Below are 56528 nucleotides of genomic sequence, written 5' to 3' on the forward strand. Positions count from 1 at the left end.
ATCCCAGATGGGCGCAGGCAGACTCTACTTCCGAAATACCGCGTCCAACTCTGTGAGGCCCGGCCCACCCAAAGATGCGCGCCTCGTTTGAAATTGGGAAAGGAACCGAAGCCACCCATTTGGATGTCAAAGGCTGGGATGGAGTCTACTCGAGGCGCAGAATGGCCCGCGTCAGTTCGTCCACGCTTGCGGGTGAAATGTCCCCAAGAAATTTCAGGGTGAGGTGGATGTTTTCGGCAGGAGTCCAGCGGAGGCACGGACCGAGTTCGTTGCGGAGCGGGGAAGTTGACTGCCAAATAGCAAGTTGAATCGCGCGAGGAATTTCGATGGCGATGAAAGCGCGGATCAGGCTCATAAAGTTATTCGCCGAGGGCGCGTGTCACTGCTTCTTTCAATTCCTGGAAACCGACGGGTTTGGTCAGGTAAATCTTCGCCCGGCTTCCATGCCGCGTTTGATATCGGCAGGGGGCAAGCTTTGGCTGACACGACTACAACAGGTATGTTCGTCAAGGCGGGATCGTGATGCATGTGGTGCAGGATGTCGAGCCCGGAGATGCCGGGCATCATGATATCGAGGATGATGAGATCGGGTTTCTCGGAAGAGATCAGGTCGATGGCGGGAGCGCTATTCGAAACTTTCAGGACGCGAAAGCCGCTGACGCGCATCATCTCGGCGAACAGTTCGGCGGCGTCGCCTTCGTCTTCGATGATCAACACGGTTTTGTTTGACATGTGGAAGTAACGATAGCACAGGGAAAGTAATTGTGCAAGAGGGTGTAAGAAGTTGGTTCAAATGCTCCATTCTAGGAACTACAATCACATGGAGGACTCGATGAGCGAACTGACAGAATTTCGTAAGGAGAAAGATGAATTCTTTGCGCGGCACCCGCAAAGCCCGCTGACCCCGGAGCAAAGACGCGATTTTCACGGGTTGAACTATTTTGAAGAGAATGCCGCATTACGGCTTGAAGTGAAGGTGGAGCGTTTTTCCGAACCGACCTGATGGCGATGCAAACTTCCACGGGGGGCGCAAGAGTATGTTCGCTATGGGCGCTTCAAATTTCAAGCAGACGGGCAGGATGCCGAACTTACGATCTATCAAGGCGAGTTATGGTTTTTTCTGCCATTCGTCGATCCGCTCGCAGGGACGGAAACCTGCCCTGGCGGGCGTTATCTTTGAACCTGAGCCGTTACCCGCGATCGCTTCCTGGTTGATTTCAACATTGCCTATAACCCGTATTGCGGCGCATAACGAGATGTGGTCGTGCCCAATCACGCCGGCGGAAAATCGCCTGAAAGCGCCCGATCCGCGCGGGGAAAGAAATTATTCCACCCGAAAATTACCCTTGACAAAGCTTTTTGATAGACCCTTGCGTCGCCCGCAAGGTCAATGAAAACGCTGATCTGGACCGAGCGTTTTCAGCGTGAATCAGCGTCCTGTTTGGTGGTGGTAATCAGTTCACGACTATCCCTGCAAATACCGCGGCGCCTGTCGGTTTATTCATCTTCAGTCTTCTTCACCTCGAGCAGCCCTTCGTACTTCACAGCATCCGGGCACAGGTCGAGTGTGGTCGCGGATGAGGAGGCATGAGGTGGCGGCGTCTTGGCTGTGCGCTTCTGCTCCACGTATTCATCCAATTGAGCGTAGATTCATCACAGGTAAGTTCTTCGCGGGCAGATTTTCCAGCACGCGGAGAAAGCCGAGAACAGCCCTCGTGGGAAGTTCCTGTTTCTTGCCGAGTTGGCGCGGACGCGATTGACAAGGTCTTTGATGTTCATGGTTCCAATTGGTTTGACGGTTGGGCTTGAGTCTATCTTACTTTTGCTCGAAAAGAGCAAGGACTTCGTGCGGGGCGATGTCTTCCATCGAGAGTCTGCTTTTGAGGCGAACGCGCGTCGTGCAAAAGTTTGCACACGGCGTTGCGGTTGGTCTTGAGTTTTTTTGCCGCGTCTTCCATTGGCATGTCGCGCACGCCTAGCAGGATGAGCGCCTCCGCGCTGACGGTCGGTTAGTTCTCCTCGATAATACGCCGGACACGGGTGAGCATATCTGCGCGTTCCGCCGAAGTTTCGGACCTGGGCGTGGGTGTCTGCGAGCAGTCCGGGGGGAGGAACGTCTTCGTTTTCCGTAAGCTCATCCAACGATGGGTCGCGCCAGCGTTTGCGCCGAGTTCAGTTAGGGGCGATCCGCACGGCGATCTTGTGCCACGTGGTGAATTGACTGCGTCCCTCGAGGTGCCGAGTTGGTCGAGCACGCGCAGGAGCGGTCTCTTGTGTGACTTCTTCACGGGCATTGAATTGTGGTTGGTCGGGGAGATAGCCAGCGCGACAGGGCATAGGGCAAGCCCTTTTTGAATAACCGCGCGCAGATCTTCGAGAGCGAGTTTCGCGTTCCAATCCCGATGCCCTGAGTTCTGCGAGCCATTGTTCATTCGTCCGTGAGGTCATGATCGAAAATTATAAAGCAAGTTTGAGTTGTTTTGTCGCATTTCTTACTCTTTTCTTAGGAATGACGCAGTTGAACCTGTTGAACGCAATCGAGTCAATAAAACAAACGACTCGTTTTTTGTTTGTGGGCGCTAAGGGACTCGAACCACTGGCCTCATCTGTGTGATAGATGCGCTCTAACCAACTGAGCTAAGCGCCCTTCTCTCGTTAGAGTGACGGCATTATAGCCGAGATAAAGTTCTTCGGCAAGACGCTGTTTGCGTACTCGCTCGTGTGTGGTTCCTCCATTATGGCGGCGGCAGCACATCCCACGGGTTGACCCAGGATGAGATGGCGCGGATCTCAAAATGCAGGTGTGAACCGCTTGACCGCCCTGTGTTGCCGATGATGCCGATCAGGTCTCCCTGTCCGACGCTTTGTCCGCACACCACGCTGATTCCGCTGAGGTGCGCATACAGCGATTGGAAGTTATTCCCATGATCCACCATGATCATATTGCCGTACCCGTAGTTGTTCCAGCCCGCATACACGATCACGCCAGCGTCTGTGGCGTATGCGCCTTCGCCCTCATTGCCGGCGATGTCGATACCCCAGTGATTTGTGCCGGGCGAATAATCGAAACCGGAGCGGGCGTGCTGGCTTGCGGGCCAAACGAATGTTCCAAAACCTACTGCGCCTCCGGTCACCGGTTCGCATGCGCCGGGTCCCAACACGCGCGCCGAAGCGGGGTTTTCGCGCGTCACCCCGAGCGGGGCGCTCCATGAAATGAACTCGCGTTTTCCGCCCGGCACGATCAGCCAGTGCCCGGGGGCAATGTTGGAGCGGCGAAGTCGCCAACGGTGGCGGGATCCAGCTCATTCGGCGCGTAATTGATGATGTCTTCCGGGGTCACGCCATAATATTTTGCCACGCCGTTCAACCCCTCGCCTTGTTGCCATTCATGATACGTTCCATTGACGGGGAGGATACTCAATTCCTGCCCGGGCTTCAACGAGTGCGGGTTATCGAGCAGGTGTAATAGTTGCTCCAGAGAACGGTTTGCGGTTCGAGCCCGTAATTTGGGCAATGCCAAAGATCGTATCGCCTTCGACAACCGTATATTCGATCACCTTCTCGCGCGGACGCGAGGGATCGTGGTATGCACTTGCGCAAGACGCGGAACCCCGCCGAATGAATTTTCCCCGCCGATGGATTCGATTCCCGCCACGATGACAGGCGCCTCAGTTGCCTGAGAGAGCGCCTCAGCCCCGGCGGGAACGTTCTGCGCGAAGAAGCCCCGCGCGAGCCAGATGACCGCGCCGATCAACGCGATCGACAACATCAGCGTTCCGATGCGAAAGAACGATTCACCCAGCCCAATGCCGACCAGTGTTTCAGTAATGCGCGCGAACACCCCGCGCTTTTCGTTATTGCTCATAGGCGTATGCTCAAAATTATCATAACACGTTCAAAAAATCGAAGTCAACCACGCCGCTCGAACGCTAACCTGACGTTAAGCCGCCGACCTGCGCGCGGCGGGGAAAAAACAGCTGAATCCCGCCCAAACCGAATAAGCACACCACTCCGCAGACCATGGCGGTGACTGGGAGCGAAAGGTTTTGCGTCATCCAGCCGATCAGCAAACTCCCGAACGGCGCGATGCCCTGAAACGACCATAAGTACACGCTATACACGCGCCCGCGCAAATCATTTGCCACTTGTGTTTGGAGCAGGGTATTCATGGTGGCAAATTGAGTCACGCCGCCCCAGCCCATGAAGAGCGCTACCAGCGCGACTGCAAACCAAAACCGATTCAAAATGCGATGCCCAACAATCCGACAATGAAAGCCGCTTCTCCAAAACGAGCCGCGCTCCCCTCTGATGCGCGGAATTGTTGAACGCGATCGACAAAGCCGCCGTGAGCGCGCCAGACCCCAGCGCGAGATACAACGCGCTATTGCGGGCATCCACAATGGATTTGGTGTCGCCGACCTGCGCAAGAACATCTTTGCCAGCACGGGGATCTGTTGCATGACCGGCATTCCGAAAAGTCCCAGTATGGCGGCGAGCAAAATGATTGCCGCGATATTGCGATGCGCGAGAATGTACCTGCCTCCATCCAGAAAATCACGGGCAATCGATTGATTCGACGGAGTCGGTTCCACTCTGTGCATCAACCGAACCGAAAACAAACTGATGAGTATCGCCCCGAAACTCAAGGCGTTCAACAAGAATATCCACCCTTCTCCGTTTGAGGGCAGAATCAAGAGCAAGGGCGCCGCTAGGGCAGGACCAAGCACACGCGACATGTTGAAAGCCGTCGATTGCAACGCGATGGCATTGGGCAAAAGGTCCCCGCCAACCAGTTCGATCAGCATGGATTGCCGCGCAGTGATCTCGAAAGTGGTGGCGATTCCCAAGACCATCGAAAGAACAATGATATGCCAGATTTGGATTCTTCCGGTCAGGGTAAGAACAGCCAGAACGAGAGTCTCGATCATCATCACTGCCTGCAGAATCATGACCGCTTTACGTTTATCCCACCGTTCGACTAACACGCCGGAAGGAAATGCCAGAAAAAAAGTAGGCAGGGCGAATGCAAACCCGATCACGCCCAAATCGAGAGGGCGCCCGCTGAGGCGATAAGCGAGAAGAGGCTGGGCAGTGTTCTGCATGGATGTTCCCACCAGCGAGAGCAAATGTCCCAGCCAGAAAATCGCAAAGTCGCGCGAGGTCAGCGCCGGGAATCGCCCGGCGAGCGATAATCGAATTTGATGAATCATAACGCGGATCGCACAGCGAAATTCATTTTGCGCCCTTGCCGCGCTCGTCGGGGCGAAAGAATGAACTGTGAGAACTCCCTATAAAATTTCGGACTCCTCTGCGGCAGAGGCTCTTTTACCGCGCCTTTCCGAAGCGCGCTTACAGGCTACTTCGCCGGCGCGACCAGTTCGGGCTTATCGTTCGACGCCTTGTTGACCAGCGCGCTGACCGGGTATGCATCCATCATCTCGGCGGGGAAAGGTTTGATGATGGGAAGCAGTTGGTCGGGTGTTTGCGGCGAAGGGTCGAGCCATTTGGCGTAGTCGCGCGGGTGCACGATGACCGGCATACGGTCGTGGATCATTTCCATCAACTCGTTTGGTCCGGTGGTGATGAGCGTGCAGGTTTTGATCGAAGACCCATCCGGGCTGTTCCACGTATCCCACAAGCCCGCAATGGCAAACGGCTGGCGGTCCTTCATGTGGATATAAAACGGCGTTTTCGTTTTCTTGCCGGGTTGCGCTTTCCACTCGTAAAAACCATCGGCGAGCACCAGACAGCGTTTGTATTTCAAACTGCCGCGAAACGACGGCTTTTCGGCAACCGTTTCGCCGCGCGCGTTGATCAGGCGGGCGCCAATGCCGGGGTCTTTCGCCCACATGGGAATCAGCCCCCACACAAAAAAATCTGCCTTGAACTTTTCCGTGTTCGGGATCGCCAGCACAGGCTGGGTTGGCGCGATATTGAATCGCGGCGCAAAATTTTTCGAAATGTATAGTTGCCGAATTTTTCCTGTAATTCAGCGGGGTCAACCGTCAATGTAAATCGTCCGCACATTAGTTCCTCAACTTCCTGAAATCGCCATCGCGTTTGGTAAAGCCGATCGCGTCAAAATGTTCGAGCAAAGCCTGCGCATACTTTCGGCTGGTGTTGAATGTGTCTCTGACTTCCGCGAGCGAAATTTTACCGTGTGTCTCGATACTGCGCTTGATCTTTTCCTTCATGGAATCATAATCGGATGCGCGAAATATGACATCGGCTGACACCGGCATAAATTCGCCGAGTTCGATCAGCGCGTTAAGGACATCCTCTCCAACTTCTGCCTGGCAATCCTTGACGCTCGGCGGGCTGAACGGATTTGCCTCAAACTTGCGCTTCATTTTCTCAAGTGTTGCCTGCTCGCCCGCCGTGAAGCGGACCTCATGCCCCGGCAGGGAAATCGTTGAGGCGTGATCCACGATCGAACGCTCGGCGCCCATTCGCGCAAGAACAGCGTTAAAAATACGCGGCGTCACCTTCAATTTGCTTTTGAGTTCTTCGCGCGGTATGCCGCGCCGCAGTGGAAAAGACTGATGATGCTCTTCAACGAGGCGGGCGATCTGTTCGCGCAGTTGACTCCAATGCTTCATTGTGCCCGCGAGAATTTCACTGTTGGCTGTGAGTTGCCCGCTTTCGAGAAGCACAAGGGTATTCCTATTCAACAATTGCGGCAGTGAATCTTCGGCGATGCGCGCATCCAGCCGCGAGCGCAAAACGATTTCTTTGATGGGCGCGATGCCGAGGGCGTTCGCGGCTTCGAGTAGAACCTCTACGGGCGAGCCTTCTGCCAGCGACTCCAATGATCGCAACACGGATTCGTCGAAGCGTTTATGCCTGCCCTTGGGCTGGTGATCCACGATCCTGCCGCCGCCTAAAGTTTCGCCGGGCGACGGGCGCCGCAGGATATAACGGTCGCCGCGCGCGGCAACGACCGGCTCGCGTAGTTCAAGTTGTATCCAACCTTCGCTACCGGGCTGTACCTCTTCGGTTCCCAACAATCGAACTGTGGCAATTGCCTCGCTTGCGCCGACAAAGAATTTGACCTCGTCGTTGTGTTTCAAGCCTGTCGTCGCATCGTTTAGTATTCGGATTCGCGCGTCGAGTCTGCGGGCAGGTTGATATTGATTCGGACGGGCGAGCACATCTCCCCGGCGGACGGATTCCGCTTCCACGCCGGAGATGTTCACTGCGGTGCGCGAGCCAGGGATGGCGATGTCCTCTTTTTTCTTGTGAGTTTGCAAACCGCGCACTCTTCCTTTAATTCCGGTGGGCAGAATTTCAACTTCATCGCCCACCTTTAATTGCCCATCGCTCAAGGTGCCGGTGACGACTGTGCCGAACCCGCTCATGCTAAAGACGCGGTCGATCGGCAGGCGGGGACGGTTGAGATCGGGGCGGGCGGGTTGACTTCCCAGCAGAGATTGGAGATTGGAAATTAAATCATCGAGTCCTGTTTTTGTCCTGGCAGAAACGCGGACGATGGGCGCGTCGCGCAGGGCGGTGTCCTTCACGATGGCGCGAATGTCGGCTTCGAGCAGATCAAGCCACCCTGGGTCTGAAGCGAGGTCGCATTTGGTTAGCGCGATCAAGCCGGCGGGAATCTCCAGCAAATCCAAAATGGCGAGATGTTCTTTTGTTTGCGGCATCACGCCCTCATCTGCGGCGATGATGAGGAGCGCGGCGTCGAGTCCGCCTACGCCTGCCAGCATGTTTTCGATGAAATCGCGGTGACCCGGCGCGTCCACAATACCGATCTCTTCTCCGCCTGGCAGGGTGAGCCAGCCAAAGCCAAGTTCGATGGTCATTTCGCGCGCCTGTTCTTCTTTGAGGCGGTCGGGATGTGTGCCCGTGAGCGCGGCTATGAGCGTGGATTTTCCGTGATCAACGTGACCGGCTGTTCCGATGACTCGCATGAAAATAAAATCTTTCCACCCTCGTTACACCAGGGCAGGTTTTTCGCTTTTCCTGACCATGAAGGATGAAAGAGGAATAACATGATGAAAAATTGAGATTGCTCTATTTTTTACTTTTTTTCGCAGTTTTGCCGTGACCCATAATGCGCTCATACGCGGACATCCACTCGTGCGCCACGTTCATCAATTCCTGAAGTTGTTGCTCGGTGGCATCCGTCGTTTGGTGGACTTGGTCTTGTATGGTTTGGATCGATTCGACCAGCGGGTCGATGCGTTCCTCCAACTTTTGCATCACGCGGCGGACATCTTTTGTGCCTTCGTCTTGCGAGAGGGTGTAGCCCGTCCAACGTTTCTGGTCGTCGGCTTTGAAGGTTACCCATTCCTGCCGCAGGCGGTCTTCGGTCAGGCGTTGCATTTCGGTCACTTCGTTGATACGTCGTTCGAGTTTGGTGTTGAGTTCGTTGTAGGTCTCCTGCGCTTTCTTCGCGGAGCGCAGGGTTTCCTCGAGTTGAAGGATCTGGTGATCGAGCGTCTCGGCTTGTTGTTTCACCGTGTCGAATTTTTCCTTCCATTCTTTGTAGGTGTGTTCGCGGTCGATCTGCGCAACGGTCTGGCTTTCGATAAATACGGTCTGCGCCCTCTTGCGTTCAGATTCAGAGAGCATGAGTTCGTTCATGCGACTGTCGATGGTTTTCAACCCGTCTGCGCTGAGGTCTGCCTTCGCGCGGGCTTCGTCGATTCGTTTGCGAACGGCGGTCAACTCGCCGTGCAGGTCGGCGACTCGTTTTGTGTCTTGTTTGCGCGCCTCTTCAAATGCTTTTTGCGAACGCAGGGCTTCATCGGCGGCGCGGACGGCGTTGTCGATCAGGGGGGGGAATTCCTTGATGGCGAGTTGCAGGCGGGCATCTTCGTTGGGCAGGGCTTTGAGTTGCCTCTTGATCTCGGTAAGGTCGGTGGCTTTTTTTAACGCCTCGAGCGATTTTGTCAGCGGCTCCAAATCCTGGGCGTGTCGCTTGATCAATTCCTTTTCGCGTTTCTCGATCCGTTTCTCAACCGTGTCGATCGCCTTGTTCATATCTTCGCGTTGTTTGGCGAAGATCGAGTCGAATTGGTCCAGCCGCGCCGCGGTGGATGCGACATCCGCGATCTGTTTGTTCAGCGGCTTGATCTGTTTGGCAACCGCGTCGATGTTTCCCTCTAACGCGGCCATGCGTTCTTCGAGCGCGACGATGGTCCTGCGTGTTTTACGATGCTCGTCATCCAGCCAGGCAATGCGTTTTACGATCTGTTCAAAATCCATAACTTCCTCCGAAATCAGGCAGGATTATACCGTAGCCATCCTAACGACCCAGATGCTCGAACATCAACGGGAGTTGCGCGAGAAAAACTTGCACGGTCTGTGGGAACAACCCCAGGATGAACAGCCCGATCATCCCCAACCCAAGCATGATCATCTGCGGGAGGTTTTCGCGCGGTTTCCAACTGGCGAACTCATCTGCCATCGCGAACACCGCCAGCGAACGAACGGCGCTCACCAGAAACCCGGCAATGCCAATGCCCATCCAAACGGCAGAGACGGAGGATACGCGCGAAATATTTTCCCAAAGAGCCAGGCGCGGCGGAAAACTTGCCAGGAGGGGGAACGCGCCTGTGGATAACGTGGCGAGGACGATTCCCGTTGCGGCAAACGGCGTATTCCTCAACATGCCGCGTGTGGAGGAAAAGCGCATCGTTTCGGCGTTTTCCTTGATGATGTTCAGCGCGAGCGACCATAAGGCGAGAGTTAACGCGCGCGCGGGTATCAATAAGAACAGGATCGGGATACCCAGCCGCGAATCAACGCTGAGCGCCAGAATGGAGAGCCCGGTTTCTACGACAGACGCATACGCCATGATGCGTCCGAAGTGACGTTGAAAAGCCGCCCACAGCCCGCCTGTCGTTACCATGAGCAAGCCGGCAAATTGGAGCGCTGAAATGAGTTGCGGCGAGGAGCGTATCCACGAATAGCGGTCGAGGAACCCCGCTCCGAAGAGGATCGTGATGGTGGGCAGAATCCACAACAGGAAGCCGACCGTAAATGGAGACGACTCCTCCATTAGCATGGGAATCCAGTTGTATAGAGGGAAGATTGCGAGCAGGAACGCGAAGCCCAGTCCCAGCACCGAAGCGGATTGCGCCGCGAGAGCGAGGTCGCCGGGGCTGGCTTCTACGCCGGCGAGCAACCAGCCTGCCAATAAAATGAACGGCATGGCAAGCGTCTGATAGATCAAGAATCGAACGATGCCTTTGCCGGGCGTTGCATACAAGGAGGAGAGCATGGGTATCGATATGAGTATCGCCATCTCGATAAATAATGCCGCATAGAGGAACGGTTGCACTGCCAGCGCGGCGACCATCAAAGCGGTGACCATGAGTCCGACGGGTACCACGCGCGCTGAGCGCTCAGCCGCCAACGACCCAAAAAACCAGAGTGATGAGCCGGCGTAGATCAACGCGAGTAATGAACCCTCGGCGGGCGAGATCAAGAGCGCGCGCCCAAGGACGGATATGGACGAATCGATTTTTACGGAGAATTCTCCAACCCGCAACGCCGTTTCGATCGGGACGAACTGCGCGATCAGCGCGAGGAGAACGGCAAGCGTTCCTCCGAGCGCGCTGATGGCGCGCGCGTTCCGGATGAATAGAAGTAGAACGCCAAACCCGAGCGGTACGAAGATCCAAAGCGTGGGCGCGTTTGTGGTCACAACGCCTCCGGTTCACGGTGTTGCGAAGCGATCATCAAGTATGAGCCGACCAACGCCAGCCCCAGGTTGATGACCACTAGCAGGGCAACCACCAGCGCGGAAGTTTCGACGGAGGAGTAGATGATTTCAAAACCGGCAATGACGGTGAGCAAGCCCTGTGTTACGCGCAGGATTTGCGCAGTGATTCCCAGGTGAAGTAACCCCAAGCCAGCCAGCAATAATCCGCCCGCGGTGACTGCCGCGCCGGCATCAGCCATGATGTTGTTGATCGAGGGCGTTGCGCCTGCCACGATCAAGACAACCATCCCTGCGGCGAACAGGCTGAACAGCCTTCCGCGGGGCCAGAGATTTTCCTCTGAATCATTTTCTCTCAAGTCAGAGCGTGTCATGCCGAGGATCGCGGAGCACATCCACCCGGTCACCACTTTGACAGAAGCCATGCCAAGCGGCAAATGGGGGAGGAGCAGGATGAACATGGCGAGATATTGCGCGGCAAGAAAGGTGATGCTGAGCCGCCAGTCTCGCGCGATGAGTAATCCTACCGAGGTGACGAGGATGACAACGACCGCAACCCAGACAAGGATATTCATCTCAAGGAATCCTTTGAGTGAAGAAAGAGATGAAGAGGGCGAGGAAGAGCAAGGTCCACATAATACCGCCGTCGCCTTCGAGGATGTTCGAGAAGGTATTGCTCAGCCTGCCCAGTTGGCGATATATACTCCACACGGATTGATATAGCCAATCGAGCCACGTCAGGTTGGCGGGGCGCACCCAATGCGCGCGGACCGGGTTAAGGATGCGAATACGTGGGGTGAGCCAGATCAAGCCGACCGTGAGGGCAGAGGCGAGGAGTCCCGCGATCACGTTGCCAAGGTGAAGCGAGCCGTCCCAGCCGAACCATCCTAGAAAGACGATCACCGCCAACAGTAAGATGATTCCGATCGGGTAGATGTTTTTTCCCCACGGCGGTTGGTCTTCGTAATATTCGCGCGATGTGGGTGGGCGAAGGATGTGTCGGATAAACCCGGACATAAGCATGGCTTGCGCAAGCAGGAGCGGAAGCCATGCGAGGAGGAAGCCGGTTCCGCCGGCCCAGCCGCTGGCGGTCAGTGAAAATGGGAGGGTGGAAATTCCAAACACCGCGACCCATAGCGAGCGCGTGAGCCACTTGTTCGGCTCAGAGGATAAAAATAAAACGCCGCCGCACAGGATGAGCGCGCAACTCCATGCCGCCGCGCCGATGGGATTTGAGCGCAAGGCGGCGGCAACTGCCAGCGAGCCGACGCCGATCAACCAGAACGGACGACCTGTTAATTCATCAGGGGCGCGCAACCACATCCACCCGCCATATAGCGCGGCGAAAGCGATGATCATAAGAATGTGCGGGGCGAACGGCGAAGTAATGCTGCCGGCGGAGATGCGCGCCAGCAATATGAGGCTGGAGCCGGCGGAGATCATCCGCAACACGGTGCCGAAGCCTCGTCGTAATGCGGACCGGCCGGGATAGGGAAGGTGAAGAGGCAGAACGCCGATCCGTAATGCCGCGGCAAGCGGGAGAAATAAAGAGGCTTGCGAGGTCAATGCGTGGAAATCGAGCGCAACCCCTTGAGCCGCGCTTGACACATTTGCCCACAGCAAAACCATGACGCCTGTGATGCGCGCCGCGAATGAAACCACGACTCGCTCGCCCAGCGCTGGCTCCTCGACAAAACGTAGTTGAACGATCAAGTCGACGAGATCGATCGCCGCCCAGATCAACGCCAGCGTCACCGGGTTATTCGCGACAGCGGCAAGCGTTCCCAGCGAGCAAAGCGCGAGCGCGCCAACCCAACTTAACGCGCTGGGAAAATTGCTCCTTACCACCGATGTGAGGATCACAGAGAATGTGAGCGTGATCATGCTTAGGGCAAACATCCAGGCGGCCGAGTCGGTGACGAAGGTTGGCGATTGAGAAAACAACGAGACGGGTTGCCAGATCAGGAATTGCAAACGGTCCGTCTTGTTGATCCATGCGAAAACGCTTGCCCATGCGAGAAACGATCCGCTAACGGCAATCAACCATGTGTAGCGGGCGGCGGGTAAAAAAATCCGCACGACCAACACCAGCAGAGCGGTAACGAGAAGAATGCCAACTGTGATGAGAATGAACATGCGACAGGTATTTTATCAGGTTTGACCCGCTCGTCTCTTTAAGGGAGCGGCTATTTGGGCGCGCAAAGCCGCGGAGTCCGCAGAGAATCTGAGATTTTTCTACCTACCTGACAGTTTTAAAAATGGGACGCAGAATAACGCTGATCAACGCGGATTTTTCAAAAAACGGGCAAAAAAAGTTTTTATCGGCGTTTTCAGCGCGCTTCGCTGTCAGCGTCCAAAAAAGGAAAGTGTCGGGTAGTTTGAGATTTTTTCTCTGCGGTCTCGGCGTTCTCTGTGGCAAAGAGGGTTTGCGCGCTTGTTTCGCCACTCCCCTCTTTGATAGGGAATTGAAACGAGCGGGATTTGCATCAATACTTATTTGTTGTAAAATCCCGCCATGCGTTTTTTACACCTCGCCGTGATTTCCGTGTTGCTTTTCCTTACAGGTTGCAATGCGGCGGCAGATCATGTTTCTGCCGAAGAGATTTCCTCCCCAACGCCTTTTCAACCCCTGACGAATAGCGCTTCAGACACCCCTGCTTCTGATTCGGCTCCCACACCGGTGGACCTGCCCACGCTCGCCCCGCTTCTGCCCACGCCGACCCCGTTCCTCATCCTGCCGCAATACATCCCCGCCGATGCGATGGTGCCAGCCTTCACTGTGACCTCCACGTTGAATCCATTAACCGGCTTGCCACCCGTCGACCCGGCTTTGTTACAACGCCGTCCGATGGCGATCAAAGTGGCTAACTATCCGCGCTACATGCGCCCGCAATCCGGTCTTACGCTTGCAGACCAGGTTTTTGAATACTACATCGAAGACGGTTTGACGCGTTTCATCGCGGTCTTTTATGGCAACGATTCGGAATGGGTGGGACCCGTTCGCTCCGGGCGTTACTTCGATGAGCATGTGCAGCGCATGTATCACGCCTTCCTGGTGTTCAAATTTGCCGACCCGCGCGAATTGGGATATTTTCAAGGGAGCGAATTTGCCGATCTCTTACTCACGCCGACAAACGGCTCGTGTCCGCCCTTCCACTTTTTAACGGAACGCGAACAGACGGTCGAGCCGTATAACAATTCATATTTCAATACCACCCTCATGGCAGATTGCGCCTCGCGCGGCGGAAAAGACAACTCGCCTCAGATTATCCGCGATGGGCTGTTCGACGCCGCGCCTCCGCTGGCGGGATTGGGCGGAATCAAAGTCTCCACTTTCTACTCCGTCGATTCATATCATTACTGGCTCTACAGTCCGCAAGACCAGCAATATTATCGCTATCAAGAAACCGCCGATGTGCGCGACGGCAAGGAAGGCTCCTTTGCGCCGCTTGTAGACCGCGTCACATCGCAACATGTTCATGCGGCGAATGTGGTCGTCATGCTTGCGTATCATTCTTTCGCCAATGAGTACGATGAAGACGACGAGGTCTTCAAAATCGACATGACAGGTTCTGGCGAAGCCTACGTATTCCGCGATGGAGTGGGGATACCGGCAAAATGGTATCGGACCAACCTAGACCAGCCGCTCTACTTCGCCACGCTGGATGGCGCGCCCATTTACCTGCGACCGGGCATCACATTTTACGAAGTGATCGGCTCGCGGTCGTTCGTCGATCAAGCCAGCGGTGAATGGAATTTTCGACACGACCCGCCGTAATTGGCGTATCATTGCGACATGTCTGCCTTCCAACTCGCCACTCTCTCCCAATCCTCCCTGCAAGATTACGTGGACTGCGCGCGGCGCTTCCAACTCCGCTATGTGGAGCGGCTTGCCTATCCCGCCGTCGAGTCGGAGCCTGCGCTGGAGAATGAACAGCATCAGCGCGAAGGAGAATTTTTCCATCGCCTCGCGCAACAATATTTGGTTGGCATTCCGCGCGAACAGGTAAGCAAACTGGCGAACACGCCGAACCTGCAACGCTGGTGGGGAAATTTTTCAAACGCGATAGACCTGTTAGGTTTTAAAAACCTAACAGGTCTCTACCCCGAAGCCACCCTCTCCGCGCCTCTAGGAAACTTTCGTTTGCTCGCCAAATACGATCTCATCACCCTGCACGAAAACAAAGCGACGATCTACGATTGGAAAACGTATCGCAAACGTCCGCGCAACGAATGGCTCGCCGCGCGGATGCAGACCCGCGTCTATCGCGCGTTGCTCGTTCACGCGGGCGCGCATCTCAACAATGGGCGTCCCTTCGAGCCTGAACAGATCGAGATGGTTTACTGGTTTGCGGATTTCCCCAACGACCCCGCGCGATTCGCGTACACGTCCGCGCAATATAAACGGGATTGGGACTTGCTCCTCAAACTTGCGGATGAAATAAATTCCGCTTCTTCCTTCCCTCTAACTGACGACGCCACCCGCTGCCTTTATTGCCCTTACAGATCGTACTGCGAGCGTGGAGTCCGCGCGGGAGAGGCGGGCGAAGCCGAAGCAGAGACAGAAGCGGAAGAGTTATTCGACGTCAACTTCGAGCAGGTTGGGGAAATTTCTTTTTGAAGCGTGGGACAAATTTAAATTTGTCCTACGGCACATACACCCCAATGTGGTTTGCAACAGGGCGTTCTCGCCCGGGGATGTAATTATCAATCGGGGAATTGAGGATCACAGGCTCGCCGTTATCGCCCTCGATCACCAGCGTGGACGACCCTCCCCCATCGAGACTCATCGCAGTGTACACGCCTTGATCAATCAGCAGTTGCGCAAGATCGGAAAATGTGATGCCCGAGCTGTAAAACGGCTGGCGACCATCCACGACGATGAGATACACATATCGCCCATTTTTGTTTAATCCAATCGCCGTGCGCGGATCGAGTTCGGAATCGTTGAGTCCAGCCAAGGGCTGACCTTGCAACACGATCATCCTATCGCCTGAGATCGCGTTGTAGACTCGGTTCGGCTTGTCGTTAAAACTGAACGCGTTGCGGCGACTGATGTACAACGTGGGACGTTCACCCTCATCCAACTCGACGCCCTTCCAATAATCGTCACCGCTCGATGCCGCGAACCCCAGCGGCGCGACGGGATCGCCCACATGGGGATAATAATCCGCAGGACCGCGCGACCACCATGGAGTAAAGCCATCGCCGTTGATGGCGATCTGCACGCCGAACTCATCGAGGAATTGCGATGTGGTTCGCGCATTTAGCGGTGTTTCGCTTTTTGAGTCGGCAGGTGTGATGAGAAATTGAATCCCCTTCGTCTTTGTGTCAATCTTGATGATGTGCGCGATCATCGCGTTGGGAAAATATCTCACCACGCGCTGATATGTCACGCCTTCGTAAAGGGTTTCCTTGGCGGGAATGGGCGCGGGTCTATTTCGTCCGAGGAAAACGAAATACGCTGCCACGAACAGAACAACCGCTGCAATGATCGCAACGCTAACCCTTGCGATTTTTCTTTTCTTCATAGTTGGGATTCTCAAAACGAAGCCAATTACTATTTACCAATTAGGCTCTACCGTTTTTAACGGGAAACCTTTTTTTCAAACACAAAGGACACGACGGTCACAAAGGAAAACCCAAGGAATCTAGGCTCTTTTTTTTGCCTTTGTGTACTTTGTGCCCTTCGTGGTGAAGCTCTTTCCCGTTAATTACGGGAGACCCACCAATTACTAATCACTGATAACTGATCACTTCTTCACTCACCCTACACCACTTCCCCCTCCGCCATCCTCATCGTCTTAAACGACTCAATCGCCACCTCCAGCATGGACGTGTCGGGTTCGCGCGTGGTTAACGATTGCAGGGCAAGATTCGGTTTGATGATGAAACGCACGAAGGGGTTGGTCAAATTGTTGGCGGTCCAGCGGATGAATTCCACCGCAAGACCCGCAATGACAGGGATCAACAAGACGCGGCTCGCAAGTCGCCACCAAAACTCCATGTCGCCAAACAGACTGTGAACGAGAATGGATAACAGAACGAACGTCAGCATGAACGCCGTGCCGCAACGCGGATGCTCCAGCGGAAATTTCGCCACGTTCTCAGGTGTCAGTTCCACACCCGCTTCATAAGCATTGATGGTTTTATGTTCCGCGCCATGATAGCCAAATAGACGTTTGACATCGGGCATGAATCCAATTCCCCAAATGTAGCCGACGAGCAGGACGAGCCTCACCAAGCCTTCCAGCAAATTATGCGCGAGGTTATGCCAGCCGAGATAATGTTCCGCCGCGCCGCCGACACTGGCGGGAAGAAGTATAAATAACGCGACCCCAATCGCCAGCGAGGTTGCAAGCGTGAGATACAACGCGGGACCTTCGAGCTTTTCTTCTTCGCCTGTTTGTGTGTTGGCAGAAATGGTCAGCGCGCGCATTCCCAATCCCAGCGCGTCCCATAACAGGATCGTGCCACGCAAAAACGGAATCTTCGCAATGCGCGAACGATAGACCGCCGCGAGACTTTCCTTGTGAACGACGATGTCCCCGTTCGGCGCGCGCATGGCAATGGCGAACGCTTTTTGTCCGCGCATCATCACGCCTTCGATGACGGCTTGTCCGCCGTAGGTAATGATCTTATCTTCCATTTTTTTTGATTCACCACGAAGGCTTGCGAAGAACACAAAGGAAAACCTTTGGGTTTAAAACCTTCGTGACCTTTGTGTCCTTTGTGTTAGAAATTATTTCAAATTGTAGATCGTATGAACCAGCGCATCAATACCTTTGCGCCACGTGGGCAGGTGCAACTTTTCATTCGGCGAATGCGCGTTATCTTCGGGCAGACCAAAGCCGGTCAATACCGAGTCCACGCCGACGTATTCCTGCAACTGCACAACGACGCCGATCGAGCCGCCCTCGCGTTTGAACAGCGGACGCTTGCCCCACGCTTGTTCGAGTCCCTTCGCTGTTGCCTGCACGCCCAGGCTGTCGCGCTCCGTGATCGCCGCGCCCGAGCCGGTGATGATCTTCACCTCCGAGCGGATCGTCTTTGGCGTGTTGGCTTTTACATATTTGATCATCGCCTTTTCGATCAACTCCGGCGTTTGGTCTGGCACGAGGCGGCAGGATATTTTCGCCATCGCCCACGCGGGGAGGACAGTCTTCGATCCTTCGCCGGTGAAGCCTGACAGCAAGCCATTGACCTCCAACGTCGGGCGAATGCTTACCCGCTCTTCGGGCGTGTACTCGGGTTCGCCCCACAACGCCGGGACGCCGGTCATGTTGATGATGTCCTTTGGCTTGATCGGCAAGCGCGCAATTTCGGTGCGTTCGGCTTTGCCCGCCTTACGTACTTTGTCGTAAAAGCCGGGCAAGGTGATGCGTCCTTTTTTGTCGTGCATGCCCGCGATCAATTCGACGAGCGCTTGCGCGGGGTTGTGGATCGTCCCGCCGAACAGACCGGAGTGCAGGTCGCGGTTGGGACCGTACATGCGGATTTCAAAATACGCAAGACCGCGCAATCCGTACGTGATGGTCGGCAAGTCCGCGCCGATCATGCCGGCGTCGGGGTTGATACAAAAATCCGCTTTGAGCATCTCGGCATTTTTCTTGATGAACTCGCCGAGATTCTTCGAGCCGATCTCCTCTTCGCCTTCGATCAGCCATTTGATGTTCACGGGCAATCCGCCCGTCCGCGCAACCGACTCGACCGCCTTCATCGAGGCGATCACTTGTCCCTTCATATCGGATGAGCCGCGCGCGTATAAATTTTCTCCGCGCACTTCGGCTTTGAACGGATCGGTTGTCCACAGATCGAGCGGGTCAACGGGTTGCACGTCGTAGTGACCATAGATGAGGACGGTCGGCGCGTCTTTCCCCGCTTTGAGCGACTCGCCGTAGACTGCGGGATGCCCGCCCGTCGGCATGACGCGGACGTTATCCATCCCGATTGATTTCAATTGCGCGGCAGTCCATTCTGCGCAACGGAGCGTATCCGCGTTGTGTTCGGGGCTGGTCGAGATCGAGGGAATCGCGAGGAATTGTTTCAACTCCTCAATGAATCGTTCATTGTTCTGGTGAGCATATTCAAGCGCGGTTTGTCGTGAGTCGGTCATTGGTGGTCTCCGAATATTGATCGTGTTGTAGTGGCGACTTCAGTCGCCCTTTTCACATAACGACTGTAGTCGTTACTACGGTTTTATCACGGCGAAGGGGTTTCTGTTACATCTTGCAATGCGCGGCGCGTTAGCAAAAACCATTGAGTGAAGGTCGCAAATCGGTCACTGGGATCGTATAACGGCGCAACCTGCGCGCCTTGCACTTGCGCGTCCACGCCATACGAGTAAACAGGAATGTACAAAGGCAACGCGGGCAATTCTTTTGCAAAGATCACTTGAAAGTTGCGATACAAACGCGTACGCAATGAATAATCGGCGGTGACGCGCGCTTGCTCGAGATATTCGCTCGCTGGACGATTATCCCAACCGGAGTAATTTTGTCCGCTGGCGGCTTCGGCTTGATGCCAGAATGGGTAGGGGTCGGGGTCGGGGGTGTGGGAAAGGTTGAGGTCCACGAGAGCAGATTGATAGGCGCGCGAGGCGAGCGCATTCAAGACAAGTTGTTCGTAGGGCATTGCTTGCAATTCCACGCGGACTCCGATCTTCGCCCATTGGGTTTGAATCGTCTCGGCGATCTGGGTGTGAAGCGCGTCGTCTGGGTGCAACATCGTGAATGTCATCGGCGCGCCGTCCTTCGAGCGCACTTCGCCTCCGCCGGCGGGAATCACATATCCTTCGGCTTTGAGAATGGATGCGGCTGTTTCGGGATCGTACTCGAAATGATCGGTGCCGTCAAAAAATGCCCATGAACTCGGCAGGATTGGGCTGTGGGCGATGATCGCCTGCCCTTGAAGAAATTTGTTGACGATGAGGGACCGATTCAATCCCAGCATGAGCGCGCGCCGCACTTTTGCGTCTTGCAAAAACGCCACCTCGGGGTTGGTGAGGTTGAATAGGACGAAACTAATCTGAGGCAGTTGACTGGTGTACACCGCAAGGTTCGGCTCTTCGAGAGCGGCGAACAGTGAATCGCCTGTGAGGCGGCTGACTGCCAACACATCGCCTTGATTGTAGGCGTCTAGCGCGTCGGCGGACGTGTCGTAGTACCGGAACACCACTTGCTCGATGTAGGGCGCGGCATTGTAATATTTTTCGTTGATCGTGAGCACTACGCCGCTGATCCGACTTCCCTCCACAATGAGGTGATCGAACTTGTACGGTCCCGTGCCGACCGGCTGGATGTTGAATTGCGCGTCGGGCATTTGCTCCGGCGGAATAGACTCAAGCAAGTGTTTCGGCAAAATGCCAAAGGTTAGATAATCCATGAACGGAACGTACGGTTCAGGGAGTGTGAACTTGATGTTTTTGTCGTTGAGCTTGGCGACCTCGATGCGCCCCCAAAGATCTTTGATGTCCTGCGGCACAAGCGACCCCGCGCTTTTCATGCGGTCGATCGTGAAGAGCACATCGTCGCTGGTGACCGGAGTTCCATCGTGCCAGGTCGCATTCGCGCGAATGGTGAAGTTATACACCGTGCCATCCGGCGCGACGCCCCAAGCCTCCGCCAGGTCGGCGCGCGGAATGCCGCGCTCGTCGAAGCGGACAAGCCCGCTGAAGATGAGACGGTTCACGTCGCGGTCGGCGGAGTTGTTCCAATCCAACAGCGGGTTCAACCGCCCCAGCGACCCGATCAACGCCTCGGTATACACGCCTCCCTGTTCCGGTTGCGAGACGATCGGTCCGCCTACGGTGGTGTCCTGCGATTGCTGGCTGAATAGCAACACAGCCGCGATCGCCAGCGTCACGAGAACTACCAGGATTTGCCAGCGTAATTGTTTCATGCTTGGGGAAATTTGGTCATACAAAAAGAAAGGCTCGTTCTATCCCGCGCGCTCTGCCGCGCGGATTCAAACGGGCCCTTTGCGAGAGTGGATGTTGGCTTACGAGATGATCAACAGCGCGATCACAAGCCCGAAGAAAATAACGCTCAAGACAATTGTGACCCAAAATAGCGTGCGCTCGATACCGCGGCGGGCGGTGAATACACTGCCAGCGTCGGCGCCGGTCAAGCCGCCCAGCCCCGCGCCTTTGCTCTGCAAGATGACGCTGGTGATAAGAAGCACTGAGATTATAATCAGCGCATAGTCCAAATATACTTCCATGAATTACTGCCTCCTTTTATTAAGCGGGGTCATTATACCCGCTGGGCGGAACATACGTCAAACCGAGGTCACAGGAGAGAAACTTTGAAGATGCCACCCATAGCCACAGAGCGCGCAGAGACCTCTGAGAATTTTCTCAAAATCTCTGCGGTCTCTGTGGCTGGATTTTAAACATGCAAGAGATCATCGTCAATTTACACATGCACACGCGCTACTCCGACGGGAGCGGCGTTCACAAAGACATTGCCGATGCCGCGATTCAAACCGGGCTGGATGCGGTCATCGTGACGGATCACAACGTCCTCGTGCGCGGCGTGGAGGGATACTACCGCTTCAATCGCCCCTCGACATCGCTCAGGACAAGGGGCGTCCTGCTTCTCGTTGGGCAGGAAGTACACGACCAAGCCCGCGCTCCCCAAAAGAATCACCTCCTCGTCTTCAACGCGGAGCGCGACCTCGCCACCCTTGCCGAGAATCCGCAAACGCTCATCAACGCGGTGCGCGACTCAGGCGGGATATGTTTCATCGCCCACCCCAAAGACCCCGAAGCCCCCGCCTTCCACGAAACGGATATTTCATGGGAAGACTGGGACGTTCAAAATTACACGGGCATCGAACTATGGAATGGGTTGAGCGAACTCAAAACCGTCGTGCCGACAAAATTGCACGGATTGTTTTACGCATTTTTTCCGCAATTCATCGGGCACAATCCCATCCGCGAAACACTCACCCGCTGGGACGAATTGCTCTCGCATGGACGCCCCGTCGTCGCCATCGGCGGCTCGGACGCGCACGCGATGCACATGAGCATGGGACCATTGCATCGAGTCATCTTCCCGTATGAGTTCCACTTCAAAACCATCAACACACATGTGTTCATCCCTCAGCCGCTGACGGGCGACGTTCCCACCGACAAGAAAATGATCTACGACGCGCTCGCGGCAGGACGATGTTTCGTCGCGTACGACCTGCCCGCGCCGACAAAGGGATTCGTCTTCAAAGCCAAAGGACTCGAACAATCCGCGATCATGGGTGATGAGATTTCCGTCAAAGGCGGTGTCACACTCCACGCGCATACGCCCAAGCCAGCCGATATTCACCTCCTCAAAGACGGTCAACGGATCGGCGTGTGGAAAAATTCCTACGCCGCTACGCACAACGTCAACGAAGCGGGAGTCTATCGCGTGGAAGCCTATCGGAATTACCTTGGCAGAAAACGCGGCTGGATTTTCAGCAATCCGATCTACGTGAGGTAATTCTTTTTCAACACAAAGGGCACGAAGAGCACAAAGGAAAACCAAGGGAAGGCTGTTTGCTCATCGTTCGTCCAACCTTAGTGACCGTTGTGTCCTTCGTGTTAAAAGCTCCTTATGGAATCGTTCCCCTGCAATCGTCTCGTGGTTATCGGCACAACGAGTTCAGGCAAATCCACCCTCGCAGAAAAAATCGCCAAGCGATTCGATCTCCGCTTCATCGAACTCGACGCGCTTCACTGGGAGCCAAACTGGCAGGAGGCTCCGCTGGACGTGTTCCGCGAGCGAGTGACAAAAGCAACGCAAGCCGAACGGTGGATCGTCGCGGGGAACTACAGCGTCGTCCGCGATCTGGTGTGGGCGAAAGCCGAAGCGGTCATCTGGCTCGATTATCCGTTCTTCCTTGTTCTGCGACAACTCACCCGCCGCACGTTCACTCGCTGGTGGACTCAAGAAGTCCTTTGGGACAAAAACATCGAGCCGTTTTGGGTGCATTTCAAACTCTGGTCAAAAGATTCGCTGTTCCATTGGTTGTTCGCAACCTATTGGCGCAGAAAAAGGGAAACGCCAAAATTATTGTCACTGCTAGAACATCGGCATTTGACATTGATCCATTTCAAACATCCGCGCGAAGCAGATGAATGGCTGGCGAGACTATAATAAAATCACAAGCATGTCACTCTGAGCGCCAGCGAAGAGTCTCTACGTCGATGTCGTAGATTCTTCGCTCCGCTCCATTAGACTTGAAGTAGTATTGGAGTTGCCAAACAAGGGCTGAACAAGTCTAGAGCCGCTCACGAGGCAAACGCCGAGTCAAACTCAAATTCTGAAGCAGACCCAGCCCTTGTTGTGAACTATGCTTGATCAGTATTCAAGCCTGAAAGGCTAGTAATGGAGAATGCACGTTCACAAGTTGGCAAACCCAATACCCAAGTCCAAAAGAGGTTCAGAATGACAACATTTGTATCCTTTGTAGGTGTCGATATTGCATCCGCTTCTTTCATGGCAGTGTTGGAACACAGCCTTGGAAAGTCACGGTCAAACCAACGAAATTCGAGAATGACGAAAATGGTTTCGTCTCCTTTCTCGGCTGGTTGCAGGAACACAACCTGAAGACCGAAAGCACCGTGGTGTGTATGGAAGCGACAGGCGTCTATAGTGAAGGCTTGGCATACTTCCTATATGCCAGTGGTTATTCGGTGGCGGTCGAACCGCCGTTGAACATCCAGCGCAAGTTTCCTGTGAACGCTTCCAAAACCGATGAACTGGACTGCCAGTATATCGCCGAGTATGCCTGCCGCTATGCGGACAAACTCTCCTTGTGGAAACCGAGAGCCGAGATTTTGGAGCAAGTCAAGCTACTGTTGACCACGCGCCAGCACTTTTCGGTACAGTTGACGGGACATAAGAACGCCTTGCACGCGATCCACCGCAAGAAGGTCTCGTCTGAACTTGCCAAGCACTCTCACCAGAACATGATCGAGCAGATTACCAAGTCCATCAAAGAGATCGATAAGGAAATCCGTCGTTTGATTGAAAGCGATCCAACCTTCAAACAGACCCTGCTCTTGCTCATGACGGTGCTGGCATCGGGCTGCAACTCGCCGCTCACTTACTGATCCTCATGCAGGAAACACTCGATCCAAGAAGTTTGGCGGCTTTCATCGGCATCTGCCCGATCAAGCATGAAAGTGGCTCTTCCGTCTACTCGGCTCCAACTTCACGACACTTTGGACCTCCAAAGTTACGCAAACTCCTTTATCTGGCGGCCTGCTCCGTGCGTACGCACAAAAAGCAGTTTCAGCAATACTTTTACCGCAAAGTCGCGGATGGCAAGCACAAAAAACTGGTCCTCAACAACATCCAAAACAAGATCCTCAAGATTGCTTGTGCTGTCGTCCGCTCGCAACAACCCTACCTTCCCAACTATGTTGCTGTCAATCCCCTGGTTTTTCAAAAAACCTTGACGGCTTCATAGTATTCAGAATGACATAACGTGAAATACATAAACAAAACGAGGAACCATCAATGGAATATCGAAATCTAGGCAAGGCGGGCGTGAAAGTATCGGCTATTGGGATCGGATGCAATCAATTCGGCGGCAAAGTGGACGCGGCTGGCACAAAAGCCGTCGTCCATCGCGCGTTGGATGAGGGCATCAATTTTTTCGACACGGCAAACGTGTACAGCAACGGCGCATCGGAGGAATTCGTCGGCGCGGCGTTGGAGGGACAAAGAGATCGAGTCGTGCTCGCCACAAAAGGACGATTCAAAATGGGCGAGGGTCCGAACGACATTGGCGCGTCGCGGTATCACATCATGAGCGCGGTCGAGGCGAGTCTGCGGAGGCTGAGAACAGACCACATTGATCTGTATCAGATTCACGCGTGGGACGAATCGGTGCCCGTCGCCGAGATGATGCGCGCGCTCGACGATCTCGTCCGCGCGGGGAAAATCCGCTACATCGGCGCGAGTCAATTTTCGGCGTGGCAGTTGGCGCATTGCAACACGTTCGCCGAGATGATGGGCTGGGAGCAATTCGTCACGATCCAAACGCACTACAATTTGTTCGAGCGCGACGCCGAGCGCGAACTCCTGCCCTATTGCGCGTGGTCGAACGTCGGCATCCTGCCATACTTCCCGCTCGCGGGCGGTCTGCTCACGGGAAAATACACGCGCGGCGAAGCGCCACCTGAGGGATCGCGCGGCACGTTCAGCCCGTACGTGAAGAATCGACTCACCGAAGCCAACTTCGACAAACTGGATGCGCTCCGCTCTTTTGCCGTCTCACGCGGACGCGCGCTTCATGACCTCGCTTTTGGCTGGTTACTCAGTCGGAAGCAGATCCCCTCCGTGATCGCTGGCGCGACAACGCCCGAGCAAGTGACGGCAAACGCGGCAACTGTTGGTTGGAAATTATCGGAGGAAGAGTTGAAAGAATTACAAGGGTTGCTGTGAATCGAATGTTCACCATAAAAACTTTATCTGCCTCCGACCTGCCTCTTTTGCTCAATATCGCGGACGATGTCTTTGACAATCCCGTGAACGAATCTTTCGCGCGCGAATTTCTCGCAGACCCGCGCCATCACATCGTCGTCGCGTTGGTTGGCGGTGTTGTGATCGGGTTTGCCTCTGCCGTCCATTACATTCATCCCGACAAGCCGCCTGAATTGTGGATCAACGAAGTCGGCGTCGCGGATTCGCATCAGGGCAAAGGAATCGGCAAAGCGATCATGAATGAGATGCTGAACTTGGGGAAAGGACTCGGCTGTGTCAACGCGTGGGTGTTGACCGACAAGAATAATGTTGCCGCGAACGGATTGTATAAGTCGGTGGGCGGAAGCATTTCCGATGAAGAGACTGTAATGTATGAGTTTGATGTGGTTGGCGTTCAGAACAATTCGAGACTATAATGCCGTATATAGAATATCGCATAGCCTATAAGCTGATTAAGACATCGTTAGGCGTTTGTATGCAACCCTTAATGTCTCGTTTTATGATTGCCGAAGGGAGACGATTATGAGTTATTGGGATTTCAAAAGCGAAGAAGAGAAAGTAAAAATAATTGCCGATCAAAAAGAAAAAAAACCAAAAACTATTCACACCGTTGTCAGCATTATTTATATCGGGGTAATATTATTAAGTAGCCCGTTAATTCTCTGGTCGTTAGCGTATAGTTACGGGCTTTTCATAGCTATCATCTGGGTAATTGGTTCCATCATTGTTTCTAGAATCCTCATTAATAGAAACAATATTCCCATTGCATACCTGGTTTTGTTTTCTGCGCCCGTCATAGCATGGTTATTCATGATTCAATAAATAACATAACAACAACTTGATCTTGGCGTTCTGTTTGCAAGTGTAAATCGATTTTGTTATTGGCGAGTCAAAGTTCGAGTTTTTTCTACATCTCAAGCCTTTGTCAGCCCGCCCAAAATTGGCTAACGCACCCCCGTTACCTAATACTTCCTCAACCGCCACCAGCCGCGCTCGTTCTTACACGACTACTCCCCTCGCTTACAAATTTTCTCTCAGCCACGCGAGCGCGTCGTGTTTTTGTTCGCGCGCAGTTGCACTGCGAGCGGGGTTGTCTAAAAAGGGGAAGAACAAGTTGAGAAAACGGCGTAAACGGAGCAAGAGACAAAAAAACTGGCGGTCATTGGATCGCCAGTTTTCGTAAATTGTGCGCCATGCACACCAGACCCCACTCCACATCCACTTTTTCAACCCTGGAGCATGAACCTTCGGAAGCCCATGTTCTGTTTCACGTCCCCGAAGACCGTTTCGGGTTCAATGCTTCGTAATTTACGCAGGCCATACCCTGCTCGGAAAGCAGGTTGTCTTTGGCTTGCTGACGATAGCGGCGGAGTTCAAATCCGACTTGCATTTGGCGATTGCCTTTGGCTTTGGTGCATTTGGGTTTGAGAGGGCAGGCGGCACACTCCAAACATTCATAAACCCGCCGTTCAGATAAGAAGCCGTTTTTGGATTGGTAGGGTTTGGTTTCGATATAGACCATGCGATGGTGGGCGGGACACACGAACTGATCCTTGTCCTGATCGTAGGGAAAGCAGGTTGACTTGAAGCGCATCTTCTCAAGCAGTTCGGGTTTGCGCGGCGGGTGTTGCTCCTGGTGGAAGGTGTTGTATTTGAGGTAGTTCCCCATGCCGTGCTTTTCCAAATAGGCATAGTTTTCTTCGCTGCCGTAGCCTGCGTCGCCAGACACGTTTTTGAATTGTTTGCCCTGCGGAAACTGCTGTTGTTGCATATGGGGAATGAAGCAACTGGTATCGTCGGCTTGTTGGTGGAGGCTATAGCCCACCACAAACTGTCCTTCGGTTCCTATTTGCACGTTATAAGCCGGGCGCGCCAGCGGCTTGCGCGCCGCCCGGTCTTCCTTCATGCGCAGACTGCTGGCCTGCGGGTCGGTTTTCGAATAGCTGTTGCGTCCCGCCAGAATGCGTTCTTGCTCTTCGTACTTCTCCAAACGCGGCACATCCTCCTGCTCCAATTTCTTCATTGCCTTTTTCTGTTCCGGCGTCAGCGGCTTTTCCTTCAACTGGGCGTTGATCTCCGCCGCTTTCCGCTTCACCTTCTCGGCCGTCAACTCGCTTTGCTCGCCCAGTTCTCCCAGGTTTTCCTCCCGTATACTGCATTCTCGCGTTCGTTCACCTGCTCGATTTCATCCAGCAACGCCTGAATTTGCTGTTGTAGTTTCTCCTTGTATTTCTGCGTCTTCTTCGCCCACACCACTTTGTGCGGGTTGGAGTTGGCGCCCAGCTTGCTCCCATCCACAAAGTAATTCTCCATCTTCACGTAGCCCTCTTCCACCAGAAGCTCCATCATCGAAGCGAACACTTTCCGCACCGCTTCCTTCAACGTGTCGCTCCGAAAGTTGTTGATCGTGTGAAAGGCCGGTTGCCCCCGCTGATCCACATGAAGCCAATATTCTCCCACAGCGCTTTTTCGATCTTCCGCGACGAATAGATCTTCTGGGTGTAGGCATACACAATCACCTTCAACATCATGCGCGGATGATAACTGCTCGTCCCGCCCCCTTTGTATTTTGCTAAAAGCGGCTCGATGTCCAGCTCATCCACGACGCGATTGACCACCCGTACCAGATGTTTTTCAGGGATTAATTCTTCCAAACTCGGCGGCAGCAGACTCAACTGCTCCATTGCGTACGGCTTGAAGGTGAGGTTTCGGTTGTTCATCTCCCTATTGTATTAAACTTTTCCCCAACTGAGGAGGGGCTGTCCTCCCCTTTTTAGACAGCCCCCAACAGGGAATTTATATTTTTACGAACCCTTAGGGGGGTTGGAAGGGCTGATCTATCGAAAGTTCGGTCTATGGGCGGATTTCTAGAGCCGCGCCCGCCTTCTTGCGGATGCGGTCTGCTGAACAAGCGGCAACCAAGGTGCGGTTATTCGATCTGGTTGAGTTCGGGTCGTAGCGCCAACACTTCCGCTTCACTGGCTAATCCAACATCTGCGTGCAAAAGCGCATGCACCGATTCACGCTGCGCTCGAAACGGAAAGTGGATGTACAATGGGGCTTGTTCGCTCTGGTTCACAACATCGGCAAGATCCACACCTTTGGGACCCTAATCCGACTCCGCACAGTCGTGGTTTACCGTATTCAACACGAATAACCTGTCGATTGTTCCAGCATCCGTCTTGCGTTCTGCCTAAAAATATTGTTTTTCGACAGTCTCGTTAGGCGCCAACGGGAATCAAGGTCCAGAATATCGAAAGAACTGCATTATGAATGAAGATAACTTCAATAGCCAAGAAGACATGATTCGCCAGTTCGAAGAACGAGAGCGCCAAGCAGTCCTTCAACAAGACTTACCCGCACTCAAGCTCTTGTGGTCGGAAGAATTGATCGTCAATAATCCTCAGAATCAAATTTCGACTAACCGAGACGATGTTTTGATACTAGTCAAACGTGGATTGATCCGCTATGCAGTGTTCGAACGGCGAATTGAGTCTGTCCGGTTTCACACTGACATTGCCATTGTCATGGGTGCTGAGACTGTCGAGCCAATTGGGGATGCACCGCATGCCGGCGAATTTGTAGAGCGGCGGTTTACTAATATTTGGAGAAGGCAAGATGCCACCTGGCAGATGATTGCGCGACATGCCAATGTCATCGCCCGCTAATCTCGTCGAAACGCAGTGTAAGAACATGAGTGATTTTTGTCCGTTGCGAAGTTCACAGGGTCATGCAATAATTATTCACGTTGGCAGTGGTCTTACTTTTCTGGCTCAGCGCCTGCTAATACATAAAATGCGCCCAACAAGACGCGCAGCCGACTGGGGGTACGCACCGCGGTGAGTCCACCCTCCCACCCCAAACCGCTAACGCAAGTCCGTTACCGAATACTTCCTCAACCTCATCACCAGCCGCGTTAACCCGAGCGCGGCTATCACGCCATTTACAAATTCTCCCTCAGCCACGCGAGCGCGTCGCCGGGCGTGCCGATCCGCAAGCCTGAGTTCTCCGCCACTTTGGGGTCATCCAAGAAATGTTTGCGGTTATGTGTAACAAGGAAATCGACCCCGGCTCTCATAGCCACAAGAAGAATCGGCACATCGGCAGGGTCCTTGATCAAATATAAATTCGACCGAGAATCTTTGGGCAATGGATTGCGAACGATCTTCACTCTGGAGATTTTGATCAGATTTCTTAGGTCATCTAGGCTGCGCGGAGATTTACGCGCTACAACGCGTTCAGACTCAACGACAACCAACTCGCTAATGGTTATAACGATATCCCCGAATTCACCTAACAACAATATCGCGCGGGCGGCGCCAGCGCTCGAAATGGCGCCTGCTACCAACGCGCTGCTGTCAAGAAATATGTTCGGCTTTGCCACGAAGGTTTTTCCACTGCCTACTTCTCGGCATAGTGTTCCAGATAGTATTGGTGACGCTCTTCGTCGAGGGCTTCCAACAAGTCATCGAGGCTAACATTATCCTCCTTGAGTTGCTTTGCGATCTTGTCACCCAATTTATTGACTTGCGAAACCGTAGGCTTAATAAGAATTGATCCTTCGCCTAAATCAATAATGGTGAACAACTCGCCATCTTCCAACTTGTATTTCTTGCGCAAACTGGCAGGAAGAGTGATCGTCCCTTTTCCACGCATTTGAACAGTTGTCATGGTAAATCTCCAGAAAATCGGAATTCCAGAATTTCTGGAATTCTACCACGTCTCCCCACCAAGCAAAGGCTTAAAACTTCCTCAACCTCATCACCAACCTCGTCAACCCGATCGCGGCTAACAGCACCAACCCCACTGCCACTTCAAACGCCAATCTATTGATTCGAATCACCAAACTCAACAGCGCGATTCCAAACCCCAGCGCGGCGACGATGCCTGCCCGTGTCAGGTGACGGCGTTCCATGCCCGCGATATCATCCGTTGGGGCGGCGTAACTGAGGCGGCGGGCAAAATCGGAGAGGTCCCAGCCGAGCAAGCCGCCGAGCGCACCGAGCAACATCCAGAGCGTGGTGAAATTGTGCCACACGCCATACGCCGCGCCGAGAATTACGATAGCAAACGCCAAAGAGGAAACCCAATACAATTTCCGCCAGTGCGAGAGAATCCAAACGATTCCCAGCAACACAAACCAACGCGCGGGGTCAGTCATGCCTGCTTGCGAATATCCGTATGCAAGCGAGGCTGTTCCGAGGAGGATGCTCAATATCATTGCCGCAAGTGTCATCGATTTCTCCGTGTCCCTTAACCACTGAGACGCGGAGACACTGAGAAAAACATTTTTAATTCTCCGCGACTCAGTTTCTCCGTAGTTTGTTCTTTTCTACCTTCCAACAGCGCGCACCCACGCAGGCGGGCGCGATAATTTTCGCTTCACAACTTGATCGAACGGTTCAGACACGTCCCAATCCAATACTTGAATCCCTGCGCGCTGAATTTTTTGCAGTAGCAACGCGCGTTCCATGCGGATGACACGGGCGGCGAGTTCCACATGTTTATTCTTCGGCAGGTACGAGAGTTCAAACTTCACCGGGTTCGGGCAGACGACCAGCGCCTGATACCCCCGCGCGCGCAACTGCACCAATGGACTCAAATCATCCTCGTGCAATGGCGAGACCAGAATGATCTGCGACTCGGGCGGGAACAAGCGCGTCGGCAAATGCTCGAGACCCGCAAACACATTACTGCCGCCGGGACGCGCATGCGCCAGTGAAAACAAAATCTTCTCGCGTTGAAGTTTCCCGTAGCCCGGGATCGTCCAACGCAGGAAGGCGGCGTATACCAGCAAGCCCACGCGGTTGCCTTGCGCAAGCAGGGCATCGCTCAACGCCGCCGCCGCTTGCGCCGAATATTCAAACAACGAATGCCCGCGAGCAAACTCGTTCGTTCGCAAACGCCCATCCAAAATGATGCCCACATCGGCGGCGCGTTCCTGCTGAAATTCATTGGCGTACAGCGCGTCCGCATCCGCGTGATGCGCGCTTGCCCGCCAGTTGATGGCGCGCGGAGAGTCGCCGGGTTGATACTCGCGGACGCCGAAGAATTCCGTGCCTGAGCCGCCCACCCGCGCGGGAATTGTCCCAGCGTAGACTCTCGTCCGACGCGGACGAATCGCCACGTGACGGAGACGAATCACCGGCGGGAAGACGAACAACTCCGCCTGCGCTTCTAATTCGACCGTGCGGCTGGTCACCCGTAGGAAATCGTTGACCTGCGCCCGCACCGAGTCAAACCCGTAGCCCCCGCGCGGTCCCGCCACGCGATACCTGAACGTGAACGATGAATCTTTCCGCAGGCGAATCAGATGTCCCGTATGCCCGAAACGGAGGGTTAAATCCGCCGGTAAAAAATCTTCGATCAACACCTCGTCGAGGGATGCGCCGCGATTGACGACCGTCACCGTTACTGTGACTTCCGCGCCGGGCGATGCGCGCTCCGCGCTGAGATGCCGCGTCGCTTCGAGCTTGATCTCGTTGGGAGAAAATAAAAATCCCGCGAGCAGATAGATCACAAAAGGAATCGCAAGCGCGATGAACTCGCCGCGCACGGTGGCGATGCCCGCCATCAGCAGACTATAGATGATAAAACCGAGAAGGAGTGAGCGTGACAAGTGACTGCCAGATTGAGTGAGTAGAGGATTAGATAACTAGAGGACTAGAGGATTAGAAGATTAGAGGATTAGAAGGCTAGAAGACTACTTGTTTACCGGCACCGGTGTCTTCTCGAGCGCGTCGCGGATTACGTCGTCGCCGACCGAGCGCGACATCCAATATTCGGGTTGGAGGATCACGCGGTGGGTGAGGATGGGCGTGGCGTAACGTTTGATATCGTCGGGGATGATAAAGTCGCGCCCATCGAGCGCGGCATTGGCGCGCGCCATTTTGAGAAAAGCCAGCGACCCGCGTGGGCTGGCTCCCACTGCCACGCGGCGGTCGATGCGTGTGGCATGAACAAGCGTTGCGATATAACTTTCAAGATCGGCGTCCACGTGAACCGACTCGACCGCTTCTCTTAGTTCCAGTACTTGTTTTGCTTTGGCGATCTCGCGCAACTCCACTTCATCTTGTTTGCGTTCGCGCCGCCGTTGCAAGATCAATTTCTCCTCTTCGAGCGTGGGATGACCCACCGTGAGTTTCAACATGAAGCGATCGAGTTGCGCTTCGGGGAGCGGGAAGGTCCCCTCATATTCGATGGGGTTTTGCGTGGCAAGCACGAGGAACGGCTCCGGCAGGGGCAGGGATTCGCCGTCGATGGTCACGTGTCCCTCCTGCATGGCTTCGAGCAACGCGGACTGTGTCTTTGGCGAGGCGCGGTTGATCTCGTCGGCAAGGACGATGTTGGCGAACACCGGCCCCTTGCGGAGTTCGAATTTATTTTTGACGCGGTTGAAGATGTACCCGCCCGTGATGTCGCCGGGCAGAAGGTCTGGCGTAAATTGGATGCGCTTAAAATCCAGCCCAAGCGCTTTGGCGAAACTGCGCGCGATGAGCGTTTTGCCAAGCCCGGGAAAATCTTCGAGAAGCATGTGCCCGCCTGCCAGCACAGACGCCATCATCATTTCGAGCAGGGCGCGTTTGCCCACCACAGCGCGTTCCACCTCGGCAATAACCTGGTTGCCAATCAGCGATACTTTTTTTATGTCTGCCACGTTGACTCCACGAGTGAAATGACTGTCGCTTTATGTATGCCTATCCATTTGTTGCGATTCAAGAAACTCCACCGCTTCGCTCACATCCAGATCGAGCGATGTTTTTTGCGGCAGTGAAAGGGAACCCCATCTCCCGATTGGGAAATCTGCAAACGAACCCTGCAACCCGCGTTCGAGATAGCGCCGCACTTCATCGGGCGGATCCCAGCCTTCGCCGGTGAGCGGCGCAAACAGAGCGCGCGGTTTGCCATGTTCGCGCATGGAAAGGAGTTGATGCGCCAACTTGCCGAGGCGGTTTGCCACCACCCACTTGAAGTATGTGCCTTGGGTCGATTTTGCCAATGCCCTGGCGAGACTTTCCACCCCGCCGCGTTCCTCGCGCTGGAGATCGATCTGGCTTCCCTTCGGCTTGATCTCCGGTAGGAGGCTGGTTCCCAAAACGAGCAGGGTAACCAGCGCGATGCCGATCCACCACAGCGATTGGTCGACAGAGCGGTAAAACAACCCCAGCAACCAAAACACATACGCGAGCGGAATCACCACAAGGTGATACACCGCCTCGCGGAACGGAAATGCCAGCAAGGCGGCGATGATCGCAATGATACTCAGCGCCGCAAGGTTACGGCGGGTCATACCGGTTCACCGCAATGTTGCAGAATGGAGGTGAGACACGCCACTGCTTCGCTCACCATGTTCGGATTCGATCGTTGCCCGCCGTAACGGACCGACTCGAAGAGGCGCGTCAGCGCGCGCACCGCGTCGGAGGGGATGCCTTCCGCTTCCAGGCGCGCGGCAAATTCACTGGGCGTCATCGAAGCGTTTCGGTTCAGGTTTTTGCGGTGTGAGACGGCATCGCTCATCCGATAGTAGCAGTTGAGGATCACATCCGCCGATTCTCTGCCGGCGGATAAATCCAGGATCGAGGCGCGGGCGATCTTTGCGATCCGTCCTTTTGCAAGATCGGACGACGGCGCGTTGAGTTCCTTCCAGAAAGAATACGCTTTCCATGCGATGAAGAGAACCAAAAGGAGAAGCCCGAAACTCAACACGTACGCCCACCACGAAGCAGACTGAGGCGGCGTGAATTCTGGAGCCGCCGCTCCGGTCGCTGTCTCGCTCGACTCAGCATTCAATGCGGAAAGGTTAAGCCCTAACTGGCTGAGGATGTTTGGGTAGCGTGTGAAGATCATGGATAACAGCCAGATCGTGAGCGCCGCCCGAATGACGGCATTGAGCAGGCGTTTGCGCATTTCGGGAGAGAGCAGCAAGCCGATCAGCGCGAACAGGATAACAAGCAAGATCAAGACGAGCAATTGAGTTTGGAAGGGGACAGCCTGCATGTTGCTGATGGCTTCGATGGCGGCGGCGCGAATACCGTTTGCCGTTCCGGTGCCGAATTGTTGCCCCGCTCGAAAGTCCATGCCGCCCAGCCCGGAGGCGAGGATCGTCAATGCCGCGAGGGCAACGAACGCCAGGGCGGCGATCAGGATTTTGTTGGATGACAAGGCGCGCATAGGGTGAGGGGATTGTACCATCCCGGCTATAATCACCAACACCCTCGCCATGACTGAATCAACCATCGACTGTGCCAGCCCTCTCCATCCGCATGCCGCGCAGGGATTGCGCCTCTTTAATGAAGGGAAGTACTTCGAGGCGCACGAAGCGCTGGAGGTCGCGTGGCTGGAAGAAAAGGGAAAAATCCGCGACTTGTACCGGGGAATTTTGCAGGTGGGCGTGACGTATCTGCACATCACGCGCGGGAATTACAACGGCGCGATCAAGGTGCATGGGCGGAGCGTGAGGTGGCTGAAGGATTTTCCGCCGGTCTGCCGGGGAATCGGCGTGGAGGAATTGCGGAGCGATGCGGAAGAGGCGATCAACGAAGTGATGAAGCTGGGAGAAAAGAGAATTGGAGAATTCGACCTGGCGCGGCTGAGACCTGTCAAGTGGGAGGAAGGCTGGGGGAAACTGAAGCAGGCTGACCCTGAGTCGAACCGGCGCGTCTACATCTGCGATCGGTGCGGGAGCGAAATGCGCGAGTCGAATTGCAAGGTCACTTGTCCCAATTGCGGAAACCGTTTCGATTGTTCAGACTTGAATATTTATTTCGATTGAAGCCGTGCGAAGGGTCGGAACCTTCGCACGGTTCATTGTGTGGCAGATTATTTCACGAGGCGGAAGGTCAGGATGCTTTTTTCAAAAACTTCCAACTCCTTGTAAAACTCGTTGATTTGCGTCCAATACTCCACATACCAAACTGTATTGCCGTCTAAAAAAACATACAGCAAGCTATTGACATCAAGGTTGTCTGTTGATTTTCCCTCAAACAGTACTCGTAGCGCTGGCGCAGAATTCACGAACACCTTCCGTTGATCAACAATCCGCAGAGGAAGGGGAGTCGCCGTTATTTCGGCACCGGAATTCGCCAAATGCGACTCGAGCGTATCGCCTTGTAGTGGTTCGTAGGCAATGATGACATACAGGTTGTATAGCGTAGTTGTTGTCGGCGTCCGCGAAAGAGTAAGGTCTAGGGTGATTTGCTTATCGAGGATCAACAGGTCTTTGATCGTGGTTTTCCGATAGTCACTCGGCAGCCAAATCTCAATATTCGCAGTCTTATGTTGTTTCCACCCTTCTGGAATCAATTGCTCATAGGGAATCGCGGTTGGCGGGAGCGTTGGCGTGGATGTGGGAGGCGCGACCAGGGTTGCGGTGGGGATGACAAGTGTCGGCGCGACCGGTTGAGGAGCCATCGAGGTTACCCCGCCTGTGAAAATGAAATACCCGGCAACGCAAAGGATCAATATCAATGTTCCCGCCAGCGCGCCCAGGACGCCGAGCTGAGGGATGGTCATGCCGAGATACCTGCGATTTGGATTCATAAGCCCTCCGCGCAATACAGATTGAGATTAGCTCATTTTCTACGGACGTTCTGGGTGAAAGATCCAATGAATTTATTTTACCCTTTTCGGATATTACTCAACCGTTATAAGTTCATCACTGAAAATCATTTCACGGATTAGGCGTTCCCACCATGGAAGGAACGACCATGGGCGTCAACGTCGGCGTAATCGTTGGAGCGAGAGTCGGGATCGGGTTCAGCCAGCCGCTGAAGAAAAAATAATCCTGCAAGAATCCATAACGCTCATCATCCGTCATCAAGCGCGGGCGCGAGTAGTCTTCGAGGATACCGGTCAGCAATTCCACGCTGATGAGTTTACCGTCATAGATCACATAGCGATCGTAAAATTCGCGGCGGATTCCGGGCGGCATCCAATCCTGATCGCCCATTTGGTCGAAGAATAAGTTTCCAAGCCCATAATGGATGAAGGCATCGTCGTAGAATTCCATCATTTGCGGGTAATGCGCCTGACTGCCGCTGACGACCGACGCGCCGGAGTCTGCCATCAAACGGAAGTCCGCCATTTGTTGCGGGCTGGGGTGCGAGTCGTAACTTTCGTTCCATTGAAAGGTGGAGATCACCACATAGCCTTGCGCTTTCAATTCGGCGATCTTTTGCGCGAGATACTCAAAGTCGCAGGGGGCGGCGCCGGGGCGAAAATCGCGCGCGGTGGGGAAGCGGTCCACATCGGGCTTATTGCAACCCACGAACGCGATCTTGTTGCCGTTGACTTCAAACAGGGCAGGCTCGAGCGAATCGTTCAAGTCTCTGCCGCCGCCGAAATAAGGAAGATCATGCTGGCTGTAAATATCGATGGTTTCCAACATCCCCTGCGCGCCGCGATCGGCAAAGTGATTGCCGGTCAACTCCACCACGTCCGCGCCGACATCGGTGAGCAGGTCGATGTATTTCGGGTCACTGCAAAAGACCAGCGGGCCGGTCGCGTCGGGCTTGGGGAATTCGCATCCCGTGAAGAACGGAATTTCGTTGCTGATGTGGGCGATGTCCGCTTCGCGCAGAACATCGCGGATCTTTTCGCCGGGGTACGTCACGCCTTTGTATTCCATCGTCACGGCGGTGGCGCGCACGAGGGCGGTGACGCCGGTGAGGATGACGGTTGTTAGTTTTGATGGGTCGTAATTAGAGAGTAGAGGATTAGAAAGTAGAGAATTGGTCGGCGTTTGAAGTGTAAAGTCTACCGTGAGTGGATAAGAGGCGAGGTCGAATTTTTTTCGGATCGGCGATTGACCGTCAATGGTCAACACTTTCCACTTCGGCTGGATTTCCTCAAACGGGATGATCGCCCAGGCGGATTCGCTCCACGCTTGGTCGAGCAGTTCGCCCGTCGAAACGATTCGTACCGACGGGGCGACTGGGGCATCCCATAGGACGGTTAAGGCGTCCCGTGTAGATTCTTCCATCAACAGAGGCATCCCATTAAGCAGTTTGCCCTCCGTCCACGCGAGGTGGAGTTGGTCGAGGGTGACGCCGTCTGTGACAGTTGGGAACGGCGCGACGAGCGCGTACACCCATTGGATTTTTTTCTCGCTCAGCGACGGATTCGATTCGACGAACGGCGAGGCGTCGAGGATGAAATTCGACAGGTTCAAATTTTGCATTTGTTCGCGCAGTGACGCGGGGACCGACTCGCCGATGCGCGCGCCCGGCGCGGGGGTGAATGTGATGGGTTTTTGTGTTGCGATAGACGTTGGTGTTGATGAAGAGACTGGGGACTGGAGACTCGGTGTTGCTTGAGGGGAGCAGGAAATTAACAGGAGGAGAATACAGAGTGAGTGAAATTTTTTCATGGCGCGATGATTATACTCTCGCCCTCACCCCTAGCCCCTCTCCCTTGGGGAGAGGGGGATTCTCATGCCTTCAATGTAATTTCAGCCAGCGAAAATTCTTTCAGCGCGGATTCGTCAATCGTCACGCCCAAGCCGTGAGCGGTTGGGACGGTGATCGTGCTGTCGTCGTTCAGCATAAATCGTTCGTTCGTGATGTCGCGGTGATAGTAGCGATCCGAAGCGGAGATGTCGCCGGGCAGGACGAAGCCCGGCAGAGACGCGAGCGCGAGATTCGAGGCGCGCCCGATTCCCGTTTCGAGCATCCCCCCGCACCACACAGGGACTTGTTGAGCGAGGCAGTGATCGTGAATCGCGATGGCTTGACTCAACCCGCCGACGCGGGCGGGCTTGATGTTGATGATCTTGCAGGCTTTCATCTCCAGCGCGTAACGCGCATGGCGCGGCGAGACCACGCTTTCATCCAAACAGATCGGCGTTTTGAATTCGGCTTGCAGGAGGCGATGATCCCAAATGTCGTCTTCGAAGAGCGGCTGTTCGATCAACAGCAGGTTCAGGTCGTCAATCTTCTTCAACACCTGCGCGGACTCAAGCGTGTACGCGGAATTGGCGTCCACTTGCAAGCGCAAGTCGGGGTGCGCCTTGCGGACGGCGAGCGTCTCTTCCACTTCGCGCCCCGGCTTGATCTTGATCTTCACGCGGCGATACCCTTGACCCAAATACGAATCAACCGTCTTCACCAGCGCGGATGCGGATTCTTGAATCCCGATGGAGACTCCCACATCCACTTTGTCGCGTGTGCCGCCGAACATTTCTTTCAGCGGCTTGCCATCGCGTTTACCGAGCAGATCCCACAACGCCATTTCGACTCCCGCCTTGGCGAGGTGGTGTCCGCGAATCCGCTCGACGCGGGATTGGAAATCGTCCGCATCCTGGATGTCTTGTCCCAGCACGAGCGGGGCGATGAAATCTTTGAGGATGTGCCACGCGGTGCCGGTCGTTTCGTAGTTGTAGCCCGGCTCGCGCGAAGCGACACATTCACCCCAACCGGTCAGTCCTTCGGCGTGGAGTTCAATGATGACGCACTCGCGCACCGTCTCGCGCCCGAACGAGGTCTCGAACGGCGCGACGAGCGGCATGGAGATGTGGTGGAGGGTGAGGGAGGAGAGTTTCATGGGATGTTTTCTATGTTGTCTTTCAGTCGTATAATGTTGTACATAGGCTATTATACAAAGAATTAGCTGTACAACCATGCCTATGGCGTCTGATACGGCAAAAGTAGGATTAAGGCGTAGTTGGGCAGGTACTTGCAAAACATAGAGAAGCCTAAATTGCATAGGATGAGTGATGGGTCAAAGCGAAAAAAATTCAGCGGCAAGTGTATTTTCGTGGAAAGACGTTTTTCCCTTTTTAGGCGCGTTAATTGCCGCTTATATTGGCTATTTAGGTATCCGCTCTCAAATTGAAATTCCAATTCAGGCTACTCAAACTGCCGAAGCACGGCTTACAGAGGTTTCGGGGATATTTAGCATGACGCAATTCGCAATTGCACCTTCCGAAACATTATTGCCCTCACCAACTTATACCGAAACATCTACGCCAACTTTTACTCCTACAATAACATCGAGTCCAACTTTGCCGCCATCGCAGACCCCTACTAAAGCCCCAACCGCAACTCCAACAATTGCCCCTGTTGTATTTCGGGGTTTAGACAGAAATTGCATTTCAAAAACTTACTGGAATCCAACTCCAGTATTTCCAACTGACAACCTGACATTGGACAAAAATGGTTGCTGGAACTTAACGTCATGGGGTATTCTTGCAGAAAATCAAAGCCTAAAGTTTGTTGTTACCGATGATATATTCAACGACCGAGTAACCCGAAGTATTTACACAACCCTAGGCAATAATGCTGTTGTTGAATTTAAGGTAAATGTCAAATCACTTACTTCTTCATCGGACATGGACGGCGTTGTGTTCATTGGGCTAGGCAATAAAACTTCTTATGCAGAGCCTGGTTACTTTCTAAAGTACATTGTTCTTGCCAGAGAAACGACACCGTATTTTGTATTCGCCCCTGATTATTTCAACTACTACACTCCAAAAACTGATTACAGTTTTGGCGATGTTCAATCGGTAAAAATTACAATTAACGGTTCAGATGTAAGCGTTCAGGTTGGCAATCAAACAAAAAGTCTCACCTTGCTTCCATCTAAAAGAGAAGTCCTTTGGATAGGCTATTCAACGCCCGCATCAAACAATTACGTCAATGCCGTAATTTCTGATTTCAAAATCTATGACAAATGAGTTGTGTTCAAAAACATCTATGGGTATATACTTTCCAAAGTCAAGGTTTCGGTAGGCACAAGCCTGCCCAACAAAGCGTCCTATTCAGGTTAACTAAGATTGACTTACAATAGGCAGTATGACATGGAAGCCATCATACTTGACACGCGAACAAATGGAAGAAAGGCGACTAGAGGGTGGGCGTCTTTTGAGGGCGGGGAAATTATCGCAAGCCGAAATTACTCGGCGCTTGGGAGTCAGCCGAGCCACGGTGAGCGAGTGGGCCAAAACAGTGGAAGCGAAAGGCATACGCGGTCTCCGCAGAAGGAAAGCAGAAGGTAGTCAATCAAAACTGAATTCGTTGCAAAAGCAAAAACTAAAATGCCTGTTGGATCGCGGCGCATTGGCAAATGGATTTCCAACAGACCGCTGGACATTGGAACGTGTACGGCAATTGATCCAGCAGAAATTTGAGGTCGGCTATCATCCCAATTATCTCAATCGTTTGTTGCGGGGCTTGGGTTTCAGTCCGCAAAAGCCTTTGCCGCAAGCCATGGAACAGGAAAAAGAACTGGTACGGGCGTGGTTGCAACGAGATTGGCCAAGGATAAAAAAAATCGCGGCGGCTCGGCGCAAAAATCGTATTTTGGGATGAATTTGGCTTCTCCTTTCAAGAACAACTGGCTACGACTTGGGCTCGCAGAGGAAAACGTCCACTCTTTCGACGAGTCACAAAGGAACGTCGCGCATTATCCACAGCGGTCGCGCTGACACTTTCAGGAAACATCTACAAACGCCATTTTGAAGGTTCGGTGAAAAGCGAAAACGTGGTGAAAACACTCGAGCATGTTCAACGGCAAATACCAGGCAGAATCATTTTGATTTGGGATCGAGCCAGTATTCATCTGAGCAAGATCACCAAAGCCTACCTTCAGAAACATCCTGAAATCTTGATTGAAGAATTGCCTGCCTACGCTCCGCAACTCAACCCAGAAGAATATTGTCATGGAAATGTCAAGCAACGTCTCAAAAACGCTCGCCCTACAAGTAAAGAAGAAATTCGCTCCATGCTCAATCGTGGCTTTGCTCGCTTGCGTCGCCGTCCCGATTTGCTCCTCGGGTTCTTTCACACCGCAGGGCTGTCTGTTAGGCAACTTAGGTTAACCTGAATAAGAAACGAGAACATGAGAGCCTATGCTCTTTTGACGTCCTTTTCCCCGTCTATGCTTAACACAAAAAAGGATGTCGCCTTTTGCTTTTTTGTATAACGACATCCTGTCATATGCACAATTTAATTGATGGGCATGAATGGCACGGCTCTTAAGTGGTGCAGCTTCCTAAACGGGATCGTTATAGATCGTCAAACAAACCAATCCTGAATTTATTGGATGTACAATGGACGCGCAGCGATTCGCTCTGGTTCACAATATCGGCAAGATCCACGTCTTTGGGGCGCTCGCCTGACCCTGACAGAGCGAAACGAAGACTGCCATACTCGGTCCCTGGCACACGGGGACGGCTCTGGCCAAAATCGGTTTTTCGACAGTCTCGTTATACGGATGGCGTCTGAATAAGTGGTGATTGAGCGCAAATTTGAAATGAATTAATTACAGATCGATGCAACATGAAAATTTGATGCCAAGGAGGATCGTTATGGATGCCTGGAGCTTGTTTTTTCTCCCCTGCTTGTGCGCCATACCTCTCGTGATAATCGCAATCTTCGTATCAAAAGACACCCACATCTTTGACTTCAAAGATAAAACAGAAATTCAATCAACAGACAAAAGTCTTTTGCAAGTACCAGACTCTTCGCCGAAAGGTAAAACCCTCTTTTTTTCTGGGTGTGGATTCTTAATTGCCAGCGCTTTTTGCCTTGCAGCTTTTCCGATTTCTCTCATGATCGTGCTAGGGTTGGGAATGAGCGGCGACTTCGAAGTTTCAATCGTAGCTTTGAGTATGGTTGGTTTATTACTCAACATCGTCTTTATAATAGCGTTTGGAATTATTAGCGCGATTCTGTTATCCATTTGGGCAATCAAGAAATACAAAACCAGGTTAGCCTGACCTCAACATGGCAGGTCTCGCACGATCCGCTCGACCATCTCCATATCCGCCGACGGGATTTCAGCCAGGCGATACCAATTGGTACACAACATCCGTTTTTGCTGTTGAGACAATTTCTTGGCGGCGATGGTCAGATCGTAGGCGGTTTGCCAGTCGCCGGTTTGGGCATACGCTTCGATAAAGGGAATGTATTCCGCGCCGTATTTCGGAGTCAAACCAAGTCCCTGCGCCTGCTGATAGAGGTCAATGACTGTGTTCCACTCTTTCATTTGGCGGGCAAGGTCTGCCTTCTGGAAGAAGTAACACCATGTGTGAGGAGGCTCGGGCCCGAAAATGTCGGTGTCGGGCGAGGCAGGCTGAGGGTCCGGGATGATGCGCGAAAGGTTAGAGATTGGGATGAGCCGTTGGCTCCCCTCATCCAGCAAGGGATCATACAGGTAGACCGAATCCAGAACGCGCAGGCAGGACGAATCGGTTTGATGAAAAATCGCGACATTGTTGGACGAGTTGCCGTTGAACATCAAATTGCGGGCGGGGAATTTGTACGCGGTATCCGGTGTGACATACCGTTCGTATTCAGGGGTGATGAACATGTAGGGGATCGAACCGTTCGGGGTTTGAAAATGATACAGGAGGTTGACCGCCCAAGTCGCGTCCATGTCGTGCGTGATCATGTAGGACGGATAGGCAAAACTGTACACCGCCGTATCCGTTTGCAAAGCGGGCGCGCGCCAATACAACTGCCAATAGAATTCGGGTTGGATTTTCCAATCGCGGCGATACGAATCCGCCATCACAACCTGCGTTGCTATCGAAAACATGAGCAGGAATCCAAGTATCCATTTTTGCCCGGCAGGACGGATGAACAACAACACGAGACCGATAAGCGTGAGACTCGCGCCAAACATCGGAGCGAGCGTAAAGCGTTCGTTCCAGCCGCCCGTGCTGACCTCTTTGCCAATCGCCCAAATGGGAATCGCGCTCGAGACGAACATCAAGAGACCGATGAAAATGATCAACAGCGGAGAGGTTCGATTCTGAGTCTCATCCTCTTTTGTGTTGTAGAAGAACCAAAAGGCAAGCGCGAATAACCCACCCAACCCAAACGCGAACCACGTAATTCGCTGTTGGAAGGTGACGCCGCCAAGCCCGATGATCGCGTCTGTCCACACTTGAAGCGTAGAATACAAAACATCCCACAACGCCTTGTTGAAGAGATTCAACGAGGCTCCAAGAAAAGAAGTTTCAAATCCGCTCAAGGTGGAATCGATATTGTCGAGGCGGGCGAAGGTCTGAAGCGCGGTGGGAAAATACACAAAGCGGATCCAGAAAAAGAGCGCGGTCACCAGCACATACGGCAGGGAATACAGCACAACTTTACGCAAGGTCTGCGAATCTTTTTTGAATCCATTTGCGACCAGTATCCAGATCAGCACAGGGCGCATGAACTCGACGCCCGAAAAGTATTCGATGGTGATGAGGTGCATGAATGTGGCGATCCACGATAATGGAAAAAATAAACGCGCCCATTTCGGCTGTTTGATCGCGACCGCCATCAGATACAACGACAAGCAAAAAAGGAACAGCGTCATGATATGGCGCGAGAACGCCGCTGATTGTTCCTGTTGGATAAAGCCCGGGTACACCGCCAACAACGCGCCCAGCCAATAAAGTTGTTTTTTATACTCGGGCCAACATTGGATCAGCGCATACACAAAGAACAACGTCCCTGCCGCGCGAAGAGTCAACGAGGCGATCTGCCAGCCGATGGGTTTTGAACCGACAAGGAGATAGATCAACTGATACGCCCACGGATACGGTCTATCCACCGCGTAATAGCCGAATTGATAGGCGGGGTCGAGCTTGGTAAAAAATTGAACTTCCCAATCGGACCAGTAATAGCCCAGCGAGGTCAGGTCATATCCGTACGCGGCGAACGCCAGCAAAAATAAAGCCACTGGATAAAACCATGGCTTTTCAGAGATCGTTTTTAGTTTTTCAAGGCTGGTTTTCATAACTTTGTTTCTGTATTTTCCGTTTTCCATGATTGAATGCTTGATGCCTATTTTGTCAGGAGGTTATTTTGGATGGCTCTCATTTTATCATTGGCGCATACGCAAAGGTAGGGCGTAGGAATGGCGCCGCGAAATCTCAATTCTCAATCGCAAACCGCCTTGGTTGGATTTTTACAACAATTTTACATCTCTGCCATATGGGCGTAACTCGCGCATTCTACAATTGCCATCGTAACCTTGAAAGGAGGTTTATCATGATGATGAAAGTATTGTTCAAGAAAACCCTGTTGCTGGCGCTGGTAATGGCGCTCGGCGTGGGGAGCCTGTCGGTATTTGGCGTTTCGGCCGCAGGATCGAACGACCCGACTCCGCCGCCCCCGCAGGGTGAAATGACGGACGAGCGTCTCGAGCAAATCTGGGCGAAGCAACTCCGCGCGTATGAGATATTGGGCAAGACCGAAGAGTTCATCGGCAAAACCCAGAAACTGATCGATCGCGCCGCGCAAAGTGGAAAGGATGTCTCTGCCGTGCAAGCCGCTTTGGACGCATTTACAGATGCGGCGAAAGACGCCAAGCCGGTCTATGAAAGCGCGCAATCCATGGTCGACTCGCATGCGGGCTTCGATGCGGACGGCAAAGTGATCGACCCCGAGCAAGCCAAAGCGACTATCCGCGCGATGGGTGAGAAGATGAAGGAGATCAAAGACGCAATGGGCGGCGCCGGCAAAGACCTGCGCGATGCGCTCCACGCCTTCCGCGAAGCAAATCCGCGCCCTGAAAAAACTCCGACGCCGTAATTGCTTATGCCGTGTCGCCCTGAGTGGCGCGAGGCGCCACTCAGGGTCTCTGATCTCGCAGTAGGGCTTACGCAGTTGAACCTGTTCCGCCGTAGTTGCACTGCGGCGGCGGCAGTACAACTGCCTGCCAACTGCGTAAGTCCTGTCCAGCTTATCTTGAGTTTTTCGAAGGTCTCAGAATGGCATGGCAACACGGTTTCCACAAACCCGCATTCGGCAGTACAATCGCCTCACCAAAAAAAAACAAAGTGAGGCAGATTATGTACACATCCGAAGGTAAAAAAATCGTCCATACCGATAAAGCGCCCAAAGCGATCGGTCCCTATTCACAAGCCATCCGCACCGAGAGTTTGGTCTTCACAGCCGGGCAGATTGGGTTAGACCCCGCCACGATGGAAATTGTCCAAGGCGGCATCGAAGTGGAAACGCGGCAGGCGCTGACCAACCTCAAGCACGTGCTCGAATCGGCGGACTCGGGTTTGAACTTTGTGGTCAAGACGCTCGTATTTTTGCAAGACATGAACGACTTCGCCAAGATGAATGCGGTCTATGCCGAATTCTTTCCTGAGAACCCGCCCGCGCGAAGCACTGTCGCGGCGGCTGGCTTGCCCAAAGGCGCGCGGGTCGAAGTCGAATGTGTCGCGTTGCTCTCTCCCGCCCGCGGTGATTAATTTTTAACCGCAAAGCCCTACCCGTGAACGAACTCATCCTCCTCGTCGACGACGAACCCTCCATTATCAAACTGGCGCGTATGTATCTCGAGCGCGAGGGTTTTCGCATCCAAGCCGCGCGCGACGGCGAGGCGGCAGTGGAGGTTGCCCAGCGTGAGCGCCCCGCTCTCATCGTGCTGGATGTGATGCTCCCGAAACTCGACGGCTTCGAGGTGTGCCGCCGTTTGCGTTCTGCTAATCATCCCGCCGATATCCTCATGCTCACCGCGCGCGATGAGGATATCGATAAAATTCTGGGTCTCGAACTTGGCGCGGACGATTACCTCACCAAGCCGTTCAACCCGCGAGAACTGGTTGCGCGCGTGAAGGCAATCCTGCGACGCGGCGAGCGCGGCGTCAGGGCGGAGAATGCTTCCACGCTTCGACTCGGCGACCTGACGGTTGACCCAGCTCGAAGGGAGGTTCGAATCGGTTCTTCCTCCTGCCTCAACCTGCGCGCGCAAGAATTCGACTTGCTCCTCACGTTTGCGGAGCATCGCGGGTTGGTGCTCACGCGCGAGCAGATCCTGCAAAAGGCGTGGGGCTTTGATTTCTACGGTCAGACCCGCACGGTGGATGTGCACGTGGCGCATCTACGAAAGAAACTGGAGCCGAGTTCCGTGAAGATCGAAACCGTGACCGGTGTTGGGTATAAACTCGTGGTTGCCTGACGCAGTTCGTTACGGCATTGCAAGATTGTTCCGCCCGCCGAGGCGTACACTTAGGTTGGAGTATGAGCGAGCAAACCAACCCCTTGTTGAAAATCTGGGCGCAGATGCACTCCGTTATTCAGGAGTTTTGGGCGATCACCGAGCCTGAGGTCGAAAAAGTCGCCGTGCGTAACGACGTCCCCTTTGAACTGTATCTGTACAGTGAATTAGGGTTGGATTATTTCTCGCGCGTTAACTTTCAAAAGCGCGACCCGTTTACCAACCCCGAGAAATTTGAGAAGACGTTTGCCTACCTCGATGTGAAGGGGTGGATCCAGCCTCAGCCGGAGGATCAATACAAGGTAACCGAAATGGCGCGGGCGGGCGTGAAATTCATCGTCATGGCTGGCGATGCGAAACTCCCGCCGCCGGAGTTTATGCCGGAGATCGACCTCGAACGACTTAAGGTGTTGCTCAAGAAGATCGCGCTGGCGAACGATAGCGCTCCTGAGCCTCCGGAGAAATGGGCGATCCTCAAGCGCTTCCGGGTGGCGGACCGGGAAAGCCCGGTGATGACAAAGATTCGGGAATACCTGCTGGACTTATTTGCCTATCGCGATGATGCGCATCTTGAAGCGGCGCGTCCGCACTTTCATACGGCAGGCATCGCCTGGAATGTGTTGGGCGCGGCGGCGGGCGGCAACCCGGTGACTGCGGACAGACTGGCTGAACAACTTGCTTTTCGCGGGTACGATGCCGATGAGTACGCGGTCGCATTGCAAGCCGCGCAAGAGATCGGCTGGCTTGAACAAGCCGGCGACTCGGGCGCATATCGCATATCGCGCCAGGGAGTTGAACTGCGCGAGCAGGTTGAACGACAGACCGACGCGTATTTCTTTGCCCCGTGGTCGGCGCTCACACAGGAAGAACTCGATGAATTGCAAGAGTCGCTCGGCAAATTGCGCGAGAAATTGCGGGAGCATCGAAAATCGAACCAGCAAGCCTGACGAATTGTTTGCGGATTTCGCGGGGTTGCAAACCATACTCTGTTGCATATGTTTACTTCACTCCGTTCGCGCCTTTGGCTAAGTTACGCCCTCGTGATCACCGTTGCATTACTGGCGGTGATTGTTGTTTTGTTGGTCTATCTGCTTCGCAATCCGTTGTTGTATCGGGAAACCTTGCAACGCTTGCGGGGTGTTCAAACGCAACTCTCAACAAACCCGCGCGAGTTGTTGCAAGACACAGCCAAACTCCGCGAGATCGCCGAAGCGAATAACGCCCGTATCGTGATCTTCGATGCAACCCAGACGCTCGTCTTCGATTCGAATCCCGACCAGCCCGCCCTCCCGTTTCCGCGCAACACCCTTGTGAATCGAAATTCGCAATTCGCCACCGACGCGCAAGGCGGATCGTGGTTGCAGACGAAATCGCGCCTGCCGAATGGAAATATGATCGTGACCGCCGCGCCTCGACCCGCAACAAAGTTTTTGAATGTCTTCGCCGACGAACTGTTGACTCCGATCTTGCAAGGCGGCGTAATCGCCCTGTTGCTCTCGCTCGTGCTGGCGTTTGCGATCTCGCGCTCGGTGGCAGACCCGTTACAACAGGTTGTCCTCGCCGCCAGAAGTTACCCGCAGAGCGCAGAGGCGGAACCCGTTTCGTTGCGCGGACCGCGCGAAGTGCAAGATTTGACTCAAGCGTTCAACTCGATGATTCAGCGCGTGAACAACACCCAAAAAGCGCAGCGCGATTTTGTGGCGAATGTTTCGCACGAGTTGAAGACGCCGCTCACCTCCATTCAGGGATTTGCCCAAGCCATCCTCGATCACACCGCCGATTCGCCCGACGCGCGTAAGCAAGCCGCGCAAATTATTTATGACGAAGCCGGGCGGATGCACCGCATGGCGCTGGATTTACTCGATCTTGCCCGACTTGAGGCTGGCACGGCCGACCTCAATATCTCCGCAGTGGATGCGGGAGCGTTGTTGCGCGGCATCGCTGAAAAATTTTCCATCCAGGCGCAACAAGCGGAGGTAGACCTGCAAGTGAATGTCCCGCAGGGTTTGCCCTCGCTTCTCGGCGACGGCGACAGGTTGGCGCAGGTGTTTACGAATCTTGTGGACAACGCGTTGAAGTTCACGCCCGCGAACGGACGTGTTGCGCTCTCCGCAAAAAAGGATGAGGGGTGGATCGAATTCGAGGTGGCTGATTCAGGTGTCGGCGTCGAGAGCGAAGCGTTGCCCCGTCTATTTGATCGGTTTTATCAAGTGGACACATCCCGCGCCGGTGGCGAGGGGCATGGGGCGGGGCTCGGTCTGGCGATCGCGCGCGAGATCACGCAGGCGCATGGTGGTAAAATTGGCGTCCGAAGTTCGATGGGGCATGGGACGACATTTACGATCCGTCTGCCGCTTGCGAATAAGTAAAATAAGACCATTGCGATCTTTCTCTGCCACAGAGACCACGGAGAAAAAAAAGATTTTCCACCTGCCCCAAACGTGATTTGCCTGGCAAATTATGCGGGGTCAGAGTTCTCGGAGCGCTCTCCCGACAACCATCGGGACACTGTGTGGCTAAGGTAGCCAATCTATGCCTAAAGTTTCCATTATCGTTCCCTGTTACAACGAGCAAGCCACGATTCGACTCTTGTTGGATGCTCTGCGCGAGCAGACCTTTCCTCGCTCTCAAATGGAAGTGATCGTGGCAGACGGCTTGTCAACCGACAACACGCGCGAGGTGATCGCCGGGTTTCGGAGCGAGTTTCCCGATCTGGATGCGCGCGTGGTGGACAATGTGAAGCGCGCGATTCCCTCGGCGGTGAACCGCGCCATCGAAGTGTCGCGCGGCGAGATCATCGTGCGGCTGGACGCGCATTCGAAGCCGTACCCCGATTATGTGGAAAATTGCGTGAAGGCGCTCGAGGAGAATCGCGGCGACAACGTGGGCGGCGTGTGGGAAATTCACGCGGGCGCATCAGGTTGGGTCGCCGAATCGATCGCGGTTGCCGCGGCGCATCCGCTCGGCGTGGGCGACGCGTTGTATCGTCATGCGAAGCAAGCCGCGGAAGTGGACACGGTGCCGTTCGGTTCGTTCAAACGGACGTTGATCGACAAAGTGGGCATGTTCGATGAGACTTTGCTCACGAACGAAGATTACGAGTTCAACGCGCGGGTGCGGGAGGCGGGTGGTAGAATCTGGCTCGATCCGTCCATTCGCTCGATCTACTTTGCGCGCGCAACCTTGTTGGAACTGGCGCGCCAATACTGGCGTTATGGATTTTGGAAGTGGCGCATGTTAAGCAAATATCCGAACACTCTTCGTTGGAGGCAGGCTCTGCCTCCGTTGTTTGTCATCAGCCTGGCGGGGCTGGCGTTGTTGTCATTCTTTTTCCCGCTGGCGAAATTTCTTTTGCTGGGCGAGATACTCCTGTATCTTTTTATCTGCTTGCTGGCGGGCATTCAAGCGCGGTTGCGGATGAAAAAAAATTTCTTAAGTGTGGGGTTGCCGTTGGCAATTCCCATCATGCACATTGCGTGGGGGAGCGGGTTGTTATGGAGCATGCTCGCTTCTGGTTTTAGAAAGAATGGCTGAAAATCTTCGAACCGCCCCGTTGCGATTACGCCCCAGCGAACACCGCACTCTGTTGTTCCTGGGCGATCTCGTATTGTCCATCGTTTCCGTGTTCGCCGCATTATCGGTGTGGCGGGCGTACAACTACAACGTGCAATATCAGGCATTGCTGGCTGAAAAACCCCCGATCCCCGAGCCGCGGATCGTCGCGATTCTCAATACCAGGGTGGATATCGAAGTCCCGTTTTGGTTTTACCTCCTGCCGGTCTTGTGGATGCTTTTGCTGGTGGATTTATACGAGCCATCCATTGCGGGGAGCGGGCGCAAAACAACGCGCGGCATTGCCGTTGCCGCGTTCATCGCGTTGGCGCTGTACTCGTTCGTCTTTGTGTTTACTCAAGACCCGACCAACCTGCCGCGCGTCGGCGTTGGCGCATACCTGATCTTCGCCTCGCTACTTACCCTTGCCTGGCGCATGATCTTCATTCGCATCTACAAACGGACGGGGCAGTTGCGCCGCATGCTCATCATCGGCGCCGGGCAGGCGGGGAAGACCCTAGCCCAATTATATGAAACGCTTGGAACGCGCTCGTTCAATCTGGTGGGTTTTGTCGACGATGACAACCAGAAAGTTAGAAAATCTTTTCACGGTTCGAAGGTACTCGGCTCCAGCGATCGATTGCTCGCCTTGATCGACGAACACCAGGTGACCGACCTTGTCGTTGCTATTAATGGCGAAATACGGGGAAAAACGTTTCAAGCCATTTTAGACGCGCAGGAAAAAGGCGTCGAAGTCATGCGCATGCCTATCCTCTACGAAGAGATGACCGGGCGGCTTCCCATCCATCATCTTGAATCGGATTGGATCATCCGCTCGTTCGTAGACGAGGTACGGGTGAGCGGGATGTACGAACTAGCCAAACGCGCTCTCGATATTGCGGGTGGATTGGTGGGAATCGTAGTCCTGCTCTTATTATTCCCGGTGGTTGCCCTTGCCATCGTTCTCGATAGCGGTTTTCCCATCACCTATAAACAGACCCGCCTGGGAAAAGGCGCGCGTCGTTTTACGATCTACAAATTCCGTTCGATGCGCCAGGATGCGGAACAACAAGGCGAGGCAAAACTCGCCGAGAAGAACGATCCGCGCGTCACGCGCGTCGGCGATTTTTTACGCAAGACGCGGCTCGATGAATTCCCGCAATTCTGGAACGTGTTACGCGGCGACATGAGTCTCGTCGGTCCGCGCGCCGAACGCCCCGAACTCGTCGCCGCCTTCCAAAAGCAAGTTCCGTTCTATCGCGCGCGTTTACTGGTCAAGCCCGGCGTCTCAGGCTGGGCGCAGATCAATTACGGCTACTATGCTAGCGTCACCGAGATGGCGGTCAAACTCGAATACGACCTCTACTACATCAAACATCGCTCGCTAACGATGGATTTGCAGATCATTCTCCGCACCATCGGCACCATGCTCAGGCGCACGGGACGATGATGAAAACTCTCGTCACTGGCGGAGTGGGGTTCATCGGTTCGCACATCGCAGAGACTTTGCTCGCGCGCGGCGATTCGGTGCGCGTGTTGGATAATTTCACCACAGGCAAACGAGAAAACATCGCGGCGATTGCGCAGGATGTCGAGATCATCGAAGCCGACCTTCGAGACGTTTCGCGCGTCGGGGAGGCTGTGCGCGGCATGGACGTTGTTTTCCACTCCGCGGCATTTGTCTCCGTCCCGCAATCTATGGAGCAACCGCAAGAATGTTTCGACGTTAATGTAGGCGGAACACATCTCCTGCTCGAATCGGCGCGACGCGCGGGCGTCAGGCGCGTTGTCCTCGCTTCAAGCGCGGCAGTCTATGGCGAATCCGATGCGTTGCCTCTCCTCGAAGAAACTCCTCTGCAACCAAAATCACCTTATGCGTTGTCGAAGCGCGTCAACGAGATGTACGCCGAACTATTCACAAACCAATTCGATCTCGAAGTTGTCGCGCTCCGCTATTTCAACGTCTATGGTCCACGCCAACGCCCCGACTCGATGTACGCCGCGGCAGTCCCGATCTTCATTCAGAGATTATTGGATGGAAAACCTGTCACCATCTTCGGCGATGGCGGTCAAACCCGCGACCTCATCAACATCCGCGATGTTGTCCGTGCCAACCTGATCGCATCCGAACACCCAAACGCCGTAGGGAAAATTTTCAACATCTGCACAGGCATCGAAACGTGCCTGCTCGACTTGCTCGACGTGTTGTATGCACTCTTCCCCAGCGCGCCGCCAACCGAAATCGCTCTTCCCCGCGCAGGCGACATCTACCGCTCCGTCGGAAGCCCGCAAAAAGCAAAAGATATAATTGACTTCAAAGCAACCACATCCCTATCCGAAGGTCTAAAAGAAACCGTCGAATCCATGCGCCAACAATCTCCAATCTCTAATCTCCAATCTCCAATCTCTATTCTCTAATCCTCTATTCTTCTATTCCTCTAATTCTCCAATCCTCCAATTACCAATTACCAATTACCAATTACCAATTACCAATTACCAATTACCAATTACCAATTACCAATTACCAATTACATGTCTTTCTCCCGCCCCCCTCACATCCGCAACCGCTTCGTCCTCATCGGCGACATTGCCCTCATCATCGTCTCGGTGCTGGGAAGTTTTGCCCTGCGGCTGAACGTGGAGGAATTGCCGTTTTATTTTCCCGCCGTTGTGTTGATGAGTGTGGTCGCGCTCGCAATCAAAATCCCCGTTTACTATTTCTTCGGTTTGTATCGCCGCCTATGGATCTACGCCAGCACAGGCGAGTTGCGCTTGATCACCGTCGCAGTGACTACCGCCTCTGTCCTCACCTCAGGCGTGATGGCGCTCCTCATCGTAACTCGTAACGTGTATCCTGGAATGCCCCGTTCTGCTTTAGGCATTGACTGGCTCCTCTCGCTCGTTCTCATCGGCGGCTCGCGCTTTGCATTGCGAATCCTTGCCGAACAATCCATGTCCGCGCGTTCAAGCGGAAAAAGCAAACGCGCCATCATCATCGGCGCAGGCGACGCGGGCGCGTTGGTTGTTCGTGAATTACAAAAAACGTCGCAACTCAATTTGATTCCCGTCGGCTTCCTCGACGACGACCCCGCCAAACAAAAACATTCCATTCATGGAATTACTGTCATCGGGGCGGTCAACGATTTAGCCTCCGCGATTGACCTGCATCATGTAGACGAAGTCATCATCGCGATTCCCTCCGCGCCCGGTCAGCTCGTGCGCGCGATCAACGACGTTTGCCGCGTCAAAGGAATCCCCTCGCGCACGATGCCTGGCATTTATGAACTCATCGGCGGCAAGGTCAGCGTTAACCGCCTGCGCGAAGTGGACATCACCGACCTGCTTCGCCGCGAACCCGTGCGCGTCAATGACGAAGCCGTCGGCGCGGCGCTTGAGGGCAAGCGAGTCCTCGTCACGGGCGCGGGCGGCTCCATTGGGCGCGAACTCTGCCGACAGATCGCGCGCCGTAATCCATCTGAACTTGTTTTGCTCGGTCACGGCGAAAATAGCATCTTTGAAATTCTGCTCGAACTGAATCAAGAGTATCCGAATCTATCTCTCTCGCCCGTCATCGCCGACATCCGCAACACCGAACGACTCGCGCAAATTTTCGCGCAGCATCAACCGCAAGTTGTCTTCCATGCCGCCGCGCACAAACACGTCCCGTTGATGGAGGTGAACATCGTCGAAGCGGTCACGAACAACGTCATCGGCACGCGCAACGTTGTCCAAGCCGCGCTCAGCCAAAACGTCGAACGATTCGTGCTCATCTCCACCGATAAAGCCGTCCGCCCGTCATCCATCTACGGCGCAACAAAACGTCTCGCGGAAATGATCGTGCTGGACGCCTCATCGCGAAGCATCCCTTTGGGACGATCCACGCCTCACGCCTTTTCGGTAGTCCGCTTCGGCAACGTCCTGGGCAGTCGCGGCAGTATCATTCCCATTTTCAAAAATCAAATCGCGGGCGGCGGTCCCGTCACGATCACGCATCCCGACATGTATCGTTTTTTCATGACCATTCCCGAAGCGGTCTATCTCGTGCTTCAAGCCGCGTCGATGGAAAACGGTGGCGAAACGTTTGTGCTCAACATGGGCGAGCCTGTCCGCATTCTCGATCTCGCCGAAGACCTTATTCGACTCTCTGGACTCGAGCCGCATCGCGACATCGAAATTTCATACACGGGCATTCGCGCGGGCGAAAAATTAACGGAGGAACTTTGGGATGAGGGGACGCCGCTTGCGAAGACTCTGCACCCCGACATCTTCCGCCTCGACGCAGACGCTTCTTCCTCCGATTTGAACCTGCCTCAAGTCATCGAGCGACTCTCATCCCTCAGCCATTCCAACGACACCGACGCGATGATCGCACTGCTCGACGAGTTGATTCCAAATTCATCCATCCGCGAACAATCAGAGTCAAAGGTCACAGGTCAAAAGTCATTGCTGACCTTCGACCTTTGACCTTCAACCTTCAAGCCGCATGATCGTTTCCCTCACCGACTGGAGTCATTTCCTCACCCAACATCCCAACGCCCACCTCCTGCAAACAGGCGAGTGGGGTGAGTTGAAGTCCGCGTTTGGGTGGAAGCCTGTGCGAGTGATCAGCGGAAATATTGGCGCGCAAATTTTGTTTCGCAAGTTGCCGTTGGGGTTCACGGTTGGGTATATTCCGAAAGCAGTTATCAGTGATCAGTTATCAGTAGGCAGTGAGCAGTTATCAGTGGGCAGTGAACAGTTTTGGAAAGAGGTCGATTCGGTTTGTCGAAATCATCGCGCAATCTTCCTCAAACTCGAACCTGATCTTTGGAGTGACCCACAACCTGAAACATGGAACCTGAAACTTGAAACCTCCCCTCACAACATCCAACCTCCTCGCACTATCCTCATCAACATCAAAGATGACGAAGACACGATTCTGGCGCGGATGAAACAAAAGACGCGCTACAACATCCGCCTCGCCGAGAAGAAGGGCGTGACCGTCCGCGCATGGGACGATATCGAATCCTTTCACAAGATGATGCTCGTCACAGGCGGGCGCGACGGGTTCGGAGTCCACTCGTTGGAATATTACAAACGCGCGTATGAACTCCTCCGGCCAAAGGGCCTTGGCGAAATCCTCGTCGCTGAATACGAAGGTAAACCTCTCGCGGCGTTATTCGTCGCCCGAAATGGAAACCGCGCGTATTATCTTTACGGCGCGTCAACGGATGAAGAACGCAACCGAATGCCAACGTACCTCCTGCAATGGGAAGCGATGAAATGGGCAAAAGCGCGCGGATGCGAAGAATACGATCTCTGGGGAGTCCCTGACGAAGATGAAGCGACCCTCGAAATCAATTTTGAATCACGTCACGATGGCTTGTGGGGAGTCTATCGCTTCAAACGCGGATTCGGCGGAGCGCATAGCGTCAAACGCGCGGCGCAGGCAATGGATCGAGTGTACAATCCGATTCTGTATTGGGCGTATCTGAAATTCATTGGGAGTCGCGGCGAATAATGCCACATTATTGTTTTCAATGCGGATCAAAGTTGGAAGTTCGTCATATGGAACTCCATGATCGGGAAGTTTGTCCTGCGTGTGGTTGGGTATATTACGCTCAATTGAAAGTCGGCGCAGCGGTCTTGATTGAACAGGACGGAAGGCTGTTGTTGTTACGGCGTAGCTACGAACCATGGACAGGAACCTGGATGACGCCTGCTGGATACGTCGAAGCAGACGAAGATCCAAGAAATGCGGCGATCAGGGAAGTTTACGAAGAAACAGGCCTAGAAGTGGAACTCGGTGAATTATTCGATGTTTATTATTTTGACGATGACCCGCGCGGCAATGGCGTCACTTTTGTATATCTTGCCGAAAAAATTTCAGGAGAAATAAGAATCAACGGCGAATCCAGCATTGCGAAATATTTTCATTGGCGGGAAATTCCTGCTGAATTATCTAAAGGCGCGCACGATAAGATGATTATGGCATGGCGTATAAAGGCACAACAGCGAGAATCATAAGGCAATGGTAAATCTTTGGAACAATCTGATCTCTGATCTTCCCAACCCGCACTTCCTCCAAACCTACGAGTGGGGACAGGTGAAGGCGAAGTATGGGTGGAGCCCGTTGTATGCGGTGTGGGATGCGGATGGAAAGTGGAAAGTGGAAAGTGACCCGAATCTACTTTCTACTTTCCACTCGCCAGTTGCGGCGGCACTGATTCTGAAAAGACAAATCCTCCAAAACAACTTCGCCGCGCGGTTGTCTATTTTATATTCGCCGAAGGGACCGCTCCTCGATTGGACGAATGAATCGCTTCGTAAGCACGTGCTGGATGACCTGCAGTCCTTTGCGAAAAAACAAGGTGCGATCTTCTTGAAATGCGATCCCGATGTCGTGCTGGGAACGGGAGTCCCTCACAGCGCGGATGATGCCGAAGATAAAAACGGATCAGCCATCATGTCCGAGTTGAAGCGGAGGGGGTGGGGGTACTCGTCGGATCAAATCCAATTCAAGAATACGGTCGTGATCGATCTCCATTCAACCGAAGATGAACTCCTCGCGCGGATGAAACAGAAGACGCGCTACAACATCCGCCTCGCGGAGAAGAAGGGCGTCTCTCTGCGCGTAGGCAATTTGGAAGATTTGGGGATGCTTTACAAAATGTACGCAGAAACCTCCGTGCGCGACGGCTTTGTGATTCGCGATGAAGCATATTACAAAACGGTTTGGGAATTATTTATGAAGGCAAACCAAATCCAATTCTCTAATTCTCCAAATTCTCAATCGGATTCAGAACAAGCCTCCAGCCCTTCGACTTCGCTCAGCGCAAGCCTCCAATTCTCTAATTCTCCAATCTCTAATCTCCAATCACCAATTACCAATTATCGCG

59 protein-coding genes, 1 tRNA gene and 3 pseudogenes (1 of these 63 running past the window's edge) are annotated in these 56528 nt (G+C 53.9%); 30 read left to right on the top strand and 33 right to left on the bottom strand.

What is annotated here, in order from left to right:
- Nucleotides 1-145: 145 nt before the first annotated feature.
- Nucleotides 146-355: a hypothetical protein gene (locus IPM31_17965; GenBank protein ID MBK9008861.1), complete on the bottom strand. Its 210-nt coding sequence runs from the start codon at nt 353-355 to the stop codon at nt 146-148.
- The gene (locus IPM31_17970; protein ID MBK9008862.1) at nt 352-732 is read right to left on the bottom strand and encodes a response regulator; all 381 of its coding nucleotides are present in this window, start codon (nt 730-732) and stop codon (nt 352-354) included. The genes IPM31_17965 and IPM31_17970 overlap by 4 nt, the downstream gene beginning before the upstream one ends.
- 100 nt (nt 733-832) lie before the next feature.
- On the opposite strand from IPM31_17970, the gene IPM31_17975 reads away from it, so the two are divergent.
- Nucleotides 833-1003, top strand: a complete 171-nt coding sequence (locus IPM31_17975) for a hypothetical protein (GenBank protein MBK9008863.1) — start codon at nt 833-835, stop codon at nt 1001-1003.
- Nucleotides 1004-1024: 21 nt separating this feature from the next.
- Nucleotides 1025-1180, top strand: a pseudogene (locus IPM31_17980) (DUF1684 domain-containing protein).
- A 992-nt stretch (nt 1181-2172) separates the two neighbouring features.
- On the opposite strand, the gene IPM31_17985 reads toward IPM31_17980, so the two are convergent.
- The 12 genes and pseudogenes from IPM31_17985 to IPM31_18040 all read right to left on the bottom strand — a co-directional run bounded on the left by IPM31_17985 (nt 2173) and on the right by IPM31_18040 (nt 12817).
- Nucleotides 2173-2337, bottom strand: a complete 165-nt coding sequence (locus IPM31_17985) for a hypothetical protein (GenBank protein MBK9008864.1) — start codon at nt 2335-2337, stop codon at nt 2173-2175.
- Nucleotides 2338-2573: 236 nt separating this feature from the next.
- Nucleotides 2574-2647, bottom strand: a tRNA-Val gene (locus IPM31_17990).
- An 88-nt stretch (nt 2648-2735) separates the two neighbouring features.
- Nucleotides 2736-3263 (bottom strand): M23 family metallopeptidase, encoded by a 528-nt coding sequence (locus IPM31_17995; GenBank protein MBK9008865.1) that lies wholly within the window; start codon nt 3261-3263, stop codon nt 2736-2738.
- The gene (locus tag IPM31_18000; GenBank protein ID MBK9008866.1) at nt 3242-3514 is read right to left on the bottom strand and encodes a hypothetical protein; all 273 of its coding nucleotides are present in this window, start codon (nt 3512-3514) and stop codon (nt 3242-3244) included. The genes IPM31_17995 and IPM31_18000 overlap by 22 nt, the downstream gene beginning before the upstream one ends.
- A 39-nt stretch (nt 3515-3553) precedes the next feature.
- Nucleotides 3554-3865 (bottom strand): hypothetical protein, encoded by a 312-nt coding sequence (locus IPM31_18005; protein ID MBK9008867.1) that lies wholly within the window; start codon nt 3863-3865, stop codon nt 3554-3556.
- 64 nt (nt 3866-3929) lie between these two features.
- Nucleotides 3930-5210, bottom strand: a complete 1281-nt coding sequence (locus tag IPM31_18010) for an MFS transporter (GenBank protein ID MBK9008868.1) — start codon at nt 5208-5210, stop codon at nt 3930-3932.
- A gap of 146 nt (nt 5211-5356) precedes the next feature.
- Nucleotides 5357-6027 (bottom strand): annotated as a pseudogene (locus IPM31_18015) (SOS response-associated peptidase).
- On the bottom strand, nt 6027-7922 hold the full coding sequence (selB, locus tag IPM31_18020; GenBank protein MBK9008869.1) for a selenocysteine-specific translation elongation factor: 1896 nt from the start codon (nt 7920-7922) through the stop codon (nt 6027-6029). The pseudogene IPM31_18015 and the gene selB overlap by 1 nt, the downstream one beginning before the upstream one ends.
- 103 nt (nt 7923-8025) lie before the next feature.
- Nucleotides 8026-9222, bottom strand: a complete 1197-nt coding sequence (locus IPM31_18025) for a hypothetical protein (protein MBK9008870.1) — start codon at nt 9220-9222, stop codon at nt 8026-8028.
- A 40-nt stretch (nt 9223-9262) separates the two neighbouring features.
- Entirely contained in the window at nt 9263-10666 is a 1404-nt protein-coding gene (locus IPM31_18030) for a hypothetical protein (protein ID MBK9008871.1), read from the bottom strand.
- Nucleotides 10663-11256, bottom strand: coding sequence for a hypothetical protein (locus IPM31_18035; protein MBK9008872.1), 594 nt, complete (start codon nt 11254-11256; stop codon nt 10663-10665). The genes IPM31_18030 and IPM31_18035 overlap by 4 nt, the downstream gene beginning before the upstream one ends.
- 1 nt (nt 11257) lies before the next feature.
- Complete coding sequence (locus IPM31_18040) at nt 11258-12817, bottom strand: hypothetical protein (GenBank protein ID MBK9008873.1); 1560 nt, start codon at nt 12815-12817, stop codon at nt 11258-11260.
- 379 nt (nt 12818-13196) lie between these two features.
- Between IPM31_18040 and IPM31_18045 the strand changes: the two genes are divergently transcribed.
- Both IPM31_18045 and IPM31_18050 read left to right on the top strand, forming a co-directional pair.
- The gene (locus IPM31_18045; GenBank protein ID MBK9008874.1) at nt 13197-14459 is read left to right on the top strand and encodes a DUF3048 domain-containing protein; all 1263 of its coding nucleotides are present in this window, start codon (nt 13197-13199) and stop codon (nt 14457-14459) included.
- Nucleotides 14460-14477: 18 nt separating this feature from the next.
- A complete protein-coding gene (locus IPM31_18050) occupies nt 14478-15302 on the top strand; it encodes a PD-(D/E)XK nuclease family protein (protein MBK9008875.1) in 825 nt (274 codons plus the stop codon).
- A gap of 25 nt (nt 15303-15327) precedes the next feature.
- Here IPM31_18050 and IPM31_18055 read toward each other — a convergent pair whose 3' ends face one another.
- The 5 genes from IPM31_18055 to secG all read right to left on the bottom strand — a co-directional run bounded on the left by IPM31_18055 (nt 15328) and on the right by secG (nt 20902).
- Nucleotides 15328-16212: a phosphodiester glycosidase family protein gene (locus IPM31_18055; GenBank protein ID MBK9008876.1), complete on the bottom strand. Its 885-nt coding sequence runs from the start codon at nt 16210-16212 to the stop codon at nt 15328-15330.
- A gap of 239 nt (nt 16213-16451) precedes the next feature.
- The gene (locus IPM31_18060; GenBank protein ID MBK9008877.1) at nt 16452-17330 is read right to left on the bottom strand and encodes a DUF1385 domain-containing protein; all 879 of its coding nucleotides are present in this window, start codon (nt 17328-17330) and stop codon (nt 16452-16454) included.
- Nucleotides 17331-17423: 93 nt separating this feature from the next.
- Nucleotides 17424-18797 carry a dipeptidase gene (locus IPM31_18065; GenBank protein ID MBK9008878.1) on the bottom strand — a complete coding sequence of 458 codons (1374 nt, stop codon included), beginning with the start codon at nt 18795-18797 and terminating at the stop codon, nt 17424-17426.
- A gap of 86 nt (nt 18798-18883) precedes the next feature.
- The gene (locus IPM31_18070; GenBank protein MBK9008879.1) at nt 18884-20581 is read right to left on the bottom strand and encodes a peptide ABC transporter substrate-binding protein; all 1698 of its coding nucleotides are present in this window, start codon (nt 20579-20581) and stop codon (nt 18884-18886) included.
- A 99-nt stretch (nt 20582-20680) separates the two neighbouring features.
- The gene (gene secG, locus IPM31_18075; GenBank protein ID MBK9008880.1) at nt 20681-20902 is read right to left on the bottom strand and encodes a preprotein translocase subunit SecG; all 222 of its coding nucleotides are present in this window, start codon (nt 20900-20902) and stop codon (nt 20681-20683) included.
- 173 nt (nt 20903-21075) lie between these two features.
- Here secG and IPM31_18080 point away from each other — a divergent pair, with 173 nt between their 5' ends.
- The 7 genes from IPM31_18080 (at nt 21076) to IPM31_18110 (ending at nt 25974) form a co-directional block, all read left to right on the top strand.
- Nucleotides 21076-22158, top strand: a complete 1083-nt coding sequence (locus tag IPM31_18080) for a PHP domain-containing protein (GenBank protein ID MBK9008881.1) — start codon at nt 21076-21078, stop codon at nt 22156-22158.
- A gap of 114 nt (nt 22159-22272) precedes the next feature.
- Nucleotides 22273-22815, top strand: a complete 543-nt coding sequence (locus IPM31_18085) for an adenylate kinase (protein ID MBK9008882.1) — start codon at nt 22273-22275, stop codon at nt 22813-22815.
- 299 nt (nt 22816-23114) lie between these two features.
- On the top strand, nt 23115-23774 hold the full coding sequence (locus IPM31_18090) for a transposase (GenBank protein MBK9008883.1): 660 nt from the start codon (nt 23115-23117) through the stop codon (nt 23772-23774).
- Between the two features lie 5 nt (nt 23775-23779).
- Nucleotides 23780-24133 carry an IS110 family transposase gene (locus tag IPM31_18095; GenBank protein ID MBK9008884.1) on the top strand — a complete coding sequence of 118 codons (354 nt, stop codon included), beginning with the start codon at nt 23780-23782 and terminating at the stop codon, nt 24131-24133.
- A 50-nt stretch (nt 24134-24183) separates the two neighbouring features.
- The gene (locus tag IPM31_18100; GenBank protein ID MBK9008885.1) at nt 24184-25113 is read left to right on the top strand and encodes an aldo/keto reductase; all 930 of its coding nucleotides are present in this window, start codon (nt 24184-24186) and stop codon (nt 25111-25113) included.
- A 5-nt stretch (nt 25114-25118) separates the two neighbouring features.
- Nucleotides 25119-25568 carry a GNAT family N-acetyltransferase gene (locus IPM31_18105; GenBank protein ID MBK9008886.1) on the top strand — a complete coding sequence of 150 codons (450 nt, stop codon included), beginning with the start codon at nt 25119-25121 and terminating at the stop codon, nt 25566-25568.
- A 106-nt stretch (nt 25569-25674) separates the two neighbouring features.
- On the top strand, nt 25675-25974 hold the full coding sequence (locus IPM31_18110; GenBank protein MBK9008887.1) for a hypothetical protein: 300 nt from the start codon (nt 25675-25677) through the stop codon (nt 25972-25974).
- Nucleotides 25975-26419: 445 nt separating this feature from the next.
- On the opposite strand, the gene IPM31_18115 is transcribed toward IPM31_18110, so the two are convergent.
- The 3 genes from IPM31_18115 to IPM31_18125 are packed head-to-tail and all read right to left on the bottom strand — an operon-like array spanning nt 26420 to nt 27872.
- The gene (locus tag IPM31_18115; protein ID MBK9008888.1) at nt 26420-27262 is read right to left on the bottom strand and encodes a transposase; all 843 of its coding nucleotides are present in this window, start codon (nt 27260-27262) and stop codon (nt 26420-26422) included.
- A complete protein-coding gene (locus IPM31_18120) occupies nt 27259-27534 on the bottom strand; it encodes a hypothetical protein (protein ID MBK9008889.1) in 276 nt (91 codons plus the stop codon). Before IPM31_18120 ends, IPM31_18115 begins: the two co-directional genes overlap by 4 nt.
- Entirely contained in the window at nt 27531-27872 is a 342-nt protein-coding gene (locus tag IPM31_18125) for a transposase (protein ID MBK9008890.1), read from the bottom strand. The genes IPM31_18120 and IPM31_18125 overlap by 4 nt, the downstream gene beginning before the upstream one ends.
- Nucleotides 27873-28156: 284 nt before the next feature.
- Here IPM31_18125 and IPM31_18130 point away from each other — a divergent pair.
- Nucleotides 28157-28243: pseudogene (locus IPM31_18130) on the top strand (transposase).
- Nucleotides 28244-28421: 178 nt separating this feature from the next.
- A complete protein-coding gene (locus IPM31_18135; GenBank protein ID MBK9008891.1) occupies nt 28422-28820 on the top strand; it encodes a nuclear transport factor 2 family protein in 399 nt (132 codons plus the stop codon).
- 275 nt (nt 28821-29095) lie between these two features.
- Here IPM31_18135 and IPM31_18140 read toward each other — a convergent pair whose 3' ends face one another.
- The 7 genes from IPM31_18140 to IPM31_18170 all read right to left on the bottom strand — a co-directional run bounded on the left by IPM31_18140 (nt 29096) and on the right by IPM31_18170 (nt 34314).
- On the bottom strand, nt 29096-29536 hold the full coding sequence (locus IPM31_18140; GenBank protein MBK9008892.1) for a PIN domain-containing protein: 441 nt from the start codon (nt 29534-29536) through the stop codon (nt 29096-29098).
- 17 nt (nt 29537-29553) lie between these two features.
- Nucleotides 29554-29823 carry an AbrB/MazE/SpoVT family DNA-binding domain-containing protein gene (locus IPM31_18145; GenBank protein ID MBK9008893.1) on the bottom strand — a complete coding sequence of 90 codons (270 nt, stop codon included), beginning with the start codon at nt 29821-29823 and terminating at the stop codon, nt 29554-29556.
- 70 nt (nt 29824-29893) lie between these two features.
- Nucleotides 29894-30388 (bottom strand): hypothetical protein, encoded by a 495-nt coding sequence (locus IPM31_18150; GenBank protein MBK9008894.1) that lies wholly within the window; start codon nt 30386-30388, stop codon nt 29894-29896.
- A gap of 96 nt (nt 30389-30484) precedes the next feature.
- On the bottom strand, nt 30485-31726 hold the full coding sequence (locus IPM31_18155) for a DUF58 domain-containing protein (protein ID MBK9008895.1): 1242 nt from the start codon (nt 31724-31726) through the stop codon (nt 30485-30487).
- 129 nt (nt 31727-31855) lie between these two features.
- Complete coding sequence (locus tag IPM31_18160) at nt 31856-32719, bottom strand: MoxR family ATPase (GenBank protein MBK9008896.1); 864 nt, start codon at nt 32717-32719, stop codon at nt 31856-31858.
- A 120-nt stretch (nt 32720-32839) separates the two neighbouring features.
- Nucleotides 32840-33442, bottom strand: a complete 603-nt coding sequence (locus IPM31_18165) for a hypothetical protein (protein ID MBK9008897.1) — start codon at nt 33440-33442, stop codon at nt 32840-32842.
- The gene (locus IPM31_18170) at nt 33439-34314 is read right to left on the bottom strand and encodes a DUF4129 domain-containing protein (protein MBK9008898.1); all 876 of its coding nucleotides are present in this window, start codon (nt 34312-34314) and stop codon (nt 33439-33441) included. Before IPM31_18170 ends, IPM31_18165 begins: the two co-directional genes overlap by 4 nt.
- 58 nt (nt 34315-34372) lie before the next feature.
- Between IPM31_18170 and IPM31_18175 the strand changes: the two genes are divergently transcribed.
- Entirely contained in the window at nt 34373-34924 is a 552-nt protein-coding gene (locus IPM31_18175; protein ID MBK9008899.1) for a DUF309 domain-containing protein, read from the top strand.
- 47 nt (nt 34925-34971) lie between these two features.
- On the opposite strand, the gene IPM31_18180 is transcribed toward IPM31_18175, so the two are convergent.
- From IPM31_18180 to menC, 3 genes are all read right to left on the bottom strand, one after another.
- Nucleotides 34972-35691 (bottom strand): hypothetical protein, encoded by a 720-nt coding sequence (locus IPM31_18180; protein MBK9008900.1) that lies wholly within the window; start codon nt 35689-35691, stop codon nt 34972-34974.
- A gap of 130 nt (nt 35692-35821) precedes the next feature.
- A complete protein-coding gene (locus tag IPM31_18185; GenBank protein ID MBK9008901.1) occupies nt 35822-37519 on the bottom strand; it encodes a CapA family protein in 1698 nt (565 codons plus the stop codon).
- Nucleotides 37520-37581: 62 nt separating this feature from the next.
- On the bottom strand, nt 37582-38691 hold the full coding sequence (gene menC / locus IPM31_18190; protein MBK9008902.1) for an o-succinylbenzoate synthase: 1110 nt from the start codon (nt 38689-38691) through the stop codon (nt 37582-37584).
- Nucleotides 38692-38863: 172 nt separating this feature from the next.
- Between menC and IPM31_18195 the strand changes: the two genes are divergently transcribed.
- From IPM31_18195 to IPM31_18210, 4 genes are all read left to right on the top strand, one after another.
- Nucleotides 38864-39823, top strand: a complete 960-nt coding sequence (locus IPM31_18195; GenBank protein MBK9008903.1) for a hypothetical protein — start codon at nt 38864-38866, stop codon at nt 39821-39823.
- A 118-nt stretch (nt 39824-39941) separates the two neighbouring features.
- A complete protein-coding gene (locus IPM31_18200; protein MBK9008904.1) occupies nt 39942-40457 on the top strand; it encodes a winged helix-turn-helix domain-containing protein in 516 nt (171 codons plus the stop codon).
- The gene (locus IPM31_18205) at nt 40441-40971 is read left to right on the top strand and encodes a transposase (protein MBK9008905.1); all 531 of its coding nucleotides are present in this window, start codon (nt 40441-40443) and stop codon (nt 40969-40971) included. The genes IPM31_18200 and IPM31_18205 overlap by 17 nt, the downstream gene beginning before the upstream one ends.
- Nucleotides 40972-41455: 484 nt before the next feature.
- A complete protein-coding gene (locus IPM31_18210; protein MBK9008906.1) occupies nt 41456-41866 on the top strand; it encodes a hypothetical protein in 411 nt (136 codons plus the stop codon).
- Between the two features lie 2 nt (nt 41867-41868).
- Here the strand turns inward: IPM31_18210 and IPM31_18215 are convergent, their stop codons facing one another.
- Entirely contained in the window at nt 41869-43881 is a 2013-nt protein-coding gene (locus IPM31_18215) for a hypothetical protein (GenBank protein ID MBK9008907.1), read from the bottom strand.
- A gap of 254 nt (nt 43882-44135) precedes the next feature.
- Here IPM31_18215 and IPM31_18220 point away from each other — a divergent pair, with 254 nt between their 5' ends.
- The 12 genes from IPM31_18220 to IPM31_18275 all read left to right on the top strand — a co-directional run.
- Nucleotides 44136-44678, top strand: coding sequence for a hypothetical protein (locus IPM31_18220; GenBank protein MBK9008908.1), 543 nt, complete (start codon nt 44136-44138; stop codon nt 44676-44678).
- 260 nt (nt 44679-44938) lie between these two features.
- Nucleotides 44939-45349 carry a RidA family protein gene (locus IPM31_18225; protein MBK9008909.1) on the top strand — a complete coding sequence of 137 codons (411 nt, stop codon included), beginning with the start codon at nt 44939-44941 and terminating at the stop codon, nt 45347-45349.
- A gap of 23 nt (nt 45350-45372) precedes the next feature.
- Nucleotides 45373-46059 carry a response regulator transcription factor gene (locus tag IPM31_18230; GenBank protein MBK9008910.1) on the top strand — a complete coding sequence of 229 codons (687 nt, stop codon included), beginning with the start codon at nt 45373-45375 and terminating at the stop codon, nt 46057-46059.
- A gap of 62 nt (nt 46060-46121) precedes the next feature.
- Complete coding sequence (locus tag IPM31_18235) at nt 46122-47045, top strand: hypothetical protein (protein ID MBK9008911.1); 924 nt, start codon at nt 46122-46124, stop codon at nt 47043-47045.
- A 48-nt stretch (nt 47046-47093) separates the two neighbouring features.
- A complete protein-coding gene (locus IPM31_18240) occupies nt 47094-48467 on the top strand; it encodes a HAMP domain-containing histidine kinase (GenBank protein ID MBK9008912.1) in 1374 nt (457 codons plus the stop codon).
- 163 nt (nt 48468-48630) lie between these two features.
- Entirely contained in the window at nt 48631-49632 is a 1002-nt protein-coding gene (locus IPM31_18245) for a glycosyltransferase family 2 protein (protein ID MBK9008913.1), read from the top strand.
- The gene (locus IPM31_18250; GenBank protein ID MBK9008914.1) at nt 49625-51100 is read left to right on the top strand and encodes a sugar transferase; all 1476 of its coding nucleotides are present in this window, start codon (nt 49625-49627) and stop codon (nt 51098-51100) included. Before IPM31_18245 ends, IPM31_18250 begins: the two co-directional genes overlap by 8 nt.
- On the top strand, nt 51097-52068 hold the full coding sequence (locus IPM31_18255) for an NAD-dependent epimerase/dehydratase family protein (GenBank protein ID MBK9008915.1): 972 nt from the start codon (nt 51097-51099) through the stop codon (nt 52066-52068). Before IPM31_18250 ends, IPM31_18255 begins: the two co-directional genes overlap by 4 nt.
- Nucleotides 52069-52182: 114 nt before the next feature.
- Entirely contained in the window at nt 52183-54114 is a 1932-nt protein-coding gene (locus IPM31_18260) for a polysaccharide biosynthesis protein (GenBank protein ID MBK9008916.1), read from the top strand.
- Nucleotides 54115-54133: 19 nt separating this feature from the next.
- Nucleotides 54134-55150 (top strand): peptidoglycan bridge formation glycyltransferase FemA/FemB family protein, encoded by a 1017-nt coding sequence (locus tag IPM31_18265; protein ID MBK9008917.1) that lies wholly within the window; start codon nt 54134-54136, stop codon nt 55148-55150.
- A 47-nt stretch (nt 55151-55197) separates the two neighbouring features.
- On the top strand, nt 55198-55656 hold the full coding sequence (locus tag IPM31_18270; protein ID MBK9008918.1) for an NUDIX domain-containing protein: 459 nt from the start codon (nt 55198-55200) through the stop codon (nt 55654-55656).
- A gap of 4 nt (nt 55657-55660) precedes the next feature.
- Nucleotides 55661-56528: the 5' portion of a peptidoglycan bridge formation glycyltransferase FemA/FemB family protein gene (locus IPM31_18275; protein MBK9008919.1), read on the top strand. 434 nt of this gene lie beyond the right edge of the window; the window shows 868 of its 1302 coding nt (coding positions 1-868); the start codon lies at nt 55661-55663; the stop codon falls past the right edge of the window.

It is taken from the genome of Candidatus Defluviilinea gracilis (assembly GCA_016716235.1).
Taxonomy (GTDB): domain Bacteria; phylum Chloroflexota; class Anaerolineae; order Anaerolineales; family Villigracilaceae; genus Defluviilinea; species Defluviilinea gracilis.

What these genes read in the sequence shown, in the direction of transcription:
- IPM31_17965 (MBK9008861.1), bottom strand. Translation starts at nt 355, where the DNA reads ATGAGCCTGATCCGCGCTTTCATCGCCATCGAAATTCCTCGCGCGATT.
- IPM31_17970 (MBK9008862.1), bottom strand. Translation starts at nt 732, where the DNA reads ATGTCAAACAAAACCGTGTTGATCATCGAAGACGAAGGCGACGCCGCC.
- IPM31_17975 (MBK9008863.1), top strand. Translation starts at nt 833, where the DNA reads ATGAGCGAACTGACAGAATTTCGTAAGGAGAAAGATGAATTCTTTGCG.
- IPM31_17985 (MBK9008864.1), bottom strand. Translation starts at nt 2,337, where the DNA reads ATGCCCTGTCGCGCTGGCTATCTCCCCGACCAACCACAATTCAATGCC.
- IPM31_18005 (MBK9008867.1), bottom strand. Translation starts at nt 3,865, where the DNA reads ATGAGCAATAACGAAAAGCGCGGGGTGTTCGCGCGCATTACTGAAACA.
- IPM31_18010 (MBK9008868.1), bottom strand. Translation starts at nt 5,210, where the DNA reads ATGATTCATCAAATTCGATTATCGCTCGCCGGGCGATTCCCGGCGCTG.
- selB (MBK9008869.1), bottom strand. Translation starts at nt 7,922, where the DNA reads ATGCGAGTCATCGGAACAGCCGGTCACGTTGATCACGGAAAATCCACG.
- IPM31_18025 (MBK9008870.1), bottom strand. Translation starts at nt 9,222, where the DNA reads ATGGATTTTGAACAGATCGTAAAACGCATTGCCTGGCTGGATGACGAG.
- IPM31_18035 (MBK9008872.1), bottom strand. Translation starts at nt 11,256, where the DNA reads ATGAATATCCTTGTCTGGGTTGCGGTCGTTGTCATCCTCGTCACCTCG.
- IPM31_18040 (MBK9008873.1), bottom strand. Translation starts at nt 12,817, where the DNA reads ATGTTCATTCTCATCACAGTTGGCATTCTTCTCGTTACCGCTCTGCTG.
- IPM31_18045 (MBK9008874.1), top strand. Translation starts at nt 13,197, where the DNA reads ATGCGTTTTTTACACCTCGCCGTGATTTCCGTGTTGCTTTTCCTTACA.
- IPM31_18050 (MBK9008875.1), top strand. Translation starts at nt 14,478, where the DNA reads ATGTCTGCCTTCCAACTCGCCACTCTCTCCCAATCCTCCCTGCAAGAT.
- IPM31_18055 (MBK9008876.1), bottom strand. Translation starts at nt 16,212, where the DNA reads ATGAAGAAAAGAAAAATCGCAAGGGTTAGCGTTGCGATCATTGCAGCG.
- IPM31_18060 (MBK9008877.1), bottom strand. Translation starts at nt 17,330, where the DNA reads ATGGAAGATAAGATCATTACCTACGGCGGACAAGCCGTCATCGAAGGC.
- IPM31_18065 (MBK9008878.1), bottom strand. Translation starts at nt 18,797, where the DNA reads ATGACCGACTCACGACAAACCGCGCTTGAATATGCTCACCAGAACAAT.
- IPM31_18070 (MBK9008879.1), bottom strand. Translation starts at nt 20,581, where the DNA reads ATGAAACAATTACGCTGGCAAATCCTGGTAGTTCTCGTGACGCTGGCG.
- secG (MBK9008880.1), bottom strand. Translation starts at nt 20,902, where the DNA reads ATGGAAGTATATTTGGACTATGCGCTGATTATAATCTCAGTGCTTCTT.
- IPM31_18080 (MBK9008881.1), top strand. Translation starts at nt 21,076, where the DNA reads ATGCAAGAGATCATCGTCAATTTACACATGCACACGCGCTACTCCGAC.
- IPM31_18085 (MBK9008882.1), top strand. Translation starts at nt 22,273, where the DNA reads ATGGAATCGTTCCCCTGCAATCGTCTCGTGGTTATCGGCACAACGAGT.
- IPM31_18095 (MBK9008884.1), top strand. Translation starts at nt 23,780, where the DNA reads ATGCAGGAAACACTCGATCCAAGAAGTTTGGCGGCTTTCATCGGCATC.
- IPM31_18100 (MBK9008885.1), top strand. Translation starts at nt 24,184, where the DNA reads ATGGAATATCGAAATCTAGGCAAGGCGGGCGTGAAAGTATCGGCTATT.
- IPM31_18105 (MBK9008886.1), top strand. Translation starts at nt 25,119, where the DNA reads ATGTTCACCATAAAAACTTTATCTGCCTCCGACCTGCCTCTTTTGCTC.
- IPM31_18110 (MBK9008887.1), top strand. Translation starts at nt 25,675, where the DNA reads ATGAGTTATTGGGATTTCAAAAGCGAAGAAGAGAAAGTAAAAATAATT.
- IPM31_18125 (MBK9008890.1), bottom strand. Translation starts at nt 27,872, where the DNA reads ATGAACAACCGAAACCTCACCTTCAAGCCGTACGCAATGGAGCAGTTG.
- IPM31_18135 (MBK9008891.1), top strand. Translation starts at nt 28,422, where the DNA reads ATGAATGAAGATAACTTCAATAGCCAAGAAGACATGATTCGCCAGTTC.
- IPM31_18145 (MBK9008893.1), bottom strand. Translation starts at nt 29,823, where the DNA reads ATGACAACTGTTCAAATGCGTGGAAAAGGGACGATCACTCTTCCTGCC.
- IPM31_18150 (MBK9008894.1), bottom strand. Translation starts at nt 30,388, where the DNA reads ATGACACTTGCGGCAATGATATTGAGCATCCTCCTCGGAACAGCCTCG.
- IPM31_18155 (MBK9008895.1), bottom strand. Translation starts at nt 31,726, where the DNA reads ATGGCGGGCATCGCCACCGTGCGCGGCGAGTTCATCGCGCTTGCGATT.
- IPM31_18160 (MBK9008896.1), bottom strand. Translation starts at nt 32,719, where the DNA reads ATGATGATGGCGTCTGTGCTGGCAGGCGGGCACATGCTTCTCGAAGAT.
- IPM31_18165 (MBK9008897.1), bottom strand. Translation starts at nt 33,442, where the DNA reads ATGACCCGCCGTAACCTTGCGGCGCTGAGTATCATTGCGATCATCGCC.
- IPM31_18175 (MBK9008899.1), top strand. Translation starts at nt 34,373, where the DNA reads ATGACTGAATCAACCATCGACTGTGCCAGCCCTCTCCATCCGCATGCC.
- IPM31_18180 (MBK9008900.1), bottom strand. Translation starts at nt 35,691, where the DNA reads ATGAATCCAAATCGCAGGTATCTCGGCATGACCATCCCTCAGCTCGGC.
- IPM31_18185 (MBK9008901.1), bottom strand. Translation starts at nt 37,519, where the DNA reads ATGAAAAAATTTCACTCACTCTGTATTCTCCTCCTGTTAATTTCCTGC.
- menC (MBK9008902.1), bottom strand. Translation starts at nt 38,691, where the DNA reads ATGAAACTCTCCTCCCTCACCCTCCACCACATCTCCATGCCGCTCGTC.
- IPM31_18195 (MBK9008903.1), top strand. Translation starts at nt 38,864, where the DNA reads ATGGGTCAAAGCGAAAAAAATTCAGCGGCAAGTGTATTTTCGTGGAAA.
- IPM31_18200 (MBK9008904.1), top strand. Translation starts at nt 39,942, where the DNA reads ATGACATGGAAGCCATCATACTTGACACGCGAACAAATGGAAGAAAGG.
- IPM31_18210 (MBK9008906.1), top strand. Translation starts at nt 41,456, where the DNA reads ATGGATGCCTGGAGCTTGTTTTTTCTCCCCTGCTTGTGCGCCATACCT.
- IPM31_18215 (MBK9008907.1), bottom strand. Translation starts at nt 43,881, where the DNA reads ATGAAAACCAGCCTTGAAAAACTAAAAACGATCTCTGAAAAGCCATGG.
- IPM31_18220 (MBK9008908.1), top strand. Translation starts at nt 44,136, where the DNA reads ATGATGATGAAAGTATTGTTCAAGAAAACCCTGTTGCTGGCGCTGGTA.
- IPM31_18225 (MBK9008909.1), top strand. Translation starts at nt 44,939, where the DNA reads ATGTACACATCCGAAGGTAAAAAAATCGTCCATACCGATAAAGCGCCC.
- IPM31_18235 (MBK9008911.1), top strand. Translation starts at nt 46,122, where the DNA reads ATGAGCGAGCAAACCAACCCCTTGTTGAAAATCTGGGCGCAGATGCAC.
- IPM31_18240 (MBK9008912.1), top strand. Translation starts at nt 47,094, where the DNA reads ATGTTTACTTCACTCCGTTCGCGCCTTTGGCTAAGTTACGCCCTCGTG.
- IPM31_18245 (MBK9008913.1), top strand. Translation starts at nt 48,631, where the DNA reads ATGCCTAAAGTTTCCATTATCGTTCCCTGTTACAACGAGCAAGCCACG.
- IPM31_18250 (MBK9008914.1), top strand. Translation starts at nt 49,625, where the DNA reads ATGGCTGAAAATCTTCGAACCGCCCCGTTGCGATTACGCCCCAGCGAA.
- IPM31_18255 (MBK9008915.1), top strand. Translation starts at nt 51,097, where the DNA reads ATGATGAAAACTCTCGTCACTGGCGGAGTGGGGTTCATCGGTTCGCAC.
- IPM31_18260 (MBK9008916.1), top strand. Translation starts at nt 52,183, where the DNA reads ATGTCTTTCTCCCGCCCCCCTCACATCCGCAACCGCTTCGTCCTCATC.
- IPM31_18265 (MBK9008917.1), top strand. Translation starts at nt 54,134, where the DNA reads ATGATCGTTTCCCTCACCGACTGGAGTCATTTCCTCACCCAACATCCC.
- IPM31_18270 (MBK9008918.1), top strand. Translation starts at nt 55,198, where the DNA reads ATGGAACTCCATGATCGGGAAGTTTGTCCTGCGTGTGGTTGGGTATAT.